57 protein-coding genes and 1 tRNA gene (1 of these 58 only partly in view) are annotated in these 55762 nt (G+C 66.7%); 36 read left to right on the top strand and 22 right to left on the bottom strand.

All coding sequences use genetic code 11. From position 1 onward, the window contains the following. From NGM06_RS10585 to NGM06_RS10555, 7 genes are all read left to right on the top strand, one after another. Positions 1-432, top strand: the final stretch of a protein-coding gene (locus NGM06_RS10585; protein ID WP_254266926.1) for an ABC transporter ATP-binding protein. 459 nt of this gene lie to the left of the window's left edge; only the last 432 of its 891 coding nucleotides appear in the window; the start codon falls outside the window, past its left edge; its stop codon occupies positions 430-432. Positions 433-441: 9 nt separating this feature from the next. Beyond that, positions 442-1872 (top strand): Fe-S cluster assembly protein SufB, encoded by a 1431-nt coding sequence (gene sufB, locus NGM06_RS10580; protein ID WP_254266925.1) that lies wholly within the window; start codon positions 442-444, stop codon positions 1870-1872. Continuing rightward, the gene (gene sufD, locus NGM06_RS10575) at positions 1869-3080 is read left to right on the top strand and encodes a Fe-S cluster assembly protein SufD (protein ID WP_254266924.1); all 1212 of its coding nucleotides are present in this window, start codon (positions 1869-1871) and stop codon (positions 3078-3080) included. Before sufB ends, sufD begins: the two co-directional genes overlap by 4 nt. Positions 3081-3227: 147 nt before the next feature. Beyond that, positions 3228-3719, top strand: a complete 492-nt coding sequence (locus NGM06_RS10570) for a ferritin-like domain-containing protein (RefSeq protein WP_254266923.1) — start codon at positions 3228-3230, stop codon at positions 3717-3719. Further along, a complete protein-coding gene (locus NGM06_RS10565; protein WP_254266922.1) occupies positions 3716-4144 on the top strand; it encodes a metal-dependent transcriptional regulator in 429 nt (142 codons plus the stop codon). The genes NGM06_RS10570 and NGM06_RS10565 overlap by 4 nt, the downstream gene beginning before the upstream one ends. Before the next feature lie 84 nt (positions 4145-4228). Next, positions 4229-4966, top strand: a complete 738-nt coding sequence (locus NGM06_RS10560; protein WP_368410436.1) for an HNH endonuclease — start codon at positions 4229-4231, stop codon at positions 4964-4966. A 56-nt stretch (positions 4967-5022) separates the two neighbouring features. Then, positions 5023-5126 (top strand) — tRNA-Gln (locus NGM06_RS10555). Between the two features lie 122 nt (positions 5127-5248). On the opposite strand, the gene NGM06_RS10550 is transcribed toward NGM06_RS10555, so the two are convergent. After that, positions 5249-5947: a haloacid dehalogenase type II gene (locus NGM06_RS10550; protein WP_254266921.1), complete on the bottom strand. Its 699-nt coding sequence runs from the start codon at positions 5945-5947 to the stop codon at positions 5249-5251. 202 nt (positions 5948-6149) lie between these two features. Here NGM06_RS10550 and NGM06_RS10545 point away from each other — a divergent pair, with 202 nt between their 5' ends. The 4 genes from NGM06_RS10545 (at position 6150) to NGM06_RS10530 (ending at position 8572) form a co-directional block, all read left to right on the top strand. Beyond that, positions 6150-6359, top strand: a complete 210-nt coding sequence (locus NGM06_RS10545; protein ID WP_254266920.1) for a hypothetical protein — start codon at positions 6150-6152, stop codon at positions 6357-6359. A 177-nt stretch (positions 6360-6536) separates the two neighbouring features. Continuing rightward, the gene (locus NGM06_RS10540) at positions 6537-6836 is read left to right on the top strand and encodes a hypothetical protein (RefSeq protein ID WP_254266919.1); all 300 of its coding nucleotides are present in this window, start codon (positions 6537-6539) and stop codon (positions 6834-6836) included. Between the two features lie 95 nt (positions 6837-6931). After that, entirely contained in the window at positions 6932-7657 is a 726-nt protein-coding gene (locus NGM06_RS10535) for an alanyl-tRNA editing protein (RefSeq protein WP_254266918.1), read from the top strand. 204 nt (positions 7658-7861) lie between these two features. Further along, positions 7862-8572, top strand: coding sequence for an HD domain-containing protein (locus NGM06_RS10530; RefSeq protein WP_254266917.1), 711 nt, complete (start codon positions 7862-7864; stop codon positions 8570-8572). Positions 8573-8997: 425 nt separating this feature from the next. On the opposite strand, the gene NGM06_RS10525 is transcribed toward NGM06_RS10530, so the two are convergent. Both NGM06_RS10525 and NGM06_RS10520 read right to left on the bottom strand, forming a co-directional pair. Further along, positions 8998-9669, bottom strand: a complete 672-nt coding sequence (locus tag NGM06_RS10525) for a LysE family translocator (RefSeq protein ID WP_254266916.1) — start codon at positions 9667-9669, stop codon at positions 8998-9000. A 107-nt stretch (positions 9670-9776) separates the two neighbouring features. Continuing rightward, complete coding sequence (locus tag NGM06_RS10520) at positions 9777-10514, bottom strand: metal-dependent transcriptional regulator (protein ID WP_254266915.1); 738 nt, start codon at positions 10512-10514, stop codon at positions 9777-9779. Between the two features lie 171 nt (positions 10515-10685). On the opposite strand from NGM06_RS10520, the gene NGM06_RS10515 reads away from it, so the two are divergent. From NGM06_RS10515 to NGM06_RS10510, 3 genes are all read left to right on the top strand, one after another. Next, positions 10686-10856, top strand: a complete 171-nt coding sequence (locus NGM06_RS10515) for a hypothetical protein (protein WP_254266914.1) — start codon at positions 10686-10688, stop codon at positions 10854-10856. Positions 10857-11119: 263 nt separating this feature from the next. Next, positions 11120-11245 (top strand): hypothetical protein, encoded by a 126-nt coding sequence (locus NGM06_RS24135; protein ID WP_256567929.1) that lies wholly within the window; start codon positions 11120-11122, stop codon positions 11243-11245. Between the two features lie 128 nt (positions 11246-11373). Then, the gene (locus tag NGM06_RS10510) at positions 11374-12519 is read left to right on the top strand and encodes a YncE family protein (protein ID WP_254266913.1); all 1146 of its coding nucleotides are present in this window, start codon (positions 11374-11376) and stop codon (positions 12517-12519) included. Positions 12520-12549: 30 nt separating this feature from the next. Here NGM06_RS10510 and NGM06_RS10505 read toward each other — a convergent pair whose 3' ends face one another. The 4 genes from NGM06_RS10505 to NGM06_RS10495 form a co-directional block, all read right to left on the bottom strand. After that, a complete protein-coding gene (locus NGM06_RS10505; protein ID WP_254266912.1) occupies positions 12550-13743 on the bottom strand; it encodes a threonine synthase in 1194 nt (397 codons plus the stop codon). 115 nt (positions 13744-13858) lie between these two features. Then, positions 13859-14494 carry a cupin domain-containing protein gene (locus tag NGM06_RS10500; RefSeq protein ID WP_254266911.1) on the bottom strand — a complete coding sequence of 212 codons (636 nt, stop codon included), beginning with the start codon at positions 14492-14494 and terminating at the stop codon, positions 13859-13861. Positions 14495-14706: 212 nt separating this feature from the next. Continuing rightward, positions 14707-14835 (bottom strand): hypothetical protein, encoded by a 129-nt coding sequence (locus NGM06_RS24130; protein ID WP_256567928.1) that lies wholly within the window; start codon positions 14833-14835, stop codon positions 14707-14709. Positions 14836-15132: 297 nt separating this feature from the next. Continuing rightward, positions 15133-15495, bottom strand: a complete 363-nt coding sequence (locus NGM06_RS10495; protein WP_254266910.1) for a group I truncated hemoglobin — start codon at positions 15493-15495, stop codon at positions 15133-15135. Positions 15496-15674: 179 nt separating this feature from the next. On the opposite strand from NGM06_RS10495, the gene NGM06_RS10490 reads away from it, so the two are divergent. From NGM06_RS10490 to NGM06_RS10455, 8 genes are all read left to right on the top strand, one after another. Beyond that, on the top strand, positions 15675-16043 hold the full coding sequence (locus NGM06_RS10490; protein WP_163522047.1) for a response regulator: 369 nt from the start codon (positions 15675-15677) through the stop codon (positions 16041-16043). A gap of 66 nt (positions 16044-16109) precedes the next feature. Beyond that, complete coding sequence (locus tag NGM06_RS10485; protein ID WP_254266909.1) at positions 16110-19586, top strand: ATP-binding protein; 3477 nt, start codon at positions 16110-16112, stop codon at positions 19584-19586. Then, complete coding sequence (locus NGM06_RS10480) at positions 19583-20878, top strand: chemotaxis protein CheC (RefSeq protein WP_254266908.1); 1296 nt, start codon at positions 19583-19585, stop codon at positions 20876-20878. The genes NGM06_RS10485 and NGM06_RS10480 overlap by 4 nt, the downstream gene beginning before the upstream one ends. A gap of 268 nt (positions 20879-21146) precedes the next feature. Further along, on the top strand, positions 21147-21689 hold the full coding sequence (locus tag NGM06_RS10475) for a heme NO-binding domain-containing protein (RefSeq protein WP_254266907.1): 543 nt from the start codon (positions 21147-21149) through the stop codon (positions 21687-21689). A gap of 150 nt (positions 21690-21839) precedes the next feature. Beyond that, on the top strand, positions 21840-23666 hold the full coding sequence (locus tag NGM06_RS10470) for a methyl-accepting chemotaxis protein (protein ID WP_254266906.1): 1827 nt from the start codon (positions 21840-21842) through the stop codon (positions 23664-23666). A gap of 5 nt (positions 23667-23671) precedes the next feature. Next, a complete protein-coding gene (locus NGM06_RS10465) occupies positions 23672-24181 on the top strand; it encodes a chemotaxis protein CheW (protein WP_254266905.1) in 510 nt (169 codons plus the stop codon). Continuing rightward, positions 24178-24975, top strand: a complete 798-nt coding sequence (locus tag NGM06_RS10460) for a chemotaxis protein CheC (RefSeq protein WP_254266904.1) — start codon at positions 24178-24180, stop codon at positions 24973-24975. The genes NGM06_RS10465 and NGM06_RS10460 overlap by 4 nt, the downstream gene beginning before the upstream one ends. Further along, on the top strand, positions 24972-25520 hold the full coding sequence (locus NGM06_RS10455) for a chemotaxis protein CheD (RefSeq protein ID WP_254266903.1): 549 nt from the start codon (positions 24972-24974) through the stop codon (positions 25518-25520). Before NGM06_RS10460 ends, NGM06_RS10455 begins: the two co-directional genes overlap by 4 nt. 80 nt (positions 25521-25600) lie before the next feature. On the opposite strand, the gene msrA is transcribed toward NGM06_RS10455, so the two are convergent. The 3 genes from msrA to NGM06_RS10440 all read right to left on the bottom strand — a co-directional run bounded on the left by msrA (position 25601) and on the right by NGM06_RS10440 (position 28961). Beyond that, a complete protein-coding gene (gene msrA, locus NGM06_RS10450) occupies positions 25601-26152 on the bottom strand; it encodes a peptide-methionine (S)-S-oxide reductase MsrA (RefSeq protein WP_254266902.1) in 552 nt (183 codons plus the stop codon). 91 nt (positions 26153-26243) lie between these two features. Beyond that, positions 26244-28226 (bottom strand): PGF-pre-PGF domain-containing protein, encoded by a 1983-nt coding sequence (locus tag NGM06_RS10445; RefSeq protein WP_254266901.1) that lies wholly within the window; start codon positions 28224-28226, stop codon positions 26244-26246. Between the two features lie 99 nt (positions 28227-28325). Beyond that, positions 28326-28961, bottom strand: coding sequence for a rubrerythrin family protein (locus NGM06_RS10440; RefSeq protein WP_254266900.1), 636 nt, complete (start codon positions 28959-28961; stop codon positions 28326-28328). A gap of 124 nt (positions 28962-29085) precedes the next feature. Between NGM06_RS10440 and NGM06_RS10435 the strand changes: the two genes are divergently transcribed. Further along, positions 29086-30270 (top strand): MBL fold metallo-hydrolase, encoded by a 1185-nt coding sequence (locus tag NGM06_RS10435; protein WP_254266899.1) that lies wholly within the window; start codon positions 29086-29088, stop codon positions 30268-30270. Here NGM06_RS10435 and NGM06_RS10430 read toward each other — a convergent pair. Continuing rightward, positions 30267-30491: a hypothetical protein gene (locus NGM06_RS10430; RefSeq protein WP_163522059.1), complete on the bottom strand. Its 225-nt coding sequence runs from the start codon at positions 30489-30491 to the stop codon at positions 30267-30269. The two genes, NGM06_RS10435 and NGM06_RS10430, sit on opposite strands and share 4 nt — an antisense overlap. A gap of 109 nt (positions 30492-30600) precedes the next feature. On the opposite strand from NGM06_RS10430, the gene NGM06_RS10425 reads away from it, so the two are divergent. Both NGM06_RS10425 and NGM06_RS10420 read left to right on the top strand, forming a co-directional pair. Further along, positions 30601-31194 (top strand): flavin reductase family protein, encoded by a 594-nt coding sequence (locus NGM06_RS10425; protein ID WP_254266898.1) that lies wholly within the window; start codon positions 30601-30603, stop codon positions 31192-31194. Positions 31195-31375: 181 nt separating this feature from the next. Further along, positions 31376-32188 (top strand): AAC(3) family N-acetyltransferase, encoded by an 813-nt coding sequence (locus tag NGM06_RS10420; RefSeq protein WP_254266897.1) that lies wholly within the window; start codon positions 31376-31378, stop codon positions 32186-32188. A gap of 20 nt (positions 32189-32208) precedes the next feature. Here NGM06_RS10420 and NGM06_RS10415 read toward each other — a convergent pair whose 3' ends face one another. Next, complete coding sequence (locus NGM06_RS10415; protein WP_254266896.1) at positions 32209-32541, bottom strand: 2Fe-2S iron-sulfur cluster-binding protein; 333 nt, start codon at positions 32539-32541, stop codon at positions 32209-32211. A 111-nt stretch (positions 32542-32652) separates the two neighbouring features. Between NGM06_RS10415 and NGM06_RS10410 the strand changes: the two genes are divergently transcribed. After that, positions 32653-34023 (top strand): geranylgeranyl reductase family protein, encoded by a 1371-nt coding sequence (locus NGM06_RS10410; RefSeq protein WP_254266895.1) that lies wholly within the window; start codon positions 32653-32655, stop codon positions 34021-34023. Between the two features lie 64 nt (positions 34024-34087). Next, positions 34088-34240 carry a hypothetical protein gene (locus tag NGM06_RS10405; protein WP_205427523.1) on the top strand — a complete coding sequence of 51 codons (153 nt, stop codon included), beginning with the start codon at positions 34088-34090 and terminating at the stop codon, positions 34238-34240. A 225-nt stretch (positions 34241-34465) separates the two neighbouring features. Here NGM06_RS10405 and NGM06_RS10400 read toward each other — a convergent pair whose 3' ends face one another. The 5 genes from NGM06_RS10400 to NGM06_RS10380 form a co-directional block, all read right to left on the bottom strand. Next, positions 34466-35212, bottom strand: coding sequence for a proteasome assembly chaperone family protein (locus NGM06_RS10400; protein WP_254266894.1), 747 nt, complete (start codon positions 35210-35212; stop codon positions 34466-34468). Positions 35213-35327: 115 nt separating this feature from the next. Beyond that, positions 35328-36068, bottom strand: a complete 741-nt coding sequence (locus NGM06_RS10395) for an ABC transporter ATP-binding protein (protein WP_254266893.1) — start codon at positions 36066-36068, stop codon at positions 35328-35330. Between the two features lie 21 nt (positions 36069-36089). After that, positions 36090-36971, bottom strand: coding sequence for an ABC transporter permease (locus tag NGM06_RS10390; RefSeq protein ID WP_254266892.1), 882 nt, complete (start codon positions 36969-36971; stop codon positions 36090-36092). Beyond that, positions 36968-37954, bottom strand: coding sequence for an ABC transporter permease (locus NGM06_RS10385; RefSeq protein WP_254266891.1), 987 nt, complete (start codon positions 37952-37954; stop codon positions 36968-36970). Before NGM06_RS10385 ends, NGM06_RS10390 begins: the two co-directional genes overlap by 4 nt. A gap of 1 nt (position 37955) precedes the next feature. Then, entirely contained in the window at positions 37956-39095 is a 1140-nt protein-coding gene (locus tag NGM06_RS10380; protein ID WP_254266890.1) for an extracellular solute-binding protein, read from the bottom strand. Positions 39096-39329: 234 nt separating this feature from the next. Between NGM06_RS10380 and gltB the strand changes: the two genes are divergently transcribed. Next, positions 39330-43925 (top strand): glutamate synthase large subunit, encoded by a 4596-nt coding sequence (gene gltB, locus NGM06_RS10375; RefSeq protein WP_256567927.1) that lies wholly within the window; start codon positions 39330-39332, stop codon positions 43923-43925. A 28-nt stretch (positions 43926-43953) separates the two neighbouring features. On the opposite strand, the gene NGM06_RS10370 is transcribed toward gltB, so the two are convergent. Further along, positions 43954-44712: a GNAT family N-acetyltransferase gene (locus NGM06_RS10370; RefSeq protein ID WP_254266889.1), complete on the bottom strand. Its 759-nt coding sequence runs from the start codon at positions 44710-44712 to the stop codon at positions 43954-43956. Positions 44713-45015: 303 nt separating this feature from the next. Between NGM06_RS10370 and NGM06_RS10365 the strand changes: the two genes are divergently transcribed. Both NGM06_RS10365 and NGM06_RS10360 read left to right on the top strand, forming a co-directional pair. Continuing rightward, positions 45016-46005, top strand: coding sequence for an NAD-dependent epimerase/dehydratase family protein (locus NGM06_RS10365; protein ID WP_254266888.1), 990 nt, complete (start codon positions 45016-45018; stop codon positions 46003-46005). A gap of 238 nt (positions 46006-46243) precedes the next feature. After that, complete coding sequence (locus NGM06_RS10360) at positions 46244-46978, top strand: hypothetical protein (protein ID WP_254266887.1); 735 nt, start codon at positions 46244-46246, stop codon at positions 46976-46978. Between the two features lie 47 nt (positions 46979-47025). On the opposite strand, the gene NGM06_RS10355 is transcribed toward NGM06_RS10360, so the two are convergent. Beyond that, positions 47026-48075: an NAD(P)-dependent glycerol-1-phosphate dehydrogenase gene (locus NGM06_RS10355; protein ID WP_254266886.1), complete on the bottom strand. Its 1050-nt coding sequence runs from the start codon at positions 48073-48075 to the stop codon at positions 47026-47028. A 182-nt stretch (positions 48076-48257) separates the two neighbouring features. Further along, positions 48258-48584: an uS10/mL48 family ribosomal protein gene (locus NGM06_RS10350; protein WP_163522073.1), complete on the bottom strand. Its 327-nt coding sequence runs from the start codon at positions 48582-48584 to the stop codon at positions 48258-48260. 200 nt (positions 48585-48784) lie between these two features. On the opposite strand from NGM06_RS10350, the gene NGM06_RS10345 reads away from it, so the two are divergent. The 3 genes from NGM06_RS10345 (at position 48785) to NGM06_RS10335 (ending at position 51838) form a co-directional block, all read left to right on the top strand. Continuing rightward, positions 48785-49222: a bis(5'-nucleosyl)-tetraphosphatase gene (locus NGM06_RS10345; RefSeq protein ID WP_254266885.1), complete on the top strand. Its 438-nt coding sequence runs from the start codon at positions 48785-48787 to the stop codon at positions 49220-49222. Positions 49223-49374: 152 nt separating this feature from the next. Continuing rightward, positions 49375-50466 (top strand): DUF5787 family protein, encoded by a 1092-nt coding sequence (locus tag NGM06_RS10340; protein WP_254266884.1) that lies wholly within the window; start codon positions 49375-49377, stop codon positions 50464-50466. Between the two features lie 76 nt (positions 50467-50542). Then, entirely contained in the window at positions 50543-51838 is a 1296-nt protein-coding gene (locus tag NGM06_RS10335; protein ID WP_254266883.1) for a PQQ-binding-like beta-propeller repeat protein, read from the top strand. Positions 51839-51857: 19 nt separating this feature from the next. Here NGM06_RS10335 and NGM06_RS10330 read toward each other — a convergent pair whose 3' ends face one another. Then, complete coding sequence (locus NGM06_RS10330) at positions 51858-52358, bottom strand: DUF5797 family protein (RefSeq protein ID WP_163522077.1); 501 nt, start codon at positions 52356-52358, stop codon at positions 51858-51860. Positions 52359-52604: 246 nt separating this feature from the next. Next, positions 52605-52877: a MoaD/ThiS family protein gene (locus NGM06_RS10325; RefSeq protein ID WP_254266882.1), complete on the bottom strand. Its 273-nt coding sequence runs from the start codon at positions 52875-52877 to the stop codon at positions 52605-52607. 100 nt (positions 52878-52977) lie between these two features. Here NGM06_RS10325 and NGM06_RS10320 point away from each other — a divergent pair, with 100 nt between their 5' ends. The 3 genes from NGM06_RS10320 (at position 52978) to NGM06_RS10310 (ending at position 55638) form a co-directional block, all read left to right on the top strand. Beyond that, positions 52978-53934: a dihydrodipicolinate synthase family protein gene (locus tag NGM06_RS10320; protein WP_254266881.1), complete on the top strand. Its 957-nt coding sequence runs from the start codon at positions 52978-52980 to the stop codon at positions 53932-53934. Between the two features lie 261 nt (positions 53935-54195). Further along, on the top strand, positions 54196-54381 hold the full coding sequence (locus tag NGM06_RS10315) for a hypothetical protein (RefSeq protein WP_254266880.1): 186 nt from the start codon (positions 54196-54198) through the stop codon (positions 54379-54381). 18 nt (positions 54382-54399) lie between these two features. Further along, complete coding sequence (locus tag NGM06_RS10310) at positions 54400-55638, top strand: mandelate racemase/muconate lactonizing enzyme family protein (RefSeq protein ID WP_254266879.1); 1239 nt, start codon at positions 54400-54402, stop codon at positions 55636-55638. Positions 55639-55762: the final 124 nt, after the last annotated feature.

Genomic DNA, 55762 nt, shown 5'->3' with positions numbered 1-55762 from the left:
GACGAGGGCGAGGTCGACGTCGCGGAGTTCCAGCAGATCCTCTCGGAAAAGATGGACCTGCTCGACATGGACGAGAAGTTCGCCCACCGCTACCTCAACGCCGGGTTCTCCGGCGGCGAGAAGAAGCAGAACGAGGTTCTGCAGGCCGCCATCCTCGAACCGTCCGTCGCGGTGCTGGACGAGATCGACTCCGGTCTCGACATCGACCGCCTGCAGGACGTCTCGAACGGCATCAACGCCCTGCGCGACGAGCAGGGTACCGGCGTCCTCCAGATTACCCACTACCAGCGGATTCTCGACTACGTCGAACCCGACCACGTCCACGTCATGCTCGACGGCGAAATCGCCATGAGCGGCGGCGCGGAACTGGCCGAGAAACTCGAAGACAAGGGGTACGACTGGGTCCGCGAAGAAGTGTACGAGGCTGCGTAAGGTGATAGCATGAGTTCCGAACAAGACCAACTGAAAGAGACAAACACGGAAGAGCGCTTCGAGTTCAAGAAAGAGGAGAGCGCGGCGGTGAGGTCCGGGAAGGGGCTGACGGAGGAGGTCGTCAACCTCATCAGCGACGACAAGGACGAACCCGACTGGATGCGCGAGCGCCGCCTCCGTGCGCTCGAACACTACCAGAACATGCCCCTGCCGACCGACTGGCCCGGGCAACCCGACCTCACCCAACTCGATATCGAGGAGATCGTCCCGTACATCCGCCCCGACGTGGATAAACGCGAAGGCGCGGATAGCTGGGACGACCTCCCCGAGGACATCCAAGACACCTTCGAGAAACTCGGCATTCCGGAAGCCGAGCGCAAGGCCCTCTCCGGGGTCGGCGCGCAGTACGAGTCGGAGGTCGTCTACCAGAACATGCAGGAGCAGTGGGAGGAGAAGGGCGTCGTGTTCTGCAACATGGACGAGGCGGTCCGCGAACACGAAGACCTCGTCAAAGAGCACTTCATGACCTCCTGCGTCCCCCCGAGCGACAACAAGTTCGCCGCGCTCCACGGCGCAGTCTGGAGTGGCGGCAGCTTCGTCTACGTCCCCGAGGACGTCACGGTCGAGATGCCCGTACAGGCCTACTTCCGGATGAATTCGGAAGGCATGGGCCAGTTCGAGCACACGCTTATCATCGCCGAGAAAGGCTCGGAGGTTCACTACATCGAAGGCTGCAGTGCGCCCAAGTACGGCAGCCACAACCTCCACTCCGGCGGCGTCGAAGTGTTCGTCGGCGAGGACGCGCACGTCCAGTACTCGACGGTGCAGAACTGGTCGAAGAACACCTACAACCTCAACACCAAGCGCGCGCTCGTCGAGAAGGGCGGCCGCATGGAGTGGGTCTCGGGCAGTATGGGCTCGAAAGCCACCATGCTCTACCCCTGCTCGATTCTCAAGGGCCGCGGTGCCTCTGCGAACCACATCTCCATCGCGTTCGCTGGCGAGGGCCAGAACATCGACACCGGTGCCAAGGTCTACCACAACGCGCCTCGCACCAATTCGACCATCGAGTCCAAGTCCATCAGCAAGGACGGCGGCCGCACCAACTACCGCGGTCTCGTCCAGATTTCGGAGGGCGCGACCGACTCTTCGACCAGCGTCGAATGTGACGCGCTGATGTTCGACAACGACTCCGTCTCCGACACCATGCCCTACATGGAAATCGACGAGTCCAAAGTCGACGTCGCTCACGAGGCCACCGTCGGTAAAATCGGCGACGAAGACGTCTTCTACCTCCAGAGCCGAGGGCTGGACGACGACGACGCCAAGCAGATGATCGTCTCCGGCTTCATCGAGCCCATCACCGAGGAACTCCCCATCGAGTACGCCGTCGAACTGAATCGTCTCATCGAACTCGAAATGGAGGGGAGTCTCGGATGACTGCGACGCAGGTACACGAGACTATCTCGGAGGAAACGGTCCGACAGATATCCGACGAACTCGGAGAACCCGACTGGCTGCTCGAGACGCGTCTCGAGGCGCTCGACGCGCTCTCGGACCTCGACATGCCCGACGTGATTCGGACGCCGGGCCGCGACTGGACCAACCTCCACGCTCTCGACTTCGAGGGCTTCGTGGACCCGCTCGACGCGGCGGAAGAGAAAGACCAAGTCGGTCCCGAGGACGCCGAAGTTCTGTCCATCGCCGAGGCAGTCGAGGAGCGCGAGGACCTCCTGAAGGAGCACTTCGGGTCGGTCGTCGACCCGCAGGACAACTACCTGACCGCGCTCTCGACCGCGCTGTTCAGCACTGGAACCGTCGTCTACGTCCCGAAGAACGTGGACGCCGAGGACGTGACCATCCGGACCACGCAGAACTCCCAGTCGCTGTTCAACTACACGCTGGTCGTCACCGAGCAGTCGAGTTCGGTGACGATCATGGAGCGACAGGACACCGGCGAGGACATCGAGGGCGACCGCTACTACAGCGGCGTCGTGGAAGTCACCGCGGGCGAGAACAGCCACGTCCAGTACGGGTCGCTGCAGGACCTCGACGAGCAGACGTACAACTACACGCTCAAGCGCGGTGAGGCCGCCGACTACGCCACGGTCAACTGGATCGAGGGGAACCTCGGCTCGCGGCTCACCAAGTCCTCCGTCGAGACCGAACTGAACGGCGAAGGCTCCGAGACCAAGACGGTCGGGGCCTTCTTCGGTCACGACGACCAGCACTTCGACATCGCGGCCCGCGTCTGGCACAACACGGCCCACACCACGGCGGACCTCGTGACTCGCGGCGTGCTCGACGACGAGGCCCGCTCGGTGTACGAGGGCGTTCAGGACGTCGGCCGCGACGCGTGGGACACCAACTCCTACCAGCGCGAGAACACGCTGATGCTCTCCGACGAGAGCGAGGCCGACGCGTCGCCGAAGCTCATCATCAACAACCACGACACCGAGGCCAGCCACTCGGCCACGGTCGGCCAGATCGACGAGGAGGACATGTTCTACATGACCTCCCGTGGCCTCGACGACGAGTCCGCTCGGAACATGCTGGTCGAGGGCTTCTTCGTCCCCGTCCTCGAAGAGATCGAGGTCGAGGAACTCGCCGAGGACCTCCAGACCAAGGTCCGCGAACGGCTTCGGTAAGCCGATTCGGCCCTCGCCGTTTCGCGATCGGTTCTCTCGTCTCGTTTTTTCGTCTCCGTGGCGGGTTCAATCACATCTGTTAAGTCCCCCAGCACCTCAGTTAGGCACGATGACTGACGTATCGCCGTTCGAGCGCGGGTGGTCGACGTGAGCGTCGGCCAGCGCGTCTCGACCGACCATCAACTCGCCCGCCTGCTCCAGATCGCGATGGTACTGGAGGAGGTCGTGGAAGTTCGCGCGGCGCGTCACTACGAGACGCTCTCGCCCGAGGAGCGCGACGAAGACGTCGAGGAACTGCTCGACGACGCCCGCGAAGAGTCCGCGGACCACCGAAAGCAACTGGAATCGCTCATCGACCAGTTGGACGCCGAAGCGGTTCCGCTCGAAGAGATCGAGATGCTGGTGGAGGGTCACTACGCCCAGACGGGACCGGAGGATTTCGACGGCGTCCTCTACGACCAACTCCACGGCGAGGAGACCGCCTACAAGTTCTACGACGACCTCATCGAGGCCATCGAGGTCAGCGACACCGAGTTCACTCTCGACCGCGAGGAGTTGCTTACTACGTTGAAGGCGATTCGCGAGGAGGAGGCAGAAGGTGTCGAGGAAGTGACCCAAGTGATGGAGGCCCGAGAATGAACACCGCAGACCAGTATCTCAAAGCGATTTATCTCGTGCAGAAGATGGAGAACGGCCCCGCCTCGACCGGCGCGCTCGCCGACCGACTCGACGTGAGTCCCGCGAGCGTCAACGAGATGATCGGCAAACTTCAGGAGCGCGGCCTCGCCGACCACGAGAAGTACAAGGGGGTCAGCCTCACCGACGAGGGAATCGAGCAGGCCCGCGAGGCGCTCCAGACCTACTGCATCATCGAGCGCTTCCTCCACAACGTCCTCGAAGTCGAGGAGTTCCCGAGCGAAGCGAAAGCCCTCGAAAGCGTCATCGACGAGACCGTCGCGAAACGACTCGACACCATCATCGACCGCGAACCCCAGTGCCCGGACTGCTTCGACGCCGAGGCCGACATGTGCGCTGAACTGGTCGGCGAAGGCGAAGCGGACTAATCTGCGGATTTTTCTCAGAGACTACCGTATTCGCGCCGCTCGACAGTACGAACGTTGAAGTCGTAATAGTCACAATTCCCACCTATGCAGTGTCCGACATGTGAACGGTCGTTTGACTCTGAAAATGGGATGCGGATTCACCACAGTCACCAGCACGACGCGCCACTACCGAATCGTACCTGCAACGGATGCGGGACAGAGTTCTACGATGCAAAGTCCCGACTTAAGTACTGTGGCGACTGTAACCCGAACACCGGTGAAAACAACGGGAACTGGAAGGGAGCGAAAGATGTGGGAGCATGTCAACTGTGTGAGTCAGAGTTCACGTACTATCCATCCGAGAAGAAGGGAACGTACTGTCCCGAGTGTGTCGAATCGGCGGACGGGTTACTCCCCCAAAATTCGACCACGAAAAATCGCGTATCCGTATCGTGTTTGTACTGCGAGACCACGCTGGAGGTCTATCCATCCCGGGCCGAAACTCGAAAACGCGGTGTCTTCTGTGATTCCGACTGTTACGGTGCGTGGCTCTCCGAAAACATAGTCGGTGAAAACCACCATCAGTGGGAGGGCGGTGACTTCGACTACGGTCAGAAGTGGTGGCGAGTGAGGCGCGAAGCATTAGAACGCGATGACTACACCTGCCAACACTGTGGAATTTCGAAAGATGAAATTGGGCGAAACCCCGACGTGCATCACGTTGAACGTGTCCGTGACTTCGAGAGAACCGAAAAAGCGCACACGCTGGAAAACGTAATTACCCTCTGTCGGAGTTGTCACAGAAACGTCGAAGCGGGGAACGTCAGAAACCTCCGACCGTAAGGCGAAAAGCAACACTATTGTACGAGGAAAAACAACCCCCTGATGCACCCTATAGCAGTCCCGTGGTGTAGTGGCCAATCATATGGGCCTTTGGACGTGGTGAGTTACGAGTCGCTACGGAAGATAGCCCATGACGGCGGTTCGAATCCGCCCGGGACTATTCTACTGCGAGCAAACGTGTGAACGACAGGTATTCCTCGCAACCACTCCACACCGTCGTATCCGACTCTCACGACGAACCGGCAATCAGTGACACCATCGAACCAACTCGTCGGGACTGAGTCAGGACAACCGGTCCGCGAGGTCGTGGAAGTCCTCGACCACGAGATCGGGGTCCCGACCTAACTCCTCGTGAGGGCTGTCCTCTTCCGGACGTGAGAGCCACGCCGTGCGCATCCCGGCGTGTTTCGCTCCCCAAACGTCGCGCATGCTCCCGCCGGAGACGTGCAGTATTCGGTCGATAGGCGTCCCGACTCGGTCGGCGGCGTGGCGATAGATAGCCGAGTCGGGTTTGTACACCTCGACTTCGTCGGCGCTTATCGTGTCGGTGACGGTACCCGCTAGGTCTGCGGTCTCGACGAGGTGGTCGAGCATCTCCGGGTTGCCGTTCGAGAGGACGTACACCTCGTATCCCGAATCCGTGATACGGTCGATTCCGTCTGTCACGTCGTCGAAGACGGTGAGTTCGTCCTCGTAGACGGTACTCCGAATCCGGTCGCGGACGTCCGCGGAGACGTCGTACCCGTTCGCTTCGAGGGCGTAGCGGAGTCCCTGCCCGACGAGTTCCCAGAACGGCCGGTACTCGTCGATGTCGTTCGCGACCATCGAATAGCTGATGTACTGTGACCGCCAGCGCTGGGACACCGCCTCGGCGTCGTCCATCCCGTCGACGTGTTCCTCTAGGGCCGCTATCTGCGAACCGACGTCCACGAGTGTGGTGTACGAATCGACGGTCACTGTCGTGACTGCTTCGGAGTCCATGTCGGTATCGCGCACTGCAAACTCCCATAATTGTTTGCCACTGTCGGTGTGGCGGAGTTGCCGATAGAACCCAACTCGTACTCCCATCACGCTCTCCGGGAACTCGGGGGCCGGGGCTGAGGGGGAAGCGTTCACACGCTCGGTTAGTCGGCGACCGACTGCAGTTACCTATTTCACGTCCCACGTTGACTAGTGACATCCTATGTCCCTCCCCGTCGAACTCGCCGTCGGCGTCGTCCTGCTCGCGTGGGGGTTCGCAGACTACCTGTTCCCACAGACCGTCCTGCGCACGCAATCGAACCTCCTCAACGTCCCGCCCGAACCGGAGGAGTCGCTCGCCCGGCACAAGCGGCGAGTCGGACTCGTCTGTATCCTCGCAGGTCTGATAGCCGTCGTCGCCGCGGTGGGATGAGGGTGCCTACCGCGCTACAAACACTCTTTACTCCCCATTTATATTCTTTTCATACAAAGGAGAAATTATAAAACGTCGTCAGGCGATACATAACAAAGCCACTACGCACTGTGGTTTCGCACGCATGGTCCCCGCTCGTCCGCATCGCGCCGCCGACCGCCCGCCAACCGGAGAACGATGGAACTGACGTGGCTGGTAGCCTCGTCGATACTCCTCGTCAGCGTCGGGTACGGGTTTCTCAGGCGCGCTCGTCGAACCCGGGTCGTCTGCTGGACGCGACTCGGCGCGTCGCTGTTCGCTCTCGCCACGCGCGACCTGTTCCGGTCGCGCGAACAGGGTCCGGCTGTCGCGTCGCCGGTCGGCGAATCGGCGAACCGCGCGGAACGAACCCGCACCGAGCGAGCGCAGTCCGACGACGACCGACGGACGCCTCTCTTCGTCCGACTCCGTCGGCGGGTCGCCGGATGGCTCAACTAAACCGGGGATACCGCTCGAATCCGACACGAACGACTCGACGGGCGTCCGTTTCCGCCAGCGGACCGATTAAGCGTCTCGACCGCCTTTGGCTGACTGTGACCGAACAGCGCTACCTCCCCGACGCCGACGACGTGACCGAGTTCGAGGCCACCGCGACCGAGGCGACCGACGACTACGTCGTCCTCGACGGGACGTACTTCTACCCGGAGGGCGGCGGCCAACCGGCCGACCGCGGTGAACTGTCGTGGGACGACGGCAGCGCCGCGGTGACGAAGGTGCGGAAGAACCACGGCGACGTTCGCCACTACGTCGAGGACGTGGAAGGCGACCTGCCCGACCCGGGCGACCCAGTGCGGGGCGAAATCGACGCCGAGCGCCGCGAGGCCCACCGCCGGATGCACACCGCCCAGCACGTCGTCTCGCGCGTGGTCCTCGACGAGTACGGCGCGGCCACCGCCGGGAATCAGGTCCACGCCGACCGCTCGCGCATCGACTTCGAACCCGCGGAGTTCTCCGCGGCGGACGTGGAGCGAATCGAGCGCCTCTCCAACGAGGCCATCGAGCGGGACCTCGAAGTCACCAAGGCCGAGCGCCCGCGCGAGGAGGTCGAGGAGCGCACGGAGGAGGGCCGGGCACTGCTCGACCTCATTCCCGACCACGTGGACCCGCTCCGAGTGGTCGAAATCGAGGACTTCGACTACTGTCCCTGCGGCGGCACCCACGTCGATAGCCTCGGCGACCTCGGCCGCGTCGAGATAACGAACCGGGAGTCGAAGGGCGAGGAGACCGAACGCATCGAGTTCGAACTGCGGACGGCGTAGCGAGGCGCGAGTCCCGTCTCGACGTATCGCGGAAAGGGGACGACGACGAGGCGACGGCCGGTCGCACGAACGGCCGGAGCCTCCGGACGACGCCCGAAAAAACGCGTCTTCGGTTCGGAGTCCCATCGTCGTAAGCCTAAAGAGTCAATCATTCGTTTATACGAGTAAGAATGAGTACGGACATCTGCGAATCGAGGTGGTTCTGTGGGCGTCGAAATTAAGGAGTCGCCCGTCACGGACAGCGAGTTCGAGGAGATGGAGGACTTCGTGTACGAGTATCTCGTCGCCAGCGTCGAGAACGAGGACGGCGGCGGCCGGATGCGGTGGTACCCGTGGCACTCCGCGGAGTATCGGTTCAACCACATCCTCAACGTCGTGGACCTCGCTGGCACCATCGCCGAGAAGGAAGGCGCGAACGTGGACGTGGCGCGCGTCGCGGCGCTGTTCCACGACATCGCCAAACTCGACGCCGACCAGGACGTTCACGCCGAGGAGGGCGCGCGCATCGCCCGGAAGTATCTCGAAACGCACGGCGACTTCCCGGAGTCGTTCATCGAGGAGGTCTGCAAAGCGGTCGAGAACCACTCGTATCAGGGCGACCTGACAGACCTGCCGAAGGAGACCCAGTGTCTCATCGAGGCCGACCTGCTCGACAAGGTGGGCGCGAACGGCACCGCGCTAATGCTCCTGCGGATGGGCTACGAGGCCCGAACCCACATGGACGCCGCGGAGATGGTCAACAGGGTGATGGAGCGCGGGAAGGACGCCACCAAGCGGGTCCAGACCGAGACCGCCGAGGGAATCGCCCACAGGCGTCTGAAGCGCGTCAAGTGGTTCCGGGAGTGGCTCGAAGAGGAGGTGCCGGAGATGGACTGCGAGGAGTCGCCCGATCGCCGGACGCAACGGCGACCGTAACGAGACCCGCGTTCGGTCCCGAAATCAGCCGCTTTTTGCCGCGTGAACAGGGACCTCCGTCACGGCGAGTGGAACAGGAGATTACCGTGTTGGCACTTCGAACGTGACTTCTCCGCATCTCGTTGCGACACAGACTACTCTTGAGTGACATAGCTGGCTACTACTTGAGCAGAGGAGTCCGGCACCGCGACCACACGGCACCGCCACCGCGCCCCGTTCCTCCCTCGGCAGCGCCCGCACTACACGGCGCTGCCGAGCGAGCGGCGCGTCCCGTGGACTGCGAGGAGTCAAAAACGGAGGACGGAAAGAGTCACGAAACGGAGGACGGAAAGAGTCACGAAACGGGGAGGAGTGATGGTATGCGAAGCGGGAAACCGCGGTGGGTGACGAGACGGGCGTAGTGCGGTGGTTCCGCCCGGAATCACCTACGCCAGCATCCCGCCAGCCTTCGAGAGGAACGAGAGGCCCGCGAGCGCGAGGACCACCGCGCTGAGGTAGGCGACGGCCGGTGCGAAGGCGTCCACCCGCCGCCCGACCGTCACCAGCGCGGCCGGGAACCCCGTAATCCAGAGCGCGATGCCGCCGAAGAACCCGACCACGATGACCGGGCTTCCCGTCGATATCGTCAGGCCGCCGAGCGCGTCGAGCGCGAACGTGCCGGGGTCGAGCAGGCCCACGCCCGCCGTGAGCCACCAGAGAATCTGGTAGGGGTTGGTCAGCGCCAGCACGAACGCCTTCCGGAAGCCCTTGCTGTCGGCCCCGGTCGCCGTGCCGCCGTCCACGGCGGCGTCGCCGCCGAACGCCGCGCTGGCGTCGGCGGCCGTCCCGTACGCGAAGTACAGCATCAGCAGTCCCCCGACGCCGAACAGCACGCTCCGGACCACCGGAACGTCGCGCACGACCGTGACGACCCCCAGCAGCGCGAGGACGAAGAAGCAGGCGTCGGCCGACATCGCGCCGAGACCGGCGCGGAAGCCCGACCCCCATCCCCGGAGGACGCTCTCCTCGGCGATGATGGCGTTCATCGGGCCGGGCGGGGCCGCGAGCGAGAGACCGAGCGCGACCCCGGCCAGCGCCGACGCGACTGCTTGGAACATCGCTCGAAGGTAGGAACCCCGGCCGAGAAAAAACTGTCTCTCCGTGGAGAACTCGAGGGAGTCGTTCCCGGGGACCGCCGTAGGGCCGAGTCCTCACCGCGCGTTCCTCAGGGTTTGAGACCCTGCGCGTCCCCGCCCGACTCGTTCCCGGCGTCGTCGGTGTCGATTTCGTCGCGCTCGTCCGCGGGCCGCACCCGGATGGAGCGCGCGACGTTCTCGGGGAGGCTCTGTTCGCGTTCGTCGTCGTCCCCGACTCGGACCGTCACCATCCCGAACGGCGCGACGTCCAGCACGTCGAGTTCGGTCCCGGGCGCGATGCCCGCGTCCGCGAGGTAGCGCAGTTCCTCCTCGTCGCGGTCGCTGACCCGGGCGACCACGAGTCGGTCGCCCGCGTCGTGGTCCGAGAGCGGCGTGGCGTCGTCGGTTTCGAGCGGCGCGAGGTCGGCGCTCGGGATGGGGTCGCCGTGGGGGTCCACCTCCGGGTCGCCCAGCGCGTCGGCGACCCGCTGTTCGAACTCCTCGCTGATGTGGTGTTCGAGGGTGTCGGCCTCCTCGTGGACCTCGCTCCACGAGTAGTCGAGGTGTTCGGTCAGGTACGACTCCAGCAGGCGGTGGTGACGGAGCACTTCGAGCGCCACCGTCTCCCCCTCCGCGGTGAGTTCGACCCCCTTGTACTTCTCGCGCTCGACCAGCCCTCTGTCTTCGAGTTTCTCGACCATGCTCGTGACCGTCGGCGGCGTCACGTCGAGGTAGTCGGCGATGGCCGATGTCGAGACCGGCCCGCCGTCCTCCTTCTGGAGGGCGTAGATCGATTTCAGGTAGTCTTCCATCACGTCGCTCAACATTTCCCGTCCGGGTTTAGCCGCGTCTAAAACTTATATTTGTCCCGTCCCGGCCGACGCTCCAAGTGAGGCACCGGTACGGCGTGACTACGTCGAGTTAGCGCGCGAAAACGCCGTCCCGGTGGCGCGGGTAGACGGCGTATAACTAACCGACGGGACGCGTTTTTGGGGGACATGTCGAACATCGAGACGAGTATCGGGTGTCCGAACTGCGACGGGCGGGCCGTCGAAGTCGCCACCGACGGCGGCGAACCCGACCCGGCGTTCCGAGACGACGACCGACTCACGGGGACGACAGTGGACTGTAGCAACTGCGGCGACGAGTTCGAAGTGTACTACTACTGACCCCCGAGTCGCCGTTTTCGGGTCGGTCTTCCGTTCGACACGCTCCGGTCCTGCCCGACGGAGTGTAGCCATTCTCAGAACAGTTCAGTCCGACCGAGTGGCACTCGGTCGGACTCGGTACGACTCGATTCGATTCACGACGGTCTCGCCCTCTTCGGTCCCGATTACGCACGAGTAATCCGGACGTATCGGTGGGTAAACCGCCTGTACTCCCGGGTAGACGGCGTATAGTAATGGCCGGGTCCCGCGTAGCGCCGGACAGGATGTCAGAGACCGAGACGAGCGAACGAATCACCGCTCACTTCCACGACGGGAACCTCGAACTCCGGTCGAAGGAGTCGCCCGACGCGTGGATAATCGCCGAAGAACCGGTCAGCGTCGAACGGTAGCGAAATCGCCGAACCGCCCGCGCGTTCTCACCGACGAGTCGGCCGCCGACCCGGGCAATCGAACGCCAAGACTCGATACCACAATAGCGAGCCAGCAGACCTATTGAAACGAGCGTCTTCGAACCGGTGTGAATCTGGGGGAATACGCGAACCGACGCGACGTGCTTCGAACCGTCGGCGGACTCGGAGGAACTGCGCTGGTCGGCGGCGTCGCCGCGGGTCAAGACGGCGGGACGACCACTGCTGGCGGCGGAGGGACGACGGAGGGCGGCGACCAGACGACGACCGAGACCACCGGACGGGCGACCGACCGGCCGCTGGTCGTCACCTGTCGCCTCGACGACTCCGTCGCGCTACTGAATCAGGAGACCAAGGAGATATTCGCCGAGATATCCGTCGGGAAGGAACCGCTGTACTGTGCGGTCTCGACCGACGGCGAACTCGCCTACGCTCCGAACACCGCGTCCGCCGACGTCTCGGTGGTGAACGTCGAGCAGCAGGAGGAGGTGAAGCGAATCCCGCTCGACGCCGCGCCGCGCGGCGTCAACGTCCACCCGGAGAACGACGACGCGTTCGTCGAGGTGGCGGGCGCGAATCAGGTCGCGGTAATCGACAGCGAGAACCTGCAGGTGCGCGAGACCATCGACGTCGGGAAAGCGCCGCACAACATCGTCTTCGACGCGGAGGCCGGGTTCGCGTACGTCACGAATCAGGGAGGGAACAGTCTGGGGTTCATCGACCTCCAGTCGCTGGAGATGGTGGACCGGGTTCCAGTCGCCAAAGCGCCGCACAATCTCCACGTGGACCGGGAGCGCAACGTCGTCTACACCGCCAACGCGCTCTCGAACGACGTTGGGATAATCGACGTGGAGCGGCGCGAACTGCTGAAGAAGCGGCCGCTGACCGACCAGAACGCCGACATCCACGCGACGCAGGACGGCGAGAAGATATTCGTCGCCGGAGTCCAGTCCGACGCGGTGACGGTCTACCACGCGCCCGACGACCCCGCCGAAGGTGAGTACCGGGTCGCCGACATCGTCACGGTCGAGGATCAGGACGAGATACGACCCCCGCTCCCCGAGCGCGACTTCGTGCCGCCGGGTCTCGGCCCGCACGGCTGTTTCGTCTCGCCCTACCGCAACGAGGTCTACGTCACCATCACCGGGCGCGACCAGTTGGTCGTCATCGACACCGAGACCCACGAGATAACCGACCGGGTCTCGACGCCGAGGTACCCGTTCTTCTCGGACGTGCAGTACGACTCTGGGAACTGAGCCCCGACCACCGTCTTCGCACGCTCCCGTTCAGACGCCTTTGCTCATCAGGTGACTGCGGAGGACGTCGTCGTCCTTGTTGCCCGCGCCGGTGTTGAGCAGCACGACGGTGTCGTCCTCGTCGAACTCCCCGCGCCGGGCGAGTTCCCACGCCCCGCTGGCGGCCGCGGCACAGGTCGCGCCCATCTCCAGACCCTCGTGCTGGGCCACCGTGACGGCGCTGTCCAGAATGTCGTCGTCGGACGTGGCCACCGCGCCCCCGTCGCTCTCGCGCAGGGCGTCGAGAATCAGGGGACTCGCGCCGGGGTCCGGAATCTCGATGCCGCCGCAGATGGTGTCGGGCGTCTCCCACACGTCGTGGACGTCCTTGCCCTCGTCGAACGCCTCGACGATGGGCGCGCATCCCGACGACTGGGCCGCGTACATCGCCGGAATCTCGTCGGTCAGGCCCAACTCTCGGAGTTCCTTCGCGCCCTTGTGCATCCCGACCAGACCGACGCCGCCCCCGGTCGGGTAGACCACGGCGTCCGGGACCTCCCAGTCGTTCTGCTCGACGATTTCGTAGAGCATCGTCTTCTTGCCCTCGTGGCGGTAGGGCGTCTCGAACGTCTTCACCGAGTACCAGTCGTCGTGGTCGGCCATCGCGTCGGCGTAGGCGTCGGCGGCGTCGCCGATGCGCCCCTCCACGATGGTCATGTCGCCGCCGTGGACGTTGACCATCGCCTTGTTGGTGAACCCGGCCCGCGAGGGCAGGAAAACGTGGGAGTCCAACCCCGCGCGGGCGGCGTAGGCCGACGCGGCCTGTCCGGCGTTGCCCGCCGAGTTGAGTGCCACGTCGGTCGCGCCGTGCTGGACGGCCGCCGTAACCGCGGCGGTCTGGCCGCGGTCCTTGAACGTCCCGGTCGGGTTGCGTCCCTCGTCCTTGAAGAGGACGCGGCCGACGCCCAGTTCGTCGGCGAGCGTCGGGCAGTCCACGAGTTGGGTCGCGCCCTCGTCCATCGTCACCGCGGCCGACTGCGGGAACGGCAGGAGTTCCTCGTAGCGCCACATCGACTCGAACGAACGGGAGTCGAGGTCCTCGCGCGTCAGGTCTATCGCCTCGTAGTCGTAGTCGGGGTCCAGAATCCCGTCGCAGTCGGGACAGCGGTGGGTGGTCTCCTCGGCGTCGAACGTCTCGCCGCAATCGACACACGTCAGGCCGACGAACGCGTCGGTAGTCTCCATGTCCGTCAGTTCGGAGTCGAGCGACAAATCCCTACTCCTTTCGGTCTCGGCCGTCCCGACGCCGGGCGTCGGATAGTCGCGTCTGTCACGCCGCCGAGCGAACGGTCCGTCGACGCTACTCGCCGAACGGCGTCGCCGCTCGGGCACCGCAGTCCGGACAGACCACGGCCGTCTCGGCGCTCGCGTTCGGCGGGTTCGACTCCGCGCCGTCGGACGACGCGAGCGTGACCCGCATCTCGCGGCCGCAGTCCGGACAGCCATCGGGGACGTTCTCGGCACCGCAGTCCGGACAGAGGAGACTGGTTCCGGTCTCGTCCCACGTCGGTCGCAGGTCGCCGCGGCCGCACTCCGGACACGCGAGCGGAACCCGCACGTCCTCGCCGTCGCGCGGTGCCCCGATAGCGAGAGCCACGAGGTCGTCGCCGTCAGCGTCCGCCTCGGAGACGGCGTTCCGGCCCGACTGGTACTCCCCGGGCGCGAACCTGACGGCTTCGCCCTCCGCCACCGTGACCTCGCCCGCGTTCTCGCGCTCCGGTCCCAGCGTCTCGAAGGTCGCTTCGCCGTCGAGGACGAGGAAAATCTCCTCCTGATCGGCGTGGGCGTGGAGTCCGCCGGGGAACCCGTCTCCGGGGGCGACTCGGTAGCGATTGACCGCCACGTCGGTCGCGCCGAGCGGTTCGGTCAACCCGCGGCGCTCGGCGTCGTCTCCGAACGCGCTCGCCTCCACCGCGTCGATGGCGATTCGCTCCATGCTCGCCGGTTCGGTCGGCGGAGACAAATCGTTTCGGTCGCACGAACCGAGCGGTACTCTCGTAACAGACGAACCCCGCGAGAAATGGTCTCGGTGTCCGTCGAGCGAGAGCCGATGCCCTTCGAAGCGGACCCGAAACCGCCGCGGACCGTCCCTCCGGCGGGGACGCTACTCGACCCGGGAGCGCCGCAGTCGTCCGGGAGAGGACTCGTTCACCACTCTTCGCGCGGCGGGAGTTCCTCGCCACAGCGCCGACAGTACTGCATCGGTGCGTTCGAGGCGCGCTCCTCGCTATCGACGGTGACTTTCCGCCCGCAGTTCTGGCATTCTATCTTCGTCATCGTTCGTACCCCTGTCGTCGGCGTCGGTCCCACGGCGAGTGTAGAACGTCGGGTGTTACGACGCCGAGTGTGATAAGCTTACCCACGGTAGCTCGCGGACGGGCCGAGTCGTCGCTCTGATTCGGAATCACCGCGGAGAACGGTCGCCGGAACATCGGCGAGATGCTGTCGAGGCGGACTCTTCGGTGGGAAGTTCCGTGACGCACTGCTGGGGAGTATGCTTTGAACTGCACTCGTCTACAACCACGATTCTACAGAAACGTTCTCTCCACCGACACCGTCGCAGTAGCGACACCCTCAGTCGGCCGAGACGATGGCGGGTTCGAGTTCGGCCACCGCGGCGACCACCTCCCTGCGCTCGGACTCCGGTACGTCGAAGGCCGCGAGTGACTCGTCGAGGTGGGTGGCGATTATCTCGAAGTCCCGCCCGTCGATGTCGAGGTGAGCGTGGGCCGTCGAGAGGTCCGCGCCGTCGTACTCGACCGGCCCGCCCGTCACCGACGCGAGAAACTGGGTCTGGTGTGCGCGGAGTGCCGACACGTCGGTATCGTCGAAGAAGTGTTCGACGCGCTGGTCGTCGAGGACGCGGTCGTAGAACTCCTCGACGACGGCCGAGATAGCGTCCCGGCCACCGAGGCGCTCGTAGAGTGTCTCGGACATGTGTACCCGGACACAAATATTCAAGGCAATTAAATTTATTGGCCGAAAGTCGCTATTTCACCTAACTGGATGACTAGATAAAGCGTCAAATCTAACGAACTATCGGATTTCTTGGTATCCTTCCGGGGAATAGTATTTTATACTTCGCACGGAAGCGCATGAATGATGGGTAACACGCCATGAAGACCGGGATTCTCATCGTGGACGACTCGGAGTTCATGCGACAGCGAGTGAAGAGCGCGCTCGCGGACGACGAGTATCGAATCGTCGCCGAGGCGCCGAACGGCGCGTGGGCGATTCAGAAGTACAAGGAGAACGCCGAGGACATCGACCTCATCTTGATGGACATCGTGATGCGGAAGGCCAACGGCCTGAAGGCCACGGCCGCCATCAAGAAACTCGACGACGACGTTCGGGTCGTCATGTGTACCAGCGTGGGCCAGCGACAGAAGATACAGTTGGCCGCGCGCGCCGGTGCCGACGCGTACATCACGAAACCCTTCGAGGACGAGGAACTCACCGACGCCATCGACGGGGTGGTCGTCTGATGGCTGCTGAGACGCCCGAACGCCCGAACCAGCGCCTTCGACGCGGGACCCCCCGGAGGTGCAGGGATGGCCCCGACTGACGACGCCTTCTTTCGGGAAGCCAAGTCCCAGATTCGCGCGCTGAACGACGGTCTGCTCGCCGTCGAGGGCGACGACGGTGACGCGGCCGTCGCCGAACTGTTCCGCGTCGCTCACTCGCTCAAGGGGTCGTGTCGGACCCACGGACTCGACGAGGCGGGCGAACTCGCCCACGCCGTCGAGGACGTTCTCGACGCGATTCGGAGCGGCGACGTCGCCCCGACGCCCACCCTCGTGGACGAGGCGCTCGGGACGGTGGACCTGCTCGAAGCGACGGTCCGCGCCGCCGCGGTCGGCGAGGAGCGACCGAGCGACGCCGAGGCGACGCTCGAATCGCTCCGGGCCGCGCTGGACGAGGCGCGCGCCGAGACCGACGACTCGGACGCGACGCTCGGGTCCGCCGCGTCCGCGTCGCCCGGCGAGTGGGATCCCGCGGACGACGACCTGAGCGACGACGTGGTCGCGGCGCTCGAAGACACGACCGAGTTCGACGACCTCGACGCGCTCCTCGACGAGATGGACGACCCGGACGGCGACGAGGAACTCGACGGGTGGGGACTCCTCGACGAAGGCGACGCCGACGCGGCCCCCGACACGGGTTCGCCGGGGACTGACGGCGCAGCAGTCGCCGAAGACGCCTCCTCTATCGAAGACTCCCCGAACGATGCGAGGTCAGCGACGGACCGCCCTGCCGACTCGGCCGGGTCCTCCGGGCGACCGAAGAAGGCCGAGACGCCCGACGAACCGTCCGCGTTCTTCGAGGAGACCAAAGCTCAGATAGACGACGAGGAGAACATCGACGCCCTGCAGGAGGACATCGACGCGGTCGAGTTCGGCGAGTTCGACGACGAGGACAGTTACACCATCGAGGAACTGATGGACCTCGACCCCGACGAAGGGGCGGCGGACGACCGACCCGAGTCGGCGGCACCGACGCCGGACGCGGGCGTCGAATCGCTCGAAGCGACTGAGACCGACGAGACGGTGGACGCCGACACCGCCCCGAACGCCGACGAGACGGCGGACGCTGACGGAGCGCCCGCCGAACCGGCAGTCGGGGACGCCGACGATTCGCTGGAGGTTCCGGCCGACCTGCTCGGGTCGGGAGTTGCGGACTCGGGCGAGAGCGACGAGGCGACTGCCGACGAGTCGTCGGACGCCGCGGACTCGGTCGGCGACCCCCTCGGTCTCGCGGACGCCGACCTGTCACCGGACGACTCGACCGGTTCGGCCGACGCGTCCGCCGGAGGCGACGACACCGACGAGTCGCCGGAGACTCCCGAAAGCGGCGCGACCAACACGTTCGTCTTCGGGGCGGAGTCCGCGGACGACGGAACAGAGGCCGAGTCGCTAGACGACGCCGACTCGGCCGTCGAACCCGACTCGGCTTCGTTGTCCGATACGGATTCCGAACTCGATTCGACGCCCGCGTCGGGCGACGAACCGACCGATACGCCGGTCGAAGTAGATTCGGTCGGTTCGCTCGAACCCGCAGACGCACCCGAGTCCGTGGACGCGAACGGGCCCACCTCCGCCGACGCGCCCGACCGAGCGGACGCGTCTGAGGGTCCGGACTCGCTCGCCGACGCCGCCGAACCGGGCGACGCAGAATCCTCCGAACCCGTGGAATCGGCCAAACACGGGGAAGCGCCCGATACCACCGGCACACCGGAGTCTGCGGGCGTACCGGGGTCGGCTGATACACCCGACTCTGCGGCGGTACCGGAGGACGCAGATTCGGTTCCCGACCCCGACTCGGTCCCGGCCGCCGATTCGCTACCCGATGTCGATTCACTTCCGGACCCCGACTCGGATGCCGACGCAGAATCCGTTCCGGACGCCGATTCGGTGCCCGATGCCGATTCACTTCCGGACCCCGATTCCGTTCCGGACGCCGACGCCCTCCCAGAATCCGACTCACTCCCGGACGCGGATTCGCTTCCGGACGCCGAGTCGGTCCCCGACGCCGACTCGATGCCCGAGACCGACCTCGGCGTGGACCTGTCGGGCGACTTCGACGCGGACCTCGGCGACGAGGCGTCCGGGGGTCTCGGCGGCGACGGCGCGGCCGGGACCGAGATGGACGTCTCCGTGGACGACGAGATGGCCGAGTTCGAGTCGCGGTTCGGCGACCTGCTCGGCACCGGGCCGGGAACCGACGACGACGGCGACGATGGCGCTGTGTTCCGGTCGGCGGTGTCCACCATCGAGGAGAGCAGACTCGACGCCGACGAGTTCCCGACCGCGGGCGGCGACCGACCGGACGACGCCCGCGAGTTCGACCGCCTGCAGGCGATGACCGTGGACGTGGACACCGCCGACAAACTGCTCGACGTCGCCGAGGAACTGTCGCTGTCGCACCTCCGACTCGACGAGGCGGTCGGTCCCGACACCGACGAGGCCATCCGCGAGGAGGTCTCGAACCTGCTGCGGGTCGTCACCGACTACCGCCGGACGGTCATGGACGTGCGCCTGATGCCCCTCGAAACCGCCATCGACGCGATTCCCCGGACCGTCCGGGACGTGGCGCGCTCGCAGGGCAAGGAGGTCGAACTCGTCGTGAGCGACGCCGACGTGGAACTCGACCGCTCCATCGTGGACCGCCTGCGCGACCCGCTGGTCCACCTCGCGCGCAACGCCGTAGACCACGGCATCGAGTCGCCCGAGGAGCGCGAGGCGGTCGGCAAGGCCCCGGAGGGCACCGTCGCCATCTCGGCCGAGCGAGTCGGCGACGAGGTGGTCGTCGAACTCTCGGACGACGGCCGGGGCGTCAACGCGCAAGCGGTCCGGGAGCGGGCCGTCGAGAACGGCGTCGTCACGCCCGCGGAGGCCGAGCAGTTGAGCGACGACGAGACCTACGACCTGCTCTTCGAACCCGGCTTCACCACCAGCGAGGAGGTCACCGACGTGAGCGGGCGGGGCGTGGGCATGGACGTGGTGAACCGGACGGTGGCCGACCTCAACGGGAGCGTGACGGTGGAGAGCGACCCCGGCGTCGGGACGACGGTTCGACTGCGGGTCCCGGTCTCCATCGCGCTGACCGAGGTGCTGTTCGTGGAGGCGGCCGACCAGACGTTCGGCGTCCCGATGGCCGCGGTCGAACAGATAACCGCCGCGCCGCCGGTCGAGGAGGTCGAGGGCCGCGAGGTCGTCAGGCGCTCGAATCTCGACCTCGTGGGGGGTCTGCCCGAGGGCGTCGAGGCCGACGACGCCTACCCCTTCGTGCGACTGGCGTCGGCGCTGGACCTCGACACAGACGCCGAACGGCCGACCGACGACAGCCAGATAATCTGGATTCGGGGCGAGACCGGGCGACTCGCGGTGCGGTGTGACCGCGTGGTCGCGTCCCAAGAGGTCGTGGTCCGGCCCTACGGCGACCTGCTCCGGGACGTGCCCGGCGTCAGCGGCGCGACGACGCTCGGCGACGGCGAGGCGGTCAACGTACTGGACGTGGCAACCCTATGAAACTCGACGTAGACACCCTCGGAACGTTCTACGAGATGGCCCGGGAGGGGGCCGGACTCGCGGCGAATCGGCTGAGTTCGATGACCGACATCCCGGCGCGCGTGGACGTGACCCACCTCAACTTCACGCGGGACGCCTCCATCGCCCGCGAGTTGACCGACACCGAGTGGGTCGGCATCCGGGTCCGCCTCTCCGACGGGTTCGGCGGCACCTCGGTCCTGCTGTTCGACCGGGAGAGCGCCGAGACCATCGCGGCGGCGGTCATCGACGGCATCCCGACGGTCGAGGACGGGACCCTCCACGACAGCACCGTGACCGAGATCGCCCAGATAATGAACAACGGGTTCGTGGACGGGTGGGCCAACGTGCTGGACACCAACATCGACGTGTCCGCGCCGACGTACGTCTCGGCCGACACCCCCGACGAGTTCCTCGCGGACTCGGCGCTCGCGCTCGGCGACGAGGAGTCGCCGGGTGAGGGGTCCGTCGGCGGTGCCAGCGACGAGTTGGCGGTGCTGTTCCGCAACAACCTCGAAGCGGTGGGCGAGCGACTCACCTTCAGGCACTACCTCGTGCCCGACACCGACACGGTCCAGCGCCTGTTCAGGGCGCGGAGCGAGGAGCGCGCCATCGAGTTCGAGAAACTGGTCGGGTTCGACCGCATCGCCCAGCGCGGCGCGACGCAGGTGGCGAACAACCTGACCCAGATGACCGACATCGAGATGGACGTGGACATCCGGCGAATCAACTTCATCTCGCTCGACGCGATTCCCAGCGAGGTCTCGACCGAGCGCATGATAGGAGTGGCGTTCAGTTTCGCCGGGATGCCAAGCGGCTACCTCCTGTTCCTGTTCGACGAGGAGTCGGCCCGGACGCTCGTGAGTCGCAGCGTCGAGACCCACACCGCGGCGGGTCTCGGGGAGTTCGAACGCGACGCGATTCAGGAACTCTCGAACGTCATGGCCAGCGGGATGCTCGACGGGTGGGCCAACCTGCTCGACACCACCATCGACCACTCGACGCCCGCCTACGCCCACGACATGGGCGCGGCGGTGGTGGACCCCCTCGTCGTGGGTCTCGGGGAGTCCCAAGAGTTCGCGTTCGTCTTCGACACCCGAATCGAGGCGGTCGATACGGAGGTGGACCTCGACATCTACGTCATCCCGGACGAGGCCGACCTCCGGGCCGCGCTCGGCGAGTTCGACATGGGTCGGGTCGCCGACACCACCCCGGAGGCCGACACGGACCTCTCCGAGCAGGACGTGGACCTCGACTACTGGGAGTCGCTCTGAGGTCGAATTTCGGGTTTCGGGAATCCGCGTCGCTGGGTATCTCCAACGACCACTACTATCACTATCACCACTGCGACCTTCGAATCGACGATTCGTCACGCGAACGGCCAGAACAGTTATAGGATGTGTCCGAATCCGATTAAATCATGTGTCATCCCCGGAGGGTTCGAAGGACAGTCCCGAACCGACCCCCGCGACGCGGTGTCGCCGGGACCGGACCTGCACGCGTCTCCGCGAACCGACCTTTCGAAGGACGGGGGCAGTAGCCGTGCATGGCATCGTACTGAAAGGGCTGAAGGACTTCGTGACCGCCGAGTACGACCGGGAGGCGTGGCGCGCGATTCAGGACGGCGCGGGACTGGAAGGCAAGGTGTACGTCCCCGTGACCGAGTACGAGGACGCCGACGTCCTCGCGCTGGTGGAGGCGGCCGCAGACGCCACCGGCGAGGACGTGCCCGACCTGCTCGACGCGTTCGGTCGGTTCCTCGTCCCGCCGCTGGTCGAGACGTACGGCGTCCACGTCGAGACGGAGTGGACCGGTCTCGAACTCGTCGCCAACGTCGAGACGTACATCCACGAGGCCCTGCGCGCCAAGCAGTTGTCCACGTACACGCCGCCAGCGCTGTCGGCGGAGTGGGTCGGCGACGACCGAGTCGCGGTGACCTACACCTCCGAACGGGAACTCTGCGCCCTCGCCGTGGGCCTGCTCCGCGGTATCGAGTCCTACTACGACGAGCAGTACCGAATCGAGGAGCGGACGTGCATGCTGGACGGCGACGACCAGTGTGAAATCCTCGTCACCCGGCAGTGACCACCGATTGTCGGTAACGGCGCGGGCGTGAGTCCTGTGGATATTCTAAAAGGACGCGCCGTCAGTTGATTTTTCCTTTCTCCTACATTTTATAACCTATCGTTCATGTTGCGTGAAGATTTATTACGCTATACCGAATGGGTTCGCGCAATGACCAACTTTGCTCGCGCAGTCGTCCCCGGCTTCGTCAGGCGACGCTACTCGCTGAAGTTCGGCCTGACGATGGTAGCGGTCGGCGCAATCGCGGCAGGAGGTGTGTACGCGACCGGGCAGTTCGACCGAACTGTCGTCGCGGCGACGTTCGGCGGCGCACTGCTCGCCGGAGTCGTCGGGACGACCGTCTCGTGGCGGGCCAGTCGGTCGCTCGACAGACTGGTGGCGAGCGCGGAGCGCCGGGCCGACGGCGAGGACCCGTCGTTCGACACCGCCCGCGTGGACTGCGTGGGTCGGGTCGCCGACTCGATGGCCGAGACGCACGAGACGCTGCTGGAGGAACACCGGGCGCGTCTGGCGGCCGAGGACCTGAACGCCCACGTCGAACAGACCGCCGAGGCGTACGGGCAGGTCATGCGCCGGTGCGCCGACGGCGACCTCGACGAGCGCATGGACCCCAGTTCCGAGAGCGACGCGATGAACCGGGTCGCCACCGAGTTCAACGAGATGATAACCGAGTTCGAGGACACCGTCGAGAACCTCACCCGGTTCGCCAACGAGGTGGCGACCTACAGTCAAGAGGTCACGCTCAGCACCGAGGAGGTCAGTTCCGGGAGCGCCCGCGTCGTGGACTCGCTCCGTGACATCTCGGTGGACGCCGAGACCCAGACCGGCGACCTGCAGGCGGCCGCCGACCAGATGAACCGGCTCTCGACCGCGGTGCAGGAGGTCGCGGCCTCGACCGACGAGGTGGCGTCCATCGCCGAGCGGACCGCCGAGACCGGCCGCGAGGGCCGAGAAGCCGCCACCGACGCGGTCGAGGGGATGAACGACATCGAGAGCGAGTCCGAGGACACCGTCGAGGCCATCGAGAGCCTCGAATCCGAGGTCCAGCAGGTGGACGAACTCATCGACTTCATCTCCGAAATCGCCGAGCAGACCAACATGCTCGCGCTGAACGCCCACATCGAGGCCTCGCGCGCCGGTGAACAGGGCGCTGGCTTCGCGGCGGTCGCCAACGAGATCAAGGAACTCGCCGAGCGCACGAAGGAGGCCGCGGGCGACATCGAACAGCGCCTCACGCAGATTCAGCGCCAGACCGACCGGACGGTCGACGAGGTCCGGGACACGAGCGCCCGCATCTCCCAGCAGACCGACTCGGTCGAGAACGCCGCGGAGGCGCTGGCCGACATCGCTGGCTACGCCCAAGAGACGAACGCGGGCGTCCAAGAGATATCCGACGCGACCCAAGAGCAGGCCGACTCCACGAAGGAGGCGCTGGAGATGGTCGAGGAGGCCGCGGCGGTCAGCGAGGGTATCACCGACGAGGCCGAGACCGTGGCGGCGTCGGCCGAGTCCCAGACGATGGCGCTCTCGCAGGTCTCGGACAGCGCGAGCGACCTCGCCCGGCAGGCGACCCAACTCAGCAACGCGCTGGACTCGTTCGACACCGACGATGCGATACTCGGCGACACCGAAACCGACGTAGACACCACCGAAACGGGTACTGACGACACCGAGACGGATGTCGAAGCCGAACCGGACACCGGCGTCGAAGCGGACGACGACGCCGAACCGACCGCCGGAGACGCCGACGCTCACGACCCGGAGATGGACGACCGACACCCGGACGACCGCGACACCGAGTCCGTCCCGGTCTCGACCACCGCTGACGACCCGGACGCCGAACCCGACGCCGACCCGCTGGCCAGCGATGCGGCGACCGAGTCCCGGCCCGACGGTGAATCGACCGACATCGACGCTCCCACCGAGAACGCCGACGACGGCGAACCGACCGAACTCGTCGGCGACGAGGAGGTCTAACTCCGATGAGCGGTGACCTCTCCGGCGGGGCGGTGACGCCCGAGACCGAGGAGAACAGACGCGACTGGGTCGAGTTCGTTCGCTTCGGTCTCGGCGGCGACGACTACGGACTCGAACTCGGCCGCGTCGAGCAGATACTCGACGACCCAAGCGTGACGCCGGTCCCCCAGACCGGTCCGGCCGTGGCGGGCGTGACCAACCTCGGCAGCGAGATTCCGGTCGTCGTGGACGGTCGGGCGCTGCTCGAACTCCCGACGCGCGCGCCGGACGCCGAGACGACGCTCCTGTTGCTCGACCGGGGCGACGCCCGGCCGACCGGCCTGCTCGTGGACGAGGTGGCGGGCATCGACGCCCACCACGTCGATAGCGTCGAGACGCCCGAAGACGGCGACTGGGAACCGTCAGTCAGGCGGCGGTGGTTCCGAGCGGTGGTCGCCGAGTCCGACAGGACCGACGAACCGATGGGCGTCTTCGACGTGGACGTACTCGTCTCCAAAGCGAGGGCACAGGCATGACGCTCGAAAACGACGCGGCGGAGCGCGAGCGGCGCGAACGAGACCCGGAGCGGACCGGAGGCGACGGTGGAGGTGAAGGCGGCGAGACGGTCGAGGGGGACGAGACGACCGAAGGCGACGGGACGGCCGAGCGCGACGGCTCCACGGAAGCGAGCGAGAGCGCGGAGAGTTCGGTGACCGCCGACGCCGAACGGACGATACCGCTCAAGACGCTGGCGGTCCTCAACTGGCTGGGCGACCGGGGGGTCACCGGAGTCGAGTCCCGACTCAACGACGTGCTGGACGACGACCTCACGGTGACGACCGAACAGGTCAAAATCGGCTACGCCGAGCAGGAGACCGTCCCCGCGCAGTTCCGGGCGGGCGAGCGCGCCGGGGCGCGCGTCCTGCTGAGCAAGCCCCTCGTCGGGAACGTGCTGGTCGTCTTCCCGATGGAGAGCGCGAACAAGGCCGCCGCGCTGATGCTCCAGCGGGCGGTCGAGGACCTCTCGTCGGTCTCGACCGAGATGGGCCGGGACGCGCTGACCGAACTCTGCAACATGATGGCCAACGGGTTCGTGGACGAGTGGGCCACGCTGTTCGACACGCCCATCGACACCGGGTCGCCGGTGCCGGTGCAGGACCCCGAGCGGACGCTGGTCGCGCGCATCTTCAAGCAGTACGGCGTCGGCCTGTTCATCCGGTCGCGGCTCCGCATCCCGCGACACGACGTGGACGCGACCATCTACGTGTTCCCCGGCGACGAGGAGTTCGTCACCAAAATCTCCGAGGTCGGTCTCGGAGTGATATCGTGAAGACCTACGAGAGCGACCCCGAGACGCCCGAGCGGGAGCGCCGCTTCGTCGGCGTCTCCGAGTACGAGGTCGTCGGCGACGGCACGACGCTGGTCGCCTACGGACTGGGCGCATGCGTCGGACTGGCGGTGTACGACCCCGAGAACGCGGTCGGCGGACTCGCCCACGCGATGCTCCCCCGCCGGTCGGACGGCGACGGCACCAGCGACGGCAAGTACGTGGACGCCGCCGTCGAGCAGATGCTCCGCGAGGCGGTGTCGGCGGGCGCGAGTTACGCCGCGCTGGAGGGGTACGTCGTCGGCGGGAGCGACCTGCTCGACCTCACCGAACTGCCCCGGGAGGTCAGCGACGACAACGTCGCCACGGCCCGCGAGGCGTTCGCGGAACTCGACGTGCCGGTCGAGGGCAGCGACGTGGGCGGCGGCCGCGGCCGGACCGTCGAGTTCGACACCGGAACCGGCCGAATCGCGGTCGTGACCGCCTACGACCCCGAACCGATTCTGCTCCGGGAAGGCGAGGGCGGGAACGAAGAGAGCGAGAACTGACCGGGTTCTCGGCGTTCTATTCTCCGGAATCGCCGAATAGAGAGTGACCGACGAAAATCAGGTTCGGCCGCCGAGTAACGCTACTGCGCCGCCTTCTCCCCGAACTTCTCGCGCACCTTCTGGACCTTGGGTTCGGCCTGAATCGAGCAGTACTGGTCGTTCGGGTTCTTCTCGTAGTAGTCCTGATGGCGCTCCTCGGCCTCGTAGAAGGTGTCGAGGGGTTCGACCTCGGTGACGATTTCGTCGCCGTCGTAGGCCCCCTCGGCGTCCAACTCGCGGAGGAAGCGCTGCACGACCTGCTTCTGCTCGTCGTCGTGGTAGAAGACCGCCGAACGGTACTGGGTGCCGACGTCCGGTCCCTGCCGGTTGAGTTGGGTCGGGTCGTGGACCGTGAAGAACACCTTCAGCACGTCCTCGTAGCTGAGTTCGTCGGTGTCGTACTCCACCTGTACGACCTCGGCGTGGCCGGTGTCGCCCGTGCAGACCGCTTCGTAGGTCGGGTCCTCGACGTGGCCGCCCGCGTACCCGGACGTGACCGACTCGACGCCGTCGAGTTCCTTGAACGCCGCTTCGGTACACCAGAAGCACCCGCCTGCGAGGGTGGCCGTCTCGGTTTCGGAGTTCTGAGTCATTGGCCGAACCTACGGGTCGCGGACGGTTAGGTTTGCGGGAAGCGGCGAGCGAACGGCGGGTCGGAAGTCGCTCCTCTCCGACGGTGGCGGGTCAGTCGTTCCGAGTCCGGTAGCCGACTGCGATTGCGAGCGCGACCAGCGGCGCGAGCACGCTCGTCGCGGCGTGGCCCGCGCCCCCGGAGGAACGGGTGGTCGTCGTCGCGGACGTGTCCGCCGTCGTCTCGGCGGTCGTTTCAGCGGTCGCACTCGCCGTCACCGTCGCCGTCCGAGTCGACGAGTCGGTCCCGTTATCAAGCGCCATCGACTCGTCGGCCGTGACCGCGAACAGCGAGACGCCTGTCGCCTCGGCGCGGAAGACGTACTTCCCGCCAGTCTTCTCGACGAATTCGGTCGAAAGGGGCTGCCACGCGCCGTCCGTGTGGCGATAGAGTCGGACGGACTCGGGGTCGGTCGCGTCCGTCGGGACGGCGAACTCGACCGTCACCGACCCGAGGTCGGCGTTCCGGACGTACGTCGGTTCGACCCGTAGGTAGCCGAGGGTGTCCACGTCCGCCGGCGCTCGGACCGCGGGCGCGTCCACGCTCGACGCGTTGACGAAGAACCGCGGCTCGGGGTCGTCGCTCTCCGGCCGTATTCGGAGTTCCTCGAACGATACGCGGTCGGTTCCGAGACCCGACAGCGAGACGGTCGCGGGACTGTCGGACCGGGCGCTCGAAATCTCGAACCGGCGGTAGTCCTCGCCCGCTTCGACCGTTTCGGTCCGGACGGACGGCGGCGGGACGTTTCCGCCACCGCCGCCACCGCCGGAACCACTACCCTCTCCGTCATCGCCCCCGCTCGACTCGGCCGTCACTTCGAGGGTCGCGTTGGCCTTCGCTCTCGTGTCGGCGACGCTGACGTGGAACGTGTACGTCCCCGCCGAGAGCGCGGAGTAGTCGACCGTCAGCGAGGCGTCGGACGAGAGGTTCCGAACCGCGAGGTCGCCCTCGCTCGTCACGGTGGACGCCGGAACCGCCCGACTCAGGTTCGCTCTCTCGACAGTCTCCGACCACAGGAGGAGGTCGTAACCTGTCCGGTTCGAGGCGACAGAGAGGTTCGTCGTTCCCGTTCCGTCGGTCACCGTGTCGTCGGCGAGCGAGGTCGAGAGGTTCTGTTCGACGATCGAGAATGAGGCGTACAACGTGTCGTTGCCCGAGTTCCGCACCTCGTACGTTCCGTTCCCCAGATGCGTGGTGTCGATGGTCCCGACGCCGGTCTCGTTCGTGTAGAACTCCTGCGCGAAAGCGCCGTCACGACTACGGACCACCTTCAGTTTCGCGTCCGCCACCCCGTAGTCCCGCGTGAGCGAGCGTGACTGCCAGTACGTCTCTCCGTCCGCGAGCACCGTCTCCTCGCGGTGGAGTTCCCAGCGGACCTCCGAGACGTTCGACGGTCTGAACGAGTAGTTCGCCACCGCGGTCGTGTCGGGGACGCTCGCGTTGATTCGGTAGGTCCCCGCCTCGAGGCCGCGGGTATCGACGACGACGTCGCCGCTCACGTCGAAGACGACCGTTCGGCCGTCCACCTCGCGCGCCCCGTCGATTCGCTCGGTGAGATTGAGCGACGAGGATTCGACCACGAGGTCGTACTCGTGCCGGTTCGAGTCGAGTCCGAGTTTCTTGACGTGCGCGGCCGTCCCGTTGGCCACGAGGTAGTAGTTCTCGGTGTTCGAGTCGAACGACAACCGTTGCGCTTCTACGGAGAACGAGACCACAGTCTCGCCCGACTCGTTTCGCAGATAGTAGTCGCCGTCGAGGTCCGACGTGTCGATGTCGAACGCCCGAGAGTCGTCGGCCGTGACGTTGCGAACGAGGTCGTCGGCGGTCGCGTTGTAGAGACCGAGTCGTTCGCCCGCGTCGGCGACGGTGTCGTTGTACAGATACTGCCCTTGCCAGTACCACGACCCGTCCTCCAGCGGTACGTTCCCCGAATCTAGCGACGCGTTCGCCGCCGCGGCGGTGCCGACGCCACCGACGGCGACCACCGAGAGGACGAGGAGACCGACCAGAACCACGCACGAGGATTTCCGATGCATCTATGGTATCGGACGATAGACAATATCGATTCGTTAAACTTTCGTTATTCCGTACATAAGTAGTCGAACAGTAACTAGAGGGGCGGAATTTACTGAGAATTAACAAATCGGCTTCGGGTCGAGACCCATCCCCTCCAGCGTCTCGGCGTACACGTCGTACGCTGTCTGGACGACTTCCTCGGCGGTCTCGCGGGCGCGTTCCCAGTCGTCTTCGCCGTCGCAGTGCGCGGCGAGCAGGTCCGCGCCCGTCGAGACGCCCTCCTGCGTGTCGGCGCGCAACTCCCGGAACAGGTCGGCCCGGCGCTCGTCGGCCTCGTTGACGAAGAAGTTCACGACCTGCAATTGGGTGCGGTCGGTCGCCAGCGAACGCCCGACGAGTCCCGCCGCGCGCTCGACGGTGGCGTCGAGACTCCGCAAGTAGTCGTGCATCCGGTCCGCGTCGGCGTCGGCGGGAGCGAACTCCCCGTCCGACTCGGCGACGATGCGGTCGTAGTGGTCGCCTTCCTCGTCGGCCAGCGCGTCGAAGGTCTCCCGAGCGTCGGCGTCGGCCGCGGTGTCGGCCCACTCGGCGAACGTCTCGCGGGCGGTGTACTCGCTCCGGGCGGCGGCGCGCAGGACGGTCCCGGCGTCGAGGTCCGCGTCGGTCAGGGCGACGAGCGCCTGCTGAGAGCCGAGGCGGTCGAGTTCGGTCGCTTTCGCGTCCCTGATCGCGTCGGGGAAACTGGCGGCGTCCATGAGCGAGGATATGGTGTCGGCGCGCTTGAAGGTTTGCAGGACTCGGTCCCCGTCGCGGTGGTTCTCACTCCGATACCCGAGAGAGCCGCCCATCGTTTTGACCCCGAGGACCGTACTCACACGTATGACCGACGAGAACGACGACGGCCACTCGCTCTCGGCCGACGAAGTCCACGACCGCATCCGGCGCGGCGAGCGCGTGAACCTGCTCGACGTGCGCAACCGCGAGGAGTTCGAAGCGTGGCACATCACCGGGGACGGCGTCGAGACCGTCCAAGTCCCTTACGCCGAGTTCGTGGCCGCGAAGGCCCGGGACGAGGTGGCCGAGTTCGTCGCGGACCTCGACCTCCGGGAACCGGTCGTCGCGGTCTGTCCGCGCGGCGAGGCCAGCGCCACCGTCGCCGACATCCTGCGCGAGACGGGCATCGACGCGCGGAACCTCGCGGAGGGGATGCAGGGGTGGGCGCGTGTGTACGTCTCGCGGGAGCTTTCGACCGACTCGGAGGGATTCGAGGGCGCGACCGTCCTCCAGTACGACCGCCCGGCCACCGGCTGCCTGTCGTATCTGGTCGTCTCGGGCGACGAGGCGGTCGTCGTTGACCCCCTGAGAGCGTTCGCCGACCGCTACGTCGCCGACGCCGCCGAGCGCGGCGCGGACCTCCGGTGGGCTGTCGATACCCACGTCCACGCCGACCACCTCTCGGGCGTCCGAGCGCTGGCCGCGGAGACCGACGCGGAGGCGGTCCTGCCCGCGGGCGCGACCGAGCGCGGACTGACGTTCGACGCGACCCTGCTCGGAGACGGCGACGAGATTCGGGTCGGCGACGCCGCCCTGACCGCGCTTCACGCGCCGGGCCACACGACCGAACTGACCGCGCTCCGTCTCGGCGACCTGCTGTTCTCCGGCGACGCGCTGTTCGCGGACAGTTTCGGCAGGCCCGACTTGGAGCGAGGCGACGAGGGCGCGCGGGACCTCGCCGGTACGCTCTACGAGACCCTGACCGAGCGTCTGCTCGCGCTCCCCGACGACACCCTCGTCGCACCGGGTCACCGGACGCCAGACGCCGACCCGAACCCCGACGAGGGCGACTGCTACGCCGCCAGAGTCGGCGAGATTCGGGACCGCCTCCGGATTCCCGGCGAGAGAGACGCGTTCGTGGAGCGAGTGCTGGACTCGTTCCCGCCGCGACCGGCCAACTACGAGGACATCGTCGCGGCGAATCTCGGCCGGAAGTCGCTCGACGACGGGGACGCGTTCGAGATAGAATTAGGACCCAACAACTGCGCGGTCGAGGCGGAGGGCGACTAGCTGGCGTCGTTCGACTCGTTCGTCTCGACGTGGCGGCCGTCCTTCCGATTGTGGTCGCCCTCCTCGTCGTCGGGCAGGGTCGCGGCGTCGGACTGCTCGGTCTCCTCGGGGTCCATCTCCTCGTCCACGCGCTCCAGTTCTTCCTCGACCTCCTCGTCTCGCTCGGCCGCCATCTCTTCGCGGCGGTCGGTCTCGCCTTCGGCGGTTTCCTCGTCTACCATGTCCGGAACTCGGCCCGCGACAGCCTTTGACCTGTTGGCCCTCCGTCGATTCGGGGTCGGCGTTCGCCGGGACCGCAAACCCTTCCCCGCCGTGCTCCGTCGCTCCGGTATGGAAATCGACCCCGACGAGGTTCCCTCGATGTACCGAACGCTCGCGGGCGCGGTCGTCCCCCGGCCCATCGCGTGGGTCAGCACGACCGGTCCCGACGGCACGGACAACCTCGCGCCGTACAGTTTCTTCAACGTGGTCGCGGTGGACCCGCCGGTCGTGATGTTCGCGCCCGTGGACGACGAGGGGTCGCCCGAGGGCCTGAAGGACACGCCGCGGAACGTCCGTCGGAGCGAAGAGTTCGTCGTCAACGTCGTCACCGAGTCGGTCGCCGAGGCGATGAACGAGACGGCCGCGACCCTCCCCGCGGGCGAGAGCGAGTTCGACCGCGCCGCGGTCACGCGGGCGGACTCGACGGTCGTCGCGCCGCCCCGCGTCGCGGAGTCGCCGGTCGCCTTCGAGTGTTCGCTCTACGAGATGGTGGACGTGGGCGGGTCCTCGATGGTCCTCGGCGAAGTCGAGTGGGTCCATCTGGACGACGCGGTGACGACCGACGGGAAGATGGACGTGGAGAAACTGGACGCCGTGGGGAGACTGTCGGGAAGCCTATACGCGACCACGGACGACCGATTCTCGATGGAGCGACCGCCCTGACGTGCGCCCGGCTCGTGGGACATGGTATCGCAGCTCGAACTGTGGCAACGGTTTTATCATTGGGCGCGGTTGCCTGAGGTAGACGACGGACGCTTTCACGGCGGAAACGCCGGTTTGCAGGTCCGTCCTGAAGGAATTGGACGACGACCGAGAATCGAACTGCGACGGAGCATCCTCGAACATGGAAGAACGAATCGAACGAACCGACGAACCGATAACGCCAGAGCGAATCGCCGCCGACCTGCGCGACCTCGGCGTCGAGGCGGGCGAGACACTGCTGGTCCACTCGTCGCTGTCGTCGCTCGGGTGGGTCACCGGCGGTCAACCCGCGGTCGTGAACGCGCTGACGGAGGCGGTCACGCCCGAGGGAACGCTCGTGATGCCGACGCACTCCACCCAGTACTCCGACCCCGAAGGCTGGGAGAACCCGCCGGTCCCCGACGACTGGGAGGACGTAATTCGGAGCGAGCGTCCGCCCTACCGGCCCGCGGTGACGCCGACGTGGAACGTCGGCGCGATTCCGGAGTGCTTCCGGACGTATCCCGAGGTCCACCGGAGTCGCCACCCGACCTACTCGTTCGCGGCGTGGGGCGCCGACGCCGAGGCCATCGTCGCCGACCACCCCTACGAAAACGGACTCGGCGAGAAATCACCGCTCGCGGAAATCTACGACCGCGACGGGACGATTCTCATGCTCGGCACCGAGTACGACACCAACACCTCGTTCCACCTCGCTGAGCATCGCGCCGACCGCGAGCAAGAAATCTCGACGCACGAGACGACCGTCGTCGCCGACGACGGTGAACCGGAGCTGATTACGCTAGAACACCTCTCGTACGACGCCGACGATTTCGCGGACGCGGGCCGAGATTTCGAGGCTGCTCGCCCGGAAGCCGTGACGGAGGGAACGGTCGGTCCCGCGGACGCGAAACTCGTCTCTCAACGGGACGTCGTGGACTACGGCGCTACGTGGTTCGAGGAGAGTCGGGAGTAGGTAGCCGAATCGGGACCCGCTCAGTCGTCGGCGGCCGCGGCCTCGTTCTCCATCGCTCCGGTCTCGTCCTCGATGCTCGGCGGGTACTTCCCGCGGTCCAACTTGAGGTCGCTCGCCGGGCGAGCCATGCAGGTCAGCGCGTACTCCTCGGCCTCCTCGTCGGTGAGACCCCGGGCCGCGGGTTGGGTCACGTCGCCCGCCACGATTTCGGCCGAGCAGGCCAGACACATCCCGACGCGACAGGAGTACTCCTGAGCGATGCCCTCCTCGATGCACTTGCTCAGGATTGTCTCCTTCTCCGAGACTTCGATGGTCTCGCCCGTGCCGACGAACTCGACGGTGTACTCGCTCATGCCTCGTGCTACGAAACTCCGGCACTTTACTCTTTATCGCCGTGGCTGTCGGGGTCGAAGCGACAGATTGCGTATAAAGAGTTTTCCCCCCTCCGTCTCGTAGCCGAATGCATGGCTACGCACGAGTGCGACATCGTCGTCGTCGGGGCGGGGACCGCGGGTTGTTACGCGGCCGCGACCGCCGCGCGCGAAGGATACGATGTCGTGATAGTGGAGCGCAAGGACGAGGAGGAGGCAGGCCACATCGCCTGCGGCGACGCCCTGAAAGGTGCCGACGCCTTCCCGGAGGCCATCCCGAAGTCCCAACTGGAACCGTCGTTCACCAACACCGGCGTGGACCACGGCCGGTTCGAGATACCGCAGGAGAACACGGTGCTGGAGATTCCCGTCCCCGGCGAGTTGGCGGTCATCGACCGCTGGGAGTACGGTCGGCGCATCATCGAGGGCGCGGACCGGGCGGGCGTCGAGTTCCACTACGACACCGTGGTCAAGGACGTGACCCAGCGAGAGGACGGCCACGTGACCGGCGTCCGGGGCAAGCGCAAGGGCGACATCCAGCGGTACGACGCCGACGTGGTGGTGGACGCCGCGGGGTCGCTGTCCATCTTGCAGGACAAGGCCAACCTCGAGGACGCCACCTTCGACACCAACGTCACCTACTCGCAGTTCAGTTCGGCGTACCGCGAAATCGTGGAGGTCGAGGAGCCGGTACCGTGGGACGACGCGCTGGTGTTCAAACCCACCGAACGCGCGGCGGGGTACCTCTGGTACTTCCCGCGGACCGACACCGAAATCAACGCGGGACTCGGCTTCCAAATGACCGAGGAGTCGATGAAACTGGTCGAGGACCTGAAGCGGGACCTCCGCAACCGGCCGGAGTTCGACGGGGCGACGGTCGAGGACAAACTCGGCGCGGCGCTCCCGACCCGGCGACCGTACGACTCGGCGACCGCGCCGGGGTTCATCGCCGTGGGCGACGCCGCGGGCCACGTCAACCCGACGACGGGCGGCGGCATCGCGGGTGCGGCCTACGCGGGCAAGTACGCCGCCGAGGCCGCCATCGACGCCATGGAGGACGGCGACGTGAGCGAGGCGAACCTCTGGGAGTACAACCAGCGCGTGATGGACCACTTCGGCGCGCGCTACGCGGGTCTCGACGTGTACAACATCTTCTCGACCGCGGTGGACGTGGACGACCTGATGGGTCTGCTTGGCGCGCTTCCCGCCACCAAACTCGCGGAGGCGCTCTACTCCGGGAGCGCCAACATCGGGTGGTGGCTCAAGGTCCAGACCGCCATCAAGTCGTTCGGCCACTGGGACCTCATCTACGAACTCTACGAGACCAAGAGCCTCGCGGACGACCTCATCGACCACTACGAGAAGTACCCGAGTCGCCCGCAGGACCTCGAACCGTGGCAGCGGAAACGCGACTCCATCATGGACGACATCTACGCGACGACCGGCGCGGACCCCAAATACTGACCGCGACCGCTTCCGGCGGCGCGATTTCACCAAGCCTTTCTCGGTGACCCGCTTCCTGTACGGTATGAGTGACCTCGAAGACGCAGTTTCGGAGTTCCTGAGCGAGGCGAACACGGTGTACGACGAGTACGACAAGGGCTACATGGACGCCGACGCCGCACTGAGCCGAATCGAGACTGAAGTGGAGGAACTACGGGAAGCGGCCGACTCGGAGTAGCCGACTCCGAGTAGCCGACTCCAACGTTCGCGTTTCGCAGGGAGCGACCGAGTCAGTAATTTTGCGGGCCGTCCTTGCCAGCAGTTCTACCGCGAGCGAACGCAGTGAGCGAGCGGGTCGAAGAAGCGCCGGAGGCGCTTCTGAGGCGGTGGCGCCGCGTTTTTCATGAAAGTTTTGCTAGCGAGAAGTCGCGGCAGCGCCGCGACTTCTCGCGCAGCAAAAGTTTCATTGGAACATCCGAATCGACTGGGCCTGCGAACTCTCGTCGGGGTCGGCCTCCTGCATGCGCTGGGCCAGTTGCTCCTTCTGGTCGCTGATCTCCTCGGCGCGCTCGACGAGGTCGTCGGTGTCGGCGTCGGTCCCCGTCAGCGGGTTGATGCCGTGTTCGATGAGGATGCGGGCGGCCTCCGGGTCGGGGAACTGCGGGTCGCTCTGTACGACGAGACCGAGCGCGTCGAGACCGCGCGCCTCGGCCTCGTACAGGAGCGCGCCCGTTGGACCGCTGACCGCGCCCCGGTCGCGCGGCAGGCCGATGTCGTGGTCGTCGAGTCGGCCGCCAGCGTCGCCGGTCGCGACGCCGTAGAGCGACGGAATCTGGTCGGCCTCCTTCTGCTCGGGAAGCCCGCTCATGTAGATGGGCGTGGCGTCGTGGTCGGCGACCCACTCCGTGACGCAGGTCGCGAAGTCCGACGCCGCGGAGGCCGACACCGGCACGTCGCTCTGGAGCGCCACGAGGTCCCGAGACTCGTCGGCGTAGAGTCGAACCGGGGGCCGGATAGTCCGGTTGCCCTCCTCGTAGACCGAAATCCGCGGCAGGCCGTCGCAGTCGATGCTGGCGTAGTACGTCATGTCGAACGTCTCCACGAGGTGGTCGGTCGCTAGCTTGCCGACCAGTCCGACGCCCGGGAGTCCTTCGACCAGCGTCGGTCGGTCCAGAGACACGTCCTCGTCGCGTATCGTGATGGTTGCCATGACGGGGAGTTGCGCCAGTGACCGCATAAAGGTCGGGGCCATCGCTTTCCCGGTCGCACACCCGGCGGGCGGCACCCCGGGTCGGTGTCCGAGGGCTACGAGACCCGACGCCCGGTCAGTGCGTCACGAACGGGAGGTCGATTCTGTCGAGCGAGACGAAGTCGGCGACGAACTCGTTCGCGGGCGACTCGTAGATTTCGCGGGGCGTGCCGACCTGCTCCACGACGCCCTCGTTCATCACGGCGACGCGGTCGCACATCACCATCGCCTCCGCCTGGTCGTGGGTGACGTAGAGCGCGGTCACGCCGAGGTCGTCGAGCAGGTCGCCCATCTCGGTGCGTAGGCGGCGCTTGAGTCGGGCGTCAAGTCCGGTCATCGGTTCGTCCAGCAGGAGGACGCGCGGTTCGATGGCGAGCGCGCGGGCCACGCCGACGCGCTGTTGCTGGCCGCCCGAGAGCGTCCGCGGGTCGCGGTCGGCGAGGTCGGCGATGCCGACGAGTTCGAGCAGTTCCGTCGCGCGCTCGCGGCGCTCGTCGGCGGGCACGCCCTGCATCTTCGGGCCGAACTCCACGTTCTCGCGGACGGTCATGTTGTCGAACAGCGCGTACGACTGGAAGACGAGTCCGGCGTTCCGGCGCTCGGGCGGGACGTGAGTCACGTCCTCGCCGCCGAAGTAAACCCGGCCCTCGTCGGGCGTCTCGAAGCCTGCGATCGTCCGGAGCGTCGTGGTCTTCCCGCACCCCGAGGGACCGACGACGCCCAGCACCTCGCCGTCCTCGATGGTCAGCGAGACCGAATCGACCGCGGTCGTGTCTTCGAAGCGTTTCGTCACGGCGTCGAGTGTGATGTCGGACATGGTTGTGGTTCGGTCGGGAGGTCAGGTCCGCGCGGAGAACCCGCGGGTGCCGACGACCTGCAGGAGACCGGTGATACCCGCCACGAGCAGGAAGAACGCCGACACCGCGGCCGCGGTCGTCAGGAACGAACTGTTCGAGATGTTCGCCTTGAGGAACAGCGAGAGGGGTCGGTTGCCGCCCGAGACGACGACGTACGAGAAGTTGAACTCGGCCGCCGCCAGCGTCCAGCAGATGATGGACCCCGAGACGATACCGGTTCGGGCGTTAGGCACGACGACCGTCAGGAAGGTGCGGGGCCACGACGCGCCCAGCGACCGGGCGGACTCCTCCATCTGGCGGAGGTCCATCGACTCGAAACTGCTCTGGACCGCCATCACCATGTAGGGCGCTTTCAGCAGGGAGTAGCCCACGACGAGTCCGAGGTTGGTCGCCGCGAGGTCTGGGTACGCCCGCAGGAACGCGACCCCGAGGACGATGCCCGGCGCGAGCGGGAGGACCGCGAAGGCGTTGACCCACTCCCGGCCGGGGAACTCGTATCGGGCGACGGCGTAGGCGATGGGCACGCCAGCGACGAGGTTGACCGCCACGCCGCCCAGCGCGAGGACGAGGCTGGCGAACAGCGGACTCGCCCGCACCATCGCGCCGACGTTCGGGAACGCCCGAATCACGGCGTCGAGGTTCAGCGAGTAGTTGGCGGCGTCCGAGACCTGCTGGAACCCGAGGACGTACCGCCAGTGTTCGAGGGTCACGAACCCCGAGGGCAGCGGTCCGGTCCACGAACGGGCGAACGACGCGACGAACGTCACCACGACCGGGACGAGCAGGAACAGCACCGTGACCGCGAGGACGCCCGTGACGAGCGTCCGGCCGTACTTCGCGGAGAGACTCGCGTTCCCGCTCATATGCCGACCTCCGCACTCGTGTACCGCAGGCCCAGCACGGTGAACCCGAGGACGAACCCGAACCAGACCACCGCCATCGCCGACGCCAACTGGATGTCGAACTCGGGACTCAGCACGTCGTTTATCTGGTAGGTCCACGGCTGCTCGACGAGCGCCTGACTCAGAATCACCAGCGTACCGAAGATGGCGAGCGCGGTCCGGAACGTCAGGATGGCCGCGCCGACCAGTCCCGGCTTTATCTGGGGGAGCGTGACGTACCAGAAGGTCCGGGCTGGCGAGGCCCCGAGCGACCGCGCGGCCTCCTCGGCCTCGGCGTTGAGTTCGGAGTAGGCACCGCGTAACAGCAACAGCGACCGCGGAATCATCGAGTAGAGGTAGGCCAGAAACAGGCCGACGACGCTGGTCGAGAGCGCGAGCGAGGTCACGGACCGGCCGGACGCGACGGCGGCGAGTTTCGTGAGCAGTCCGCTGTTGCCGAACAGCACGATTATCATGAACGCCGCGACGATGCCGGGGAGGCTGATGGGGAACGACAGCAGGGTCAGCACGTGGCGCTCGCCCGGCAGGTCGTACTTTTCGAGCGCGTGAGCGACGGGCACCGCGACGCCGAGACTCGCCGCCGTCGTGACGGCCCCGAACCAGAGGGTGTTGAACGCCGCCTCGTGGAACGCGCCGCGGGTGCCGCCCTCCAGCAGGAGTTCGTAGGTTCGGGTCGAGACGCCAGACAGCGCCAACTTCCCTTGCGTGAGGCTGGCGGCGACGATTCCGAGGGGGTCGAACGTCGTCACGTACTTCGAGGTCGAGAGGCTGATGCGGAGCATCTCCCAGAGCGGGTAGAGACCGGCGACCGACGCCAGCGTCAGGAACGGCAGACAGAGCGCGACGATGCGGCGGCGCTCGCGGCCGCGCTCGGTCCGCGGCGAGACGACGGTCAGGGCCGCGCTCGCCAGTCGCTCGCCGGTACTCGCGTCGTTGGTCGCCATCTCAGAGTCCCGCCTTGCTCTCTATCTCGTCGATGAGGTCGGACTGCTTGGCGACGAGTCGCTGGTAGTCCACCTGGAACTCGGCGTTCGAGTAGGTCTTCTGGGACGGGAACTCGTCGGGCATCTCCAGTTCCGGGGCGCGAATCGGGCGGACGTAGGCGTCGAGGAACTGCTTCTGGCCCTCCTTCGAGAGGACGTAGTCCATGAACAGTTTGCAGGCACCGGGGTTGGGCGCGCCCTTGAGCATGCCGAACCCGTAGGGCTGGTTGAACGCGCCCTTGTTCCCGTTCTTCCCCTTCAGGAGCGTGACGCCGACCTTCTCCTCGTCGATGTCGGCGTTGTTGTACTTGAGGTTCAGGCCGGAGTAGTCGTAGCGAACGAACGTGGCGTACTCGCCCTTCGTGAACTGCGCGAGGAAGTTGTCGGTGAACTCCGCGCCGCCCTCCTGAATCTTCTCGTAGTAGTCCACCACCGGTTGCACGTCGTCCATCGACCCGCCGCGAGCGTTGTTGATGGAGAGGGCGCTCGCGAGACCGACCGCGGCGGTCGGCGTCTGGAGCGCGAGGTCCTTCGTGACGTCGGGGTGGAGCAGGTCCTCCCACGTCTCGGGTTCGTCGAGACCCCGCTCCTCGTAGATGTCCTTCCGATAGGTGACCGCGGTGGTCATCCGGCGAGTCGCGGTCATGTGCCCGTTATCCGACTTGAGTTTGTCCGGCACCGTGTCCCAGTTCTCGGGCTTGTACGCCCGAGTCAGGTCGTCCTGCATCGCGAGGATGCCGTAGGTGTACCCGCCGTTGTACGCCGAGTGAGTCGGGTTCTGGGCGTGCGAGCGCAGGTCCTTCAGCGCCTCGCCCGACGACCTGTCGTCGTCGTTCAGGGCGACGCCGTACGTCTCCTCGAACGATTTCATGATGGCGGGCCAGTTCGACCACCCGGACTGGACCGCGTAGACGTAGAGTCTCTCCGGGAAGTTCCCGGCGTCCACCGTCGTCTGGTAGTCGCCGTGACCGACCTCGTAGGTCTCCCCGCTCGAACTGTTCGTCCCGTCGCTGCTCTCCAGCATTCCGGCGCACCCGGCGATTCCGGCCGCCCCGGCCGCAGTCGTCGCCCGGACGAATCGACGTCGAGTCGTTTTGCGCATCTCGGTCGGAGACGCGGACACCGAAAGTTAATCCGTTTATATTTTCAGTATACTGTCTCCTGTTCCGCTATGTCCCCTATATAGCCGAAGATATACTCGCGCGACGCTCGGCGAACGACAACAGAACTGGGAATAATATCATGAGAATATGAATATAAGGAGCCTTATTTGGCATTAACACCCCTTTAGTCATTCAGGGGTAGCCTCTTGTAGCGGTTCCCGATTGATGTATTCATGGCCGAGTACCCACCTTCTGAGTCCGGAGACCGACCGCACCACGGCACCGCGGACCGAGAACTCCTCGCCGACCCAGACGACTACCGCGCGAACTGCGGGGTCGGGGTCGTGATGGACCTCGGCGGGGGGAGCGGACACGACGTGCTCGCGGACGGTCTCGACTTGCTCGCGGACCTCGAACACCGCGGCACCACCGGTGCCGAGGAGAACACGGGCGACGGCGCGGGCGTCCTGCTACAGAAACCGCACGACTTCTTCGCCGACGAAGTGGGGGCCGACCGCTCCGGGTCGTTCCCCGACCCCGACGAGTACGCGGTCGGGAGCCTCTTTCTGCCGAAAGACGCCGCGGCACGCGAGCGACTCCAACGTCTCGCCGAATCCGTCCTCGCCGACGAGGGTCTCGACCTGTTCCACTGGCGGGAGGTCCCCACCGACAACTCGGACCTCGGACGGACCGCCCTCGACTCCGAACCCGCTATCTGGCAGTGTTTCGTCCGCCCGGCGGCCGCCGACACCGACGCCGAGAGCTTCGATAGCACCCTCTACGTCGCTCGGCGCGCGCTGGAGCAGGCGGTCGAAGCGAGCGACCGGCCCGGCGCGGACCGCTTCTACGTCTGCTCGCTCGACCGCCAGACCGTCGTCTACAAGGGGCTTCTCAAGGGCGAGCAACTGCCGGGCTACTTCCCGGACCTCCGCGACGACCGACTCGAAACTACCTTCGCCATGGTCCACGCCCGGTTCTCGACCAACACGCTCGGCGCGTGGCACCTCGCGCACCCGTACCGCAACGTCGTCCACAACGGCGAGTTCAACACCATCCGGGGGAACGTCAACTGGATGCGCGCCCGGGAAAACGACCTCGAAGCCGAGGCGTTCGACACCGAGCGCGTGACCCCGGTCGTCGCCGACCCCGAGGGCAGCGACACCGCCGCGGTGGACAACGCGCTCGAACTCCTCCTCCGAGACGGGCGCGAACTCCCCCACGCGCTCAGACTGATGGTCCCCGAGGCGTGGCGGAAGGACGACCACATGGCCGACGAGCGCAAGGAGTTCTACGACTTCCACGCCTCCCTGCTCGAACCGTGGGACGGTCCCGCGCTGGTCGCGGCGACCGACGGCGACCGAATCGGCGCGGTGCTGGACCGGAACGGTCTCCGTCCCTGCCGGTACGACGTGACGACCGACGACCGCCTCGTGATGGCCAGCGAGGCCGGGGCGCTCGACACCCCCGAGAGCGAAATCCGCGAGCGCGGCCGCCTCGAACCCGGTCAACTCTTTCTGGCCGACCCCGAGGAGGGGCGCGTGATTCCGGACGCGGAGGTCTTCGACGACCTGACCGACGAGAAGTACGGCGAGTGGGTCGAAGACGAACAGGTCGAACTCGACGTACCCGCCGACGCCGACCCCCGCGCGTCGGCGGCCACCGACGCGCGCATCGACGCCGACCTCCGCGAACGCCAGACCGCCTTCGGGTACACCCGCGACGAACTCGACGAACTGCTCGAACCCATGGCGGAGGCGGGCAAGGACCCCGTCGGGTCGATGGGCGACGACACGTCGCTGTCGGTCCTCTCGGAGTTCAACCGGCCGCTGTTCTCGTACTTCAAGCAACTGTTCGCGCAGGTTTCGAACCCGCCCATCGACTACATCCGCGAGGACTGCGTGACCAGCCTCGAAAGCCGGTTGGGCAACCAGCGCAACCTGCTGGACGAGTCGCCGGACCACGCCCGCCAACTCGTGTTGGACTCGCCGGTTCTGACCGACGCCGAGATGGAAGGCGTGCGCGACTGCTCGATTCCGACCGAGACGGTGGACCTGACCTACCCCGAGGACGGGGACCTCGAAACCGCGGTCGAGCGCGTCCGCCGGGCGGCCAGCGAGGCCGTCACGGACGGGGCGGAGATTGTCGTTCTCTCGGACCGCGACGTGGGACCCGACAGACTGGCGATTCCGAGTCTGCTGGCGACCGGCGCGGTCCACCACCACCTCGTCCGGAACGGTCTCCGGAACCGCGCCGGACTCGTCGTGGAGTCGGGCGACCCACGGACGGTCCACCACCTCGCGTGTCTGGTCGGCTACGGCGCGGGCGCGGTCAATCCGACCCTCGCCTTCGAGAGCATCGCGGACCTCGTGGCCGGACCCGACGGCACCGACGAGTCGGCGGCCGTCGAGGCGTACGTCGGCGCGCTCGAAGACGGTCTCCAGAAGACGATGGCCAAGATGGGCATCTCGACGGTCGAGAGCTATCGGGGCGCGCAGATCTTCGAGGCGGTCGGTCTCGACTCGGACTTCGTGGAGGAGTACTTCGAGGGCACCGCCGCGCGCACGGAAGGCATCGGCATCGACGGGGTCGAGGACGACCTGCGAGAGCGCCACGCGGAGGCGTTCGGCGGCGGAGACGACCTCGACCCCGCGAGACAGGGCGAGTTCGAGCACCGGTCGAACGGCCGCCACCACCAGTGGAACCCCGAGACCGTCGGCACCCTCCAGCGCGCGGTCCGGCAGGACGACGCCGACGCCTACGGCGAGTTCGCCGAGGCCATCAACGACCAGAACGGCAACCTCCAGACGCTCCGGGGCCTGCTGGCGTTCGACGACGAGGGCAGAGAGTCGATTCCCGTCGAGGCGGTCGAACCCGTCTCGGACATCGTCGAGCGGTTCTCCACCGCCGCGATGAGTCTCGGGTCGCTCTCGCCCGAGGCCCACGAGAACAACGCCGTCGCGATGAACCGACTGGGGGCCAAGTCGAACACCGGCGAGGGCGGCGAACCGCCCGAGCGGTTCGGCACCGAGCGCGAGTGCAACGTCAAGCAGGTCGCCTCCGGCCGGTTCGGCGTCACGAGCGCCTACCTCTCGAACGCCGAGGAGATACAGATAAAGATGGCCCAAGGGAGCAAGCCCGGCGAAGGCGGCCACCTGCCGGGCCGGAAGGTCAACGAGATGATAGCGCACGTCCGATACGCCACGCCGGGCGTCGGTCTCATCTCGCCGCCGCCCCAGCACGACATCTACTCCATCGAGGACCTCAAGCAACTGATTCACGACCTGAAGTGCGCGAACCCCGACGCCGACGTGAACGTCAAACTGGTCTCGGAGGACGGCATCGGCACCATCGCTGCAGGGGTCGCCAAGGCCAACGCCGACGTGGTCCACGTCTCGGGCCACTCCGGCGGCACGGGCGCGAGTCCCAAGACCTCCATCAAGCACGCGGGCCTGCCGTGGGAACTGGGCCTCGCGGAGGCCAACCAGATGCTCCGGGAGACCGGCCTGCGCTCGCGGATTCGCGTGAGCGTGGACGGCGGTCTCAAGACCGGCCGGGACGTGGCGGTGGCCGCGCTGCTGGGCGCGGAGGAGTACGTCTTCGGCACCGCCAGCCTCGTCACCTCCGGGTGCGTGATGGCCCGGCAGTGCCACGAGAACACCTGTCCGGTCGGCGTCGCCACGCAGGACGAGGACCTCCGCAAGCGGTTCCCCGGCCAACCCGACCACGTCGTCAACTACATGCAGTTCATCGCGCAGGAACTCCGCGAAATCATGGCCGAGTTGGGCTTCGAGACGGTCGAGGAGATGGTCGGGCGCGTGGAGTGCCTCGAACAGCGCGACACCGACCACCCGAAGGCCAGCGGACTGGACCTCTCGTCTGTCGTCGCGGAACCCGACGACTACGCCGCGGGCGACTCCCAGCGGACCAAGACCCGCGAGCAGACCCACGACGTGGACGACCACCTCGACCGCGACCTGCTCGAACTGGCCGAACGGGCGGTCGAGGACGCCGACCCAGTCGAACTCGACGCCGAAATCGGCAACGAGGACCGCGCGGTCGGCGCGATGCTCTCGGGGCGCGTCTCGGAACTTCACGGCGAGGCGGGTCTCCCGGACGACACGCTGGCCTGCTCGTTCCGGGGCACTGCGGGCCAGAGTTTCGGGGCGTTCCTCCAGTCGGGCGTGGACTTCCGGCTCACCGGCGCGGCCAACGACTACCTCGGCAAGGGCCTGTCGGGCGGCCGCGTCGCGGTCCGGACGCCCGACTCGGCGGCCTACGACCCGGCCGAGAACGTCGTGGTCGGCAACGTCGCGCTCTACGGCGCGACCGACGGCGAGGCCTACGTCAACGGCGTCGCTGGCGAGCGGTTCGCGGTCCGCAACTCCGGCGTGCAGGCGGTCGTGGAGGGCGTCGGCGACCACGGCTGTGAGTACATGACCGGCGGCGTCGTGGCGATCCTCGGCGAGACGGGCAAGAACTTCGCCGCGGGGATGAGCGGGGGCGTCGCGTACGTCCTCGACGAGAACGGCGACTTCTCGGATAGACTGAACCGGGGCATGGTCCGACTCGACGCCGACCTCTCGGAGCGCGACGAGCGCGTCCTCCGGCGACTCGTGGAGAACCACGCGGCCTACACCGACAGCGAGCGCGCGGCGGAGTTGCTGGCGGACTGGGACGCGGTGCTGGACCAGTTCGTGAAGGTGATGCCCGAGGCCTACGAGCGCGCCGTGACCGAGGAGGGCCGCGAGGACGTGCGCAACTCGCCCCCGCCAGCGGCGCGGAGTCGAGACGACGGGTGCGAGGCAGTGGTCCAGAGCGGCGCGGACTGAGAGCGGAGTCGGACCGAGCGGACGCCGCTCAGAGGTACGACGCGTCCCACCGAGTCGGCTTCTTCTGGTTGCCACAGTCGTTGCACTCCAGTCGCTCCATCGAATCCATCGCGATGTCGAAGCTCTGGCAGTTCGAGCAGAACCAGCCGTAGAGGTCCTCGCCCTCCTCGTCGGTGTACGCCTCGTAGAACGGGGCGTGGGACCCCCGCCTGCTCTCGGCCCAGTTGACGTAGAGCGAGCGGCCCTCGAACTCGCGGGTCTCGAGCTTGGCGCGGCCCTCGTGGACGTAGAGGTTCTCGACGTGGGTCTCGTCGCCGATGTCGCGCTCGCGCTCACCGGCCTTCTCGAAGCCGTTGGCCTCGTAGAAGGTGCATCCGGCCTCGTTCTCCGTGAGAACTTCCGCGGCGATTCGCTCGACGCCGCGTTCCGAGAGCGTGGCGAGCGTCTGGTTCAGCAGGGTCGTCCCGACGTTCTTGTCGCGGTTGTCGGGGTCCACGTGTAGCCAGAGGATGGTGGCGTCGCCCTCCGCCAATAGGTTCTGGGAGAAGCCGACCACCTCGTCGCCCGCCACCGCGACGAGGTAGAGCATCCCCTCCTCCTCCAGTTCGGCCTCCATCATCTCGTCGGCGTACCAGTTCTCGGTCGCCGTCTCGATGACGTCCTCGTCGAGTATGTCGCCGTACGACGCGTGGAGCGACTCCAGCGCGACGTCTCGGATACCGTCGCCGTCGCCCGATTCGGCTTCGCGGATTTCGATTCCGTCGGAGTCGGCCTCTCTCTGTCCCATGCCCCACGTATTCGACGTTTTCACTGATAAACGTTCTACCCGAATCAGACAAATTAGACGAAAACCGTACGTCCGGTGTCTGTGAACAGGTATTTTCGACCGAACAGGCAATTCTCCACATATTCCAGTACGTTCGTCGTATTCACTGCTATCCTGCGGCCCGACGGGACGCCGTAGCGCCTAACCGGGGTTACCGACGGCGACGCGACACCGCGCCACCGAGACGCCCGACTCCGCCGGGGGTCGCGAGCGTCGGATTTCCGACTCCAGTAGGTCTTTCAAATCTGGCGACCAACCCCCGGCATGGACACTGCACTCGTCGTCGGCGGCACGCGGTTCATCGGCCGCCACCTCGTCTCGGAACTGCTCGACCACGACTACGACGTGACCATCTTCAACCGCGGGACCCACGAGAATCCGTTCGCCGAGAACGACGCCGTCGCTCACTACGAGGGCGACCGGACCAACGAGACGGCGCTCGAACAGGCCAGACGCGAAGTCGAACCCGACGCCGTCTTCGACTGCGTGGCGTACAAACCCCGCGAGGTCCGAGCCGCCACCGAGATATTCTCCGACGCGGACGCCTACGTGTACATCTCCAGCGGCGACGCCTACGGCAACGAGGAGATTCCCAAGCGCGAGGGCGAGACCGAACTCCGGCCCTGCACGATGGAGCAGGCCACCGACGACTCGGGCGAGACCTACGGCAACCGGAAGGCGGAGGGCGACCGAGCGATAGTCGCGGCCGCGGACCGCGGCGTGAACGCCTACAGCGTCCGGCCCTGCATCGTCTACGGTCCCCACGACTACACCGAGCGCCTCGACTACTGGATAGACCGGGTAGCGAACTACGACCGTCTAGTCGTGCCCGGCGACGGCGACAACGTCTGGCACCGCGCGTACGTCGAGGACGTGGCGAGCGCGCTCCGCGTCGTCGCCGAAGAAGGGACGCCCGGCGAGTCCTACAACGTCGGCGACCGCCGCGTCGTGACGATAGACGAGATGGTCGAACTGGTCGCGGACGCCCTCGACACGGAGGTCGAAATCGTCCACGCGGGCGAGCGCGAACTCGCCGCCGCGGACCTCTCGTTAGACGACTTCGTCCTCTACCGCGACTACCCCCACGTGCTGGACACCGACAAACTCGCCGCGCTCGGGTGGGACTCGACGCCGCTCGCGGAGGCGATGGAGACCACGGTCGAAGAGCATCTCGACAGCGACCGCGACGGCAGCGAGTACGACCCGGGCCGCGAGGCCGAACGGCGCGTTCTGGACGTGCTGGACACGGTCTGAGGCGTCGGACTGGACTCGGACGCTCTCTGCGGCGTCGCACCGACTCCGACTTCGGTCCGCCTCTCGACTCCTCGCTGGTCGGTCCGTTCTCTTCCGCTCCACTTCTAACTGGGTTACTACAGCTTCGGGACCGCGTACTTCGGAATCGGCCGATTGCGGCGTTAGTCCCGGGCTGAGACCGTTCGCAGGTCCGAGCTACCGACTTCAGGAGGCTGATAACAAACACCCCGTAACGACATTGTCAGTACATGGCACAGCATCGTCGTCGCCGTCGAACGACCCGCTACTCGTCTCCGGGACGATGATTCGAGAGGCGATTCGGACGACGGTCAGGGGCGTCGGGGTCGTCCTCCTGACGGCCGTCGAAGTCACCGCGCTGTCGGTCTGGCTCGGACTGGTGGCGGACGCCGACCCGCTCTCCGCGCCAGCGCTGGTCGGCGTGTCCGGACTCTCCGCCGGGATGCTCGTGGAGATGCTGCTGGCCCACGTCACCGTCAACGGGTGGAGTCGGCCGGTACCGGCGCGAGCGGTGGCGGGCCTCGCGGTGGCCGAGACCGCGCTGTGGGTCGGGTGGTTCGGGGCGGTCCGGTGGACCGACGGACTGCTCGGCGTCGTGGTCGCCGGACTCGCGTTCGCGGTCGTGCTGATTCCGCGTCACACCGCGACGGACAACGCGATTCAGGGTCGGCGGCCGCTCGCCTCGCTGGTCCAGCGCCCGACGGTCGGACTGGCGGTGCTGGAGGCCGCGGGCGCGACGGCGTGGCTCCTCGTCGTCTCTCGCGCGGTGACGCTCCCCGCGTGGGTCGGCACGATTCCGGTCGCCGGGTTCTCGCCGCACGCGGTGGTCGGCGCGGCCCTCCTGACCGGGGCGGTGTTCGCTCGACACCTGCTCGCGGTCCGCCACGCGCTCCGGCGGCCCTCGCGGACGTCGAAATCGGATTGGCGGTCCTCGCGCGGGACGCTCCGCGAGTAGTCGGAGCGCGAAGGAGCGTGTCGGTCCTCGGTCGGGTGCCGTCGCGATCAGATGACGCCCGTCGTCTCGGCCGCCTCGATGGCGGCGTCCTGATTCATCCCGTTGCCCAGAATCGTGTACCGGTCCCGAATCTCGTGGGCCGCGGTCAGCGCCGCGACGACCGTCTCGTCGTCGATGCCGAGGTCCGCGGCGGTCGTGGGCGCGCCGATGGTGTCGAGCGCTCGCCGGACGCCCTGCCAGTCGCCGCCGTGGAGGTACTCCGCGACGATGGTGCCGACGCCGACTTGGTGGCCGTGGAGCGCGGCGTCGGGGACCATGCGGTCGAGTTGGTGGGAGAAGAGGTGTTCCGCGCCGGAGGCGGGCCGCGAGGAGTCCGCGATGGACATGGCGACGCCCGAGGAGACCAGCGCCTTGACGACCACCCACGCCGACTCTTCGAGACCCTGTTTGATGGAGTCGGCGTTGCCGACCAGCATCTCGGCGGTCATCTCGGCCAGCGCGGCCGAGTACTCGGAGTACTGGACGTTCTGGAGTCGGTTGGCGAGTCGCCAGTCCTTGACCGCGGTGTAGTTGCTGATGATGTCGGCGCACCCGGCGGTCGTGAGTCGCCACGGCGCGTCCGCGAGAATCTCGGTGTCGGCCACGACCGCGAGCGGCGGTTCCGCGGCCACGCTGTGGCGGGTGTCGCCCTCCGGGACCGACCCGCGGCCCGAGACGATGCCGTCGTGACTCGCCGCCGTGGGGACCGAGACGAACCCGGTGCCGAGGTCGTCGCTGGCCATCTTTGCGATGTCGATTGCCTTCCCGCCCCCGACGCCGACGAGGTAGCCCGCGTCCACCTCCTCGGCGACTTCGATGACGCGCTGGACCGCCTCGAAACTCGCCTCCCCGATTTCGACTATCGCGGGGTCCTCGCCCGCCGCCTCGAAGTCCGCGGCCACGCGCTCGGCCGCGACTTCGCGGGGCGTGGGACTGGTGACGACCAGCGGACGCCCGTGGAGGTGGAGTTCGGAGACGGCCTCGACGGTCTGGTCGAGGACGCCGTGACCCACCAGCACGTTGCGGGGCAGGCGAATCCACGTCGTTTTGTCGAACATACCCCTACTCTCTCGCGGGCCGGGAAAACAGTTTACCTCTCCTCTCGGGGTGTGAGGCTATCCCCGCGGCGGTTTGTCCCATCGGACGCGCGGCGAAGAGCGAGCGGAACCGAAAGCACGAGCGAAGCGGAAGCAGAACCGAGAAGACGAGGAGCGAGGACGAAGAGAGGCTGAGAAGACCGTTAGGCCATCTGTTCGATCTGTTCGAGTTCCACTTCGACGTGAACGCCGTCGGGGAAGTCGAACTCAGCGACCTGCCGGGCGAGGTCGTTGTGGCCGACGATTTCCATTTGACGGGTGTACACCGTGTAGTCCCACGACCGGAACTGCCGGGTCTCGTTTCCGCTGGTCGATTTGTACTGGGGAACGTCGAGGCGCTCTGGCGGTGCCGAGTGGGGGCCGCGGAGTTCCGCGCCCTTGCGTTCGGCCGTCGAGCGAATCTCGTCTACGACGTTCTCCAGCGCGGGGCGGTTCCCGCTCTGCAGTCGGATTCTAGTTACGAAGGTCATGGCTGGGTTCGGTGTCGATGTCTTTCAGTATCGAGGTACGTAAAACGTCTGTTCTCGCCGCGGCCCTCCGGCGGCCGACTGACCGGCGGCGAGCGTGCGCCCCGTCGTCGCGCCGCGCGACGCCGACCGGCGTTCGGAGTCGTCTCGAGCAATCCTCCCTCCGACATTCTCTTAACGCACCGCCGTATATACTCCAGTAAATGACGATTGAAGCTACGTCCGCGGGTGCGATCCTCTACCGGGATACCCGCGGTCGCCGGGAATATCTCCTCCTCAAGTCGCGTCCGGGCGACTGGGAGTTCCCCAAAGGCGGCGTGGAGGGGGACGAAGAGTTACAGCAGACGGCCATACGCGAAGTGAAAGAAGAGTCCGGAATCAAGGACTTCCGGCTCCTCGACGGGTTCCGCGACGATTACGACTACGTCTTCGAGGCCAACGGCAACACCATCCACAAGACGGTCCACCTGTTCGTGGCCAAGTCCTACGAGGCGAGCGCGGAACTCTCTCACGAACACCGGGACCACCAGTGGCGCGACTACGAGCAGGCCATCAACACCATCACGCAGGACGGCCCGCGCGAAATCCTCGAAGACGCCCACGAGTTCCTGAACGAGAAGGAGGAGGACGACGAGACGTAGGGCCGCCTCCGTTTCACCGCGTCCGCCCACCACCGACGAGCGTCTAGCATCGCGGCCGTCGTGAGTGCGACCCCGAAGGTCGGACTCGCCACCGCCGGAACTGCGCTGGCGGGTTCCGAACCACTTAGGCCGACCCGCTCCGAACGCCGACCGTGAGCGACGCGGACGCCGAGGCCGACCCCGAGTTCGTCTTCGAGTTGCGTACCTGCCGGTGGGCCGAGCGCGAGTGGCCGCCCGAAGCGGGTGAGGGGGACGCGGAGGACGCGGGCGACGACTGCCCCGCCATCGTCGCGCGGCAACTCGGCACCAAGCGCAGGCGGTGGGACACCATCGTGGTCGAGGTGGACCCCGCCGCCCTCCGCCAGCGCACGAACTTCGGCCCCCGCCGACTGGACTCGGACCTGCTCGACGTGATTCCCCACGCGCCGCCCGACTGGGAGTGGTACCGAGACGCGCTCCCGGACCCCGGTTACCCGTGGCGGTACGTCCGCGAGTCCATCCACCGCGCCGCCGACCGCGGCATCCTCGACGTGCGAAAGCGGAACAACCGCATCGAGATTCGCCGGAAGTGGGCCTACCCCGACTGGGTCGAGCGCATCGTCGCCATCGAGAACAAGCCCGACCTCGACGCCAGCGCGGCCCGCCACCTCGCCCCGCAACTGGAGTACGACGTGGCGCTCTCGCTGGCCGACGAGGTGTGGGTGGCCACCCGTGCGACCGGCGAGTCGGTCGAACCCGCCCTGCTGGAGAGCGTTCCGGTGGAAGCCGGAATCCTGACGCTGGACCCCGACGCGCTGGCGACCGGCGGGGCGCGGACCGCCGACGTGGAGTGGTTCCCCCGGAGCCTCGACCCGGACGCGCCCGGCACTCGCGTCCTCGAACGCGGCGAGGTCACCGAGTACGGGAGCACCGCCTCGCAGTTCGAGTACGCCGACCCCGAGTGGAAGGCCCACAAGCGCCTCGAAATCGCCGAGCGCGCCTACGAGAAGGGGTGGCGGGCGTACGCCGAGACGATGCGACCGGACTGCCGGTACTTCCAGTTGCGCCGCGAGGGCCGGACTCTCCTGCCGTACTGCGCCGCCAAGGAGTGCCACCAGACGAGTTCGGAGTGTTCGGGGTCGTGCCCCGAGTTCTCGCCTGAACCGCCCCAGTGGCGGACGCGCGGGTGGCCCATCGAAGGCGGGCCGGGCAAGGGGATTCGGAACCTGCTGGAGGACAGGCGAGAGCGCAACCGGTCGGGGTGACCGCGGACGGACCGAGGAGGACCGAAGTTCGGGCTGAACCGGGAGAACTATTCTCCCCTCCTGTGTTCTGGCGAACATGAAAACGCCCTCCATCTCCAGACGCGCTCTCCTCGGCGCGACGGGGGTCGGTGCGGTCGCCACGCTCGGACTGTCGGCGCGGAAACGCGGTCCCGACTCGATTTCGACCCGCGAGCGCAGTCCGGGTTGGCCCCTTCTCCACCACGACACGCGAAACACCGGTTACAACCCCCACGCGACCGGCCCCGAGAGCGACCCGGACGTTCGCTGGCGGGTCGAACGGTTCGACCCCGAAGGCCGGTTCCGCGGCTATCTGAACTTCCCGACGCCGGTCGTTTCCGGCGATACGGTCTTCGTCGGCGGCCGGTCGCTCTCGGCGCTCCGAGTCGGCGACGGCCGCGAGCGCTGGTCGGTCGAGGGCGGAGACGGCGAAACGTTCCACGGTACCGCGTTCGCCGACGACACCGTCTTCGCGACGACACAGTACCCGGAGACGTCGGGCGTTACCGCGGTAACGTCGGCCGGTGAGCGACGGTGGCGCAAGACGGGATTGCACCGGATTCAAACGCCGCTGGTCGCCGGAATAGCGGTCTACGTGCCCGGAGACGACCGTCTCGTGGCGCTCGACAGGTCGTCGGGGGCCGAACGCTGGACTGCGGAAACTGGCTCACGTCCCACCGGCCACCCCGCAGTGACGGACGACGCGCTCTACACGGCGGAGGGGTGGGACGGACTGGCCGCCCGCGACCGCCGCAACGCCTTCTACGAGATTCCGCTCCAGACACCGCCCCGCGTTCGGTGGCGGTACGACCCCGACGAGCGGGCGTACCCCGCACCGGCGGTCGGCGACCGAGGGCGGGTGTTCGTCCCGGAGACCGAGGAGTGGTACCCCAATCGCGACGAGGGACCGGGGAAACTCGCCGCGTTCGACCCCGACGGGTCGCGTCGCTGGACCGAGTCCGGCGGGACGTTCGGCACCTCCCCGGTGGTCGCCGACGGAACGGTCTTCTACAAGTGCGGCACGAACACCGAAACGAAGGACATGGGCGAGTACGTCGAGAGCCACTCGGACGCCCGGATTACGGCTCACGATCCTGCCGACGGAACCGCTCGCTGGACTCGCACCGTCGAGAGCTTCGGCGACTGGCAGATCGCGCCCGTCTCCGACGGCCACCGCCTCTACGTCCCGCTTCACGACGACGTGGACGAGCGAAGCGCGCTGGTCGCGCTAAACGTCGAAACCGGGACGACGGAGTGGCGACGAACACTGGAGTCGCCAGCGTATCACCTCGCACTGGCGGGCGGGACGTTGTTCGTCAGCACGGAGGCCGGGACAGTGTTCGCGCTAGAATAGCTGGTTGGGGCCGACAGAGTTACCCGGAGACCGACACGTCTACCTCGTCGCGCTCGACGGACAGTTTGAACGTCGGCACGGTCCGGTAGACGACTTCGACGACGCCTTTCCGCCGAAGCGCCTGCAGTGCGCTCCGTACGTCCTCGGCCTCGGGGTCCACGTCGTACTCCGCGCGCAGTTTCTGGAGGACCGACACCACGCTCTCGGACTCGTCGTCCGGCCCGGCGACGACCGAGAACACCTGCTGTTGGAGTTCGGGCACGCGGATGGCCGACGGCGCGCCCGACTCCTCGTCGTCCACGACGCCGGGTTCCACGTCCACGAGGTCGGCGGCCTCGTTGGTGGCGCGGATGAGGCTGTTGTCGTCGCGGTAGTAGTAGTCCTTGAGTTCGTTTTCGAGATACTGGTGGACCTCGCTCCCGCTTTCGAGACCCCAACGCTCCTGCAGTTCGGCGTTCTTGGTCGGCTGTAGCTCCACGAGGTCGGCGAGTCGCTCGCGGGCCTCATCCGAGAGAGTCATCGGTCGGCGCTACGGCGGGGTGATATTTCCGCTTTCCGGAAGTGAGAACGAGTCGGTGTGGTCGCTCGTGACTGGACTCGACTTCGTGGAGAGCGAACAGGAGCGAAAGCTAGCGACTGGGGCGAACAATCGTTACGATAGCTGGTGTCAGCGTTCGGCGATTACGAGGAAGAACCACAGCATCGCGAAACCGCAGGAGGATTCGCGCGGCCCGAGAGACCGAATCGAGCGCAGGAACGACCCAGTTCAGACGTTCAACTGGAACCGCACCGTGTCGCCGTTCTCCAGCGAACTGCCGGTCGAAAGCGTCTCGGTCGAGTCGAACGTCTCACGGACCACCACGGTGTCCGAGCGCAGGCGCTGACCGTCGAGGACCCCGGCGCGGACCTGCGGGCCGTACTGCTCCGCGAGTTCGTCCACCACGTCGGCGACCGTCGCGTCGTCCGGGACCGCGACGCGCGCCTCGTGGGTGCCGGTGCGCGCGACGAGGGTACCGGTGAGTTTGATAGTGACGTTCATACCACCTACTGCGGACCGCATCGACTAAAAGTTTACTCACACGCGAAAAAGTAGTGCCGAGATGCCACCGCTTAAGGACGGCGCTCACGACGTGTCGCGTATGGCGACTCACACATCCGACTCCGCGGAGACGTCCGACGACGGTAACGCACCCAGTCCCGGCGCGAGCGACCCCCTCGGTATCCACGGGGTCGTTCCGCCGACCGTCACGGCGTTCGACGCGGACGAGTCGGTCGATTACGACGCGACGGCCGCCCACGCGCGATTCGTCGTGGACCGCGGCGCGCACGGCGTCTTCCCGCTCGGGACCAACGGCGAGTTCCCGCTGTTGACGCCCGACGAACGAGACGGCGTCGTCGAAGCGGTAGTCGAGGAAATCGGCGACGACGCGCCGGTCATCGCGGGAGTCGGCGCGCCGAGTACCCGCCAGACCGTCGCCCACGCCGAGCACGCCGAGCGCGTTGGCGCGGACGGCGTAGTCGTCGTCACGCCGTACTACTATCCGCTTGACCACGAGGCCGCGGTCTCTCACTACCGAGCGGTCGCCGAGGCGGTGGACCTGCCGGTGTACGTCTACCACATCCCCAGCAAGACCGGGAACTCACTGTCGCTGGACACGCTCGACGCGCTCGCAGATATCGAGAATCTGGTCGGACTCAAAGACTCCAGCAAGGACGTGCCGTGGCTCGGACAGGCCATCGACGCCCACCCCGAGATGACGTTCCTCGCCGGGTCCGACTCGCTGCTGTTCCCCGGACTGGAAGTCGGCTGTTCGGGCATGGTGAGCGCCGTCGCCAACGCCTTCCCGGAACTGGTCGTCGAACTCTACGAGGCCTACGACGACGGCGACGAGGAACGGGCCCGCGAGTTGCAGAGCGAGGTGTACGACGTGCGCTCGGCGCTCAAGCGCGGTCCCTACATGGCCGGTGTCAAGACCGCACTCGACGTGCGGGACCTCGACTTCGACGTCGGTTCGCTCCGGAGTCCGCTCCGGACGATGGACGACGAGGACCGCGAGGCGCTCCGGAGCGACCTCTCGGAACTGGGCCTGCTCTGAGCGGTCGAGTCGCTCCGCGCGCGGCTTCCGTTTTTTCTCGGTCGCTCGACGCGTTCTCTTTCGCTGGGTCGCGTTCGTTCCCGCTCCGTTCCGACAGTTCCGTTCTGTCCTCCGTAAACGGTCGGAAGTTTTAATGCCGCTCTCGCGCTAATCGAGGGCATACGACGGTCCTCGTCGGGGCGGCACGGCGACTGCCGCCGCGTCGGGAGTGGGACTGCTCGCACCGACCCCGACAGCCGCGACTGTCGCCCCTCCACAGCCATGAATCTCGCCACACCTGCCCTCAACAAGCGGACGGTACTCGGCGGACAGTTCTGCGCGTTCGGGGTGTTGACCCTCGAGGTCGTCCTGCTCGCCCTGTTGATGGTCGCCGTGGGCGCGTACCTCGTCTTCGAACCGACCCTCTCGTCAGTCCGCAACGGCAGACCCTCCAGATTTTTACTATAGGGGGAGTAATCGCTTCGCATGGTACGAAACTACGAGTCGCTTCACGACCCGAACGCCGAGTACACGATGCGGGACCTCTCGGCGGAGACGATGGAGTGCGACGGAACGCGTGGGGAGGGTCGCGACGTAGAGATTACGGACGTACAGACGACGATGGTAGACGGTAACTTCCCGTGGACGCTCGTCCGAATCTACACCGACGCGGGCGTCGTGGGGACCGGTGAGGCCTACTGGGGTGCGGGCGTCCCGGAACTCATCGAGCGGATGAAACCCTTCGTCGTCGGCGAGAACCCCCTCGACATCGACCGCCTCTACGAGCATCTGATCCAGAAGATGTCGGGCGAGGGGTCCATCGAGGGCGTGACCGTGACCGCCATCTCGGGCATCGAAGTCGCGCTCCACGACCTCGCGGGCAAGATTCTGAACGTACCGGCGTATCAGCTTCTCGGCGGCAAGTACCGCGACGAGGTACGGGTCTACTGTGACTGTCACGCGGGCGAGGAGGCCGACCCCGAGAGCAACGCCGACGAGGCCGAGCGCGTGGTCGAGGAACTGGGCTACGACGCGCTGAAGTTCGACCTCGACGTGCCCTCGGGCCACGAAAAGGACCGCGCGAACCGCCACCTCCGGAACCCCGAGATTCAGCACAAGGTGGACATCGTGGAGGCCGTCACCGAGCGCGTCGGCGACCGGGCCGACGTGGCGTTCGACTGCCACTGGACGTTCTCGGCGGGCAGCGCCAAGCGCCTCGCCAGCGCGCTCGAAGAGTACGACATCTGGTGGCTCGAAGACCCCGTCCCGCCGGAGAACCACGACGTGCAGAAGAACGTCACTCACTCCACGACTACGCCCATCGCGGCGGGCGAGAACGTCTACCGCAAGCACGGCCAGCGCCGCCTCATCGAGGAGCAGGCCGTGGACCTCATCGCGCCCGACATGCCCAAGACCGGCGGGATGCGCGAGACCCGGAAGATAGCGGACATGGCCGACACCTACTACATCCCGGTCGCGATGCACAACGTCTCCTCGCCCGTGGCGACGATGGCCTCCGCGCACGTGGGCGCGGCCATCCCGAACTCGCTGGCGGTCGAGTACCACAGCTACCAGCTCGGCTGGTGGGAGGACCTCGTGGAAGAGGACGTCATCGAGGACGGCCACATCGAGATTCCCGAGAAGCCCGGTCTCGGCGTGACCCTCGACATGGACGTCGTCGAGGAGAACATGGTCGAGGGCGAGACGCTGTTCGACGAAGCCTAGCTTCGTCGGACTCGTGAGGCTTTGCCTCACGGCCTTCGACGAGGCGTAACGTCGTCGCGCTCGTGCGGCCGTACTTCACGACGCCCGGCGAGGCGTGGCGTCGTCCGGTTCGAGCGTCCTGATT

This window comes from Halorussus aquaticus (assembly GCF_024218795.1).
Classification (GTDB): domain Archaea; phylum Halobacteriota; class Halobacteria; order Halobacteriales; family Haladaptataceae; genus Halorussus; species Halorussus aquaticus.
The sequence above is the reverse complement of the archived record's forward strand: the minus strand, read 5'-3'. Positions and strand labels throughout refer to the sequence as shown.

Bases quoted from the DNA above. Each gene is read 5' to 3' on its own strand.
- NGM06_RS10390 (WP_254266892.1), bottom strand. From the start codon at position 36,971: ATGAGCGGGAACGCGAGTCTCTCCGCGAAGTACGGCCGGACGCTCGTC.
- NGM06_RS10440 (WP_254266900.1), bottom strand. From the start codon at position 28,961: ATGGACGCCGCCAGTTTCCCCGACGCGATCAGGGACGCGAAAGCGACC.
- NGM06_RS10490 (WP_163522047.1), top strand. From the start codon at position 15,675: ATGAAGACCGGGATTCTCATCGTGGACGACTCGGAGTTCATGCGACAG.
- NGM06_RS10565 (WP_254266922.1), top strand. From the start codon at position 3,716: ATGAACACCGCAGACCAGTATCTCAAAGCGATTTATCTCGTGCAGAAG.
- NGM06_RS10525 (WP_254266916.1), bottom strand. From the start codon at position 9,669: ATGTTCCAAGCAGTCGCGTCGGCGCTGGCCGGGGTCGCGCTCGGTCTC.
- NGM06_RS10550 (WP_254266921.1), bottom strand. From the start codon at position 5,947: ATGGACTCCGAAGCAGTCACGACAGTGACCGTCGATTCGTACACCACA.
- NGM06_RS10310 (WP_254266879.1), top strand. From the start codon at position 54,400: ATGGTACGAAACTACGAGTCGCTTCACGACCCGAACGCCGAGTACACG.
- NGM06_RS10365 (WP_254266888.1), top strand. From the start codon at position 45,016: ATGGACACTGCACTCGTCGTCGGCGGCACGCGGTTCATCGGCCGCCAC.
- NGM06_RS10425 (WP_254266898.1), top strand. From the start codon at position 30,601: ATGGAAATCGACCCCGACGAGGTTCCCTCGATGTACCGAACGCTCGCG.
- NGM06_RS10350 (WP_163522073.1), bottom strand. From the start codon at position 48,584: ATGACCTTCGTAACTAGAATCCGACTGCAGAGCGGGAACCGCCCCGCG.
- NGM06_RS10485 (WP_254266909.1), top strand. From the start codon at position 16,110: ATGGCCCCGACTGACGACGCCTTCTTTCGGGAAGCCAAGTCCCAGATT.
- NGM06_RS10470 (WP_254266906.1), top strand. From the start codon at position 21,840: ATGACCAACTTTGCTCGCGCAGTCGTCCCCGGCTTCGTCAGGCGACGC.
- NGM06_RS10325 (WP_254266882.1), bottom strand. From the start codon at position 52,877: ATGAACGTCACTATCAAACTCACCGGTACCCTCGTCGCGCGCACCGGC.
- NGM06_RS10560 (WP_368410436.1), top strand. From the start codon at position 4,229: ATGCAGTGTCCGACATGTGAACGGTCGTTTGACTCTGAAAATGGGATG.
- NGM06_RS10400 (WP_254266894.1), bottom strand. From the start codon at position 35,212: ATGGCAACCATCACGATACGCGACGAGGACGTGTCTCTGGACCGACCG.
- NGM06_RS10415 (WP_254266896.1), bottom strand. From the start codon at position 32,541: ATGAGCGAGTACACCGTCGAGTTCGTCGGCACGGGCGAGACCATCGAA.
- NGM06_RS10505 (WP_254266912.1), bottom strand. From the start codon at position 13,743: ATGGAGACTACCGACGCGTTCGTCGGCCTGACGTGTGTCGATTGCGGC.
- NGM06_RS10420 (WP_254266897.1), top strand. From the start codon at position 31,376: ATGGAAGAACGAATCGAACGAACCGACGAACCGATAACGCCAGAGCGA.
- NGM06_RS10330 (WP_163522077.1), bottom strand. From the start codon at position 52,358: ATGACTCTCTCGGATGAGGCCCGCGAGCGACTCGCCGACCTCGTGGAG.
- NGM06_RS10480 (WP_254266908.1), top strand. From the start codon at position 19,583: ATGAAACTCGACGTAGACACCCTCGGAACGTTCTACGAGATGGCCCGG.
- NGM06_RS10395 (WP_254266893.1), bottom strand. From the start codon at position 36,068: ATGTCCGACATCACACTCGACGCCGTGACGAAACGCTTCGAAGACACG.
- NGM06_RS10495 (WP_254266910.1), bottom strand. From the start codon at position 15,495: ATGTCCGAGACACTCTACGAGCGCCTCGGTGGCCGGGACGCTATCTCG.
- NGM06_RS10435 (WP_254266899.1), top strand. From the start codon at position 29,086: ATGACCGACGAGAACGACGACGGCCACTCGCTCTCGGCCGACGAAGTC.
- msrA (WP_254266902.1), bottom strand. From the start codon at position 26,152: ATGACTCAGAACTCCGAAACCGAGACGGCCACCCTCGCAGGCGGGTGC.
- NGM06_RS10500 (WP_254266911.1), bottom strand. From the start codon at position 14,494: ATGGAGCGAATCGCCATCGACGCGGTGGAGGCGAGCGCGTTCGGAGAC.
- NGM06_RS10410 (WP_254266895.1), top strand. From the start codon at position 32,653: ATGGCTACGCACGAGTGCGACATCGTCGTCGTCGGGGCGGGGACCGCG.
- NGM06_RS10430 (WP_163522059.1), bottom strand. From the start codon at position 30,491: ATGGTAGACGAGGAAACCGCCGAAGGCGAGACCGACCGCCGCGAAGAG.
- NGM06_RS10370 (WP_254266889.1), bottom strand. From the start codon at position 44,712: ATGGGACAGAGAGAGGCCGACTCCGACGGAATCGAAATCCGCGAAGCC.
- NGM06_RS10385 (WP_254266891.1), bottom strand. From the start codon at position 37,954: ATGGCGACCAACGACGCGAGTACCGGCGAGCGACTGGCGAGCGCGGCC.
- NGM06_RS10540 (WP_254266919.1), top strand. From the start codon at position 6,537: ATGGAACTGACGTGGCTGGTAGCCTCGTCGATACTCCTCGTCAGCGTC.
- NGM06_RS10315 (WP_254266880.1), top strand. From the start codon at position 54,196: ATGAATCTCGCCACACCTGCCCTCAACAAGCGGACGGTACTCGGCGGA.
- NGM06_RS10335 (WP_254266883.1), top strand. From the start codon at position 50,543: ATGAAAACGCCCTCCATCTCCAGACGCGCTCTCCTCGGCGCGACGGGG.
- sufB (WP_254266925.1), top strand. From the start codon at position 442: ATGAGTTCCGAACAAGACCAACTGAAAGAGACAAACACGGAAGAGCGC.
- NGM06_RS10465 (WP_254266905.1), top strand. From the start codon at position 23,672: ATGAGCGGTGACCTCTCCGGCGGGGCGGTGACGCCCGAGACCGAGGAG.
- NGM06_RS24135 (WP_256567929.1), top strand. From the start codon at position 11,120: ATGTCAGAGACCGAGACGAGCGAACGAATCACCGCTCACTTCCACGAC.
- NGM06_RS10520 (WP_254266915.1), bottom strand. From the start codon at position 10,514: ATGTTGAGCGACGTGATGGAAGACTACCTGAAATCGATCTACGCCCTC.
- NGM06_RS10545 (WP_254266920.1), top strand. From the start codon at position 6,150: ATGTCCCTCCCCGTCGAACTCGCCGTCGGCGTCGTCCTGCTCGCGTGG.
- NGM06_RS10405 (WP_205427523.1), top strand. From the start codon at position 34,088: ATGAGTGACCTCGAAGACGCAGTTTCGGAGTTCCTGAGCGAGGCGAAC.
- NGM06_RS24130 (WP_256567928.1), bottom strand. From the start codon at position 14,835: ATGACGAAGATAGAATGCCAGAACTGCGGGCGGAAAGTCACCGTCGAT.
- NGM06_RS10380 (WP_254266890.1), bottom strand. From the start codon at position 39,095: ATGCGCAAAACGACTCGACGTCGATTCGTCCGGGCGACGACTGCGGCC.
- sufD (WP_254266924.1), top strand. From the start codon at position 1,869: ATGACTGCGACGCAGGTACACGAGACTATCTCGGAGGAAACGGTCCGA.
- NGM06_RS10355 (WP_254266886.1), bottom strand. From the start codon at position 48,075: ATGTTCGACAAAACGACGTGGATTCGCCTGCCCCGCAACGTGCTGGTG.
- gltB (WP_256567927.1), top strand. From the start codon at position 39,330: ATGGCCGAGTACCCACCTTCTGAGTCCGGAGACCGACCGCACCACGGC.
- NGM06_RS10445 (WP_254266901.1), bottom strand. From the start codon at position 28,226: ATGCATCGGAAATCCTCGTGCGTGGTTCTGGTCGGTCTCCTCGTCCTC.
- NGM06_RS10345 (WP_254266885.1), top strand. From the start codon at position 48,785: ATGACGATTGAAGCTACGTCCGCGGGTGCGATCCTCTACCGGGATACC.
- NGM06_RS10515 (WP_254266914.1), top strand. From the start codon at position 10,686: ATGTCGAACATCGAGACGAGTATCGGGTGTCCGAACTGCGACGGGCGG.
- NGM06_RS10320 (WP_254266881.1), top strand. From the start codon at position 52,978: ATGGCGACTCACACATCCGACTCCGCGGAGACGTCCGACGACGGTAAC.
- NGM06_RS10460 (WP_254266904.1), top strand. From the start codon at position 24,178: ATGACGCTCGAAAACGACGCGGCGGAGCGCGAGCGGCGCGAACGAGAC.